The following is a 55,087-nucleotide window of genomic DNA, read 5'->3' as shown; positions in this document are numbered from 1 at the left end:
GGTGCGGAACGGGTGGGGGACCGGCGAGGGGGCCTTGAGGTCGGCATCGGTGATGCCCGACTGCTCGGCCTCGGTCAGCACGAAGCCGCCGCCGATGGAATAATAGGTCTCCTGCTCGATCACGTCGCCCTGCGCGTCGGTCGCCATCAGGATCATGCCGTTCGCGTGGCCGGGCAGGGCGGGGCCGAAATCGAACTGCAGGTCGGTGGCCGGGTCGAACCGCATCGGCGGCAGGCCGGGCACGGTGATCGAGCGCGTCCCGGCGATGGCGGCCAGCACGGCCTCGGCGCGGTCGTGGTCGTAGCTTGCCGGTTCGAACCCCGCGAGCCCGAGGATCGTCGCGCGGTCGGTCGCGTGGCCCTTGCCGGTGAAGGCGAGTGAGCCGTGCAGCGAGGCGCGCAGTCCCGCGGGCTGGAACGGCGAGCCGCGCAGACGCTCGAGAAAGCGCGCGCCGGCGACCATCGGGCCCATCGTGTGCGACGAGGAGGGGCCGACGCCGATCTTGAAGACGTCGAAGACGGAGAGAAACATGGGCAGCACCTTAGCGGGGTTTCCCCCTTCTCGCACCCCGGGCCCGGGGGCAAGCGGCGAAAAGCGACGCTTGCGGCGAGGAAGGCGGTCGGCGCGGACGCTTCGCGGGCCGGCCCGCGCGGCCCCGGCGGCAGGGCAGGCGCCGGGGTCAGTCGCGGGGTCAGCCGCCGAAGAAGTCCCAGATCAGCTTGAGGTTCAGCGCCACGATCACCCCGGCGATCAGCGTGGCGAACAGGGCGAGCCACAGCGGCGCCACCAGCGCGCCCATCTTGCCGCGGTCGGTGGTGAACATCACCAGCGGCACGACCGCGAAGGACAGCTGCAGCGACAGCACGACCTGCGTCAGGATCAGCAGCTCTCCGGTGCCGGAGCTGCCGTAGAGGATCGTCACCCCGGCCGCCGGGATGATCGCGATGCCGCGCGTCACCGCCCGCCGCACCCAGGGCGCGAGCTTCATCTGCAAGAAGCCCTCCATCACCGCCTGGCCGGCCAGCGTCGCGGTGACGGTCGAGTTCAGCCCGCAGCACAGGAGCGCGATGGCGAACAGCGCCGGCGCGACCGAGTCGCCCAGCATCGGCCCGATCAGCGCATGGGCCTGGTCGATCTCGGCCACGTCCATCCGCCCGACCGCGTGGAACGAGGCGGCGGCGAGGATCAGGATCGAGGCGTTGATCAGCAGCGCGAACATCAGCGCGATCGTCGAATCCCAGGTCGCCCAGGTCAGCGCCTCGCGCTTTTCGGGCAGGGTCTCGCCATAGGCGCGGGTCTGCACGATGGCCGAGTGCAGGTAGAGGTTGTGGGGCATCACCGTCGCGCCGAGGATCCCGAGCGCGAGATAGAGCATCTCGGGGTTGCGCACGATCTCGACCGTGGGCGCGAAGCCCAGCACCACGCCGCGCCAGTCGGGATCGGCCAGCACCACCTGGATGCCGAAACAGGCGGTGATCACGGCCAGCAGCGCGATCACGAAGGCCTCGAGCCAACGGAACCCCTTCTTCTGCAGCCACAGGATCAGGAACACGTCGAGCGATGTCAGGATCACCCCCAGTTCCAGCGGGATGCCGAACAGAAGGTTGAGCCCGATCGCGGTGCCGATGACCTCGGCGATGTCGGTGGCGATGATCGCCAGTTCCGCCAGCGCCCAGAGCGGCACCCGCACCCAGGGCGCGAAGGCGTCGCGGCAGGCCTGCGCCAAGTCGCGCCCCGAGGCGATGGCGAGCCGCGCGCAGAGCGACTGCAGCACGATCGCCATGATGTTCGAGATCAGCGCCACCGACAGCAGCGTGTAGCCGAACGAGGACCCCCCGGCGAGCGAGGTCGCCCAGTTGCCCGGGTCCATGTAGCCCACGGCCACCATGTAGCCGGGGCCGAGGAAGGCCGCGATCCGCCGCAGCCCCGCCTTGGGCACCTGCACCGAGCCGTGGACGTCGGCCAGCGCCGCCTCGCCCCGGCCCTGCCGCCAGTCGTCGCCCTTGCCCGCGAAGGCCCCGATGCCGAATTGATCCGCCATGATGCTCCGAGATCACCGCGCGGGTTGGTCCCGCGGTGCCTGCTGCTGTCCTGCCCGTGCCGCCTGCCGCGAATGGGCTGTAAATGAGAGCCATTCGCAAGAGGGGAGAATGGGCTGCCGGCGCGGCATGTCAAGCGCCGCGTTGCGGCGCCGGGGCCGTCACCGGCCTTGAGGCGCCGCGCGGCAGCGTCTAGCAGGGGGGCAGGAGGTGCCCGATGCCCGATCAGACCCCTGCCGATGCCGACCTGGCGCGGTTCTTCACCCGCGACGACGGCAGCTTTCTGTGCGCGCGCTGGGCGCGGCCGATCGTGCCGGTCGTGTTCGGCGCCGCCGACGAGACCCTGGCCACGGTCAAGGGCGCGATCGAGACGGTGGTGCTGCTGGCCGGCCACCGCATGGCCGAGACCGACCCCGAGCAGGGCGCGAACCTGTTCGTCTTCTTCCTGCGCGACTGGGCCGAGCTGGCGGCGGTGCCCGACCTCGACCGCCTGCTGGGCGGGGCGGGGGCGACGGCCGACCTGGTGGCGCGGCTGCAGGCGGCGGGGGCGCACCAGTACCGCAGTTTCCGGTTCGAGGCCTCGGGCGCGATCCGGGCGGGCTTCGTCTTCCTGCGCATCGCCGGCCCGCTGGCCGAGATCCCGGCCGACGCGCTGGCGCTGGACGAGGCGGTGCGGATGATCCTGACCTGGGGCCCCGCCGCCTTCCGCGACCGCGCCGCGCTGGCCGAGGCGAACGGGCTGGCGGTGATCCGGCCGGGGATCGCGGCGCTGGTCGCGGCGGCCTACGACCCGGTGCTGCCGGCGGCGGCGACCGATCCCGTCCATGCCCTGCGCCTGCGCGCGCGCCTGTCGAAGGACCTGCCATGAGCGAGCCGCATCGCCTTGCCCTGCGTGTCTACTACGAGGACACCGACCTTGCGGGGATCGTCTACTACGCGAACTACCTGAAGTTCATCGAGCGCGGCCGGTCGGAATGGGTGCGCGAGCTGGGCCTGGACCAGCGCCGGATGAAGGAGGAGGACCACCTTGTCTTCGCGGTGCGCCGGGTCGAGGCCGACTATCTGCGCCCGGCGCGGTTCGACGACGAACTGGTGGTCGAGACGCGGCTGATCGGCGCCACCGCGGCGCGCATCGTGCTTGAGCAGGCGGTCCTGCGCGGCGGCGAGCGGCTGTTCGGCGCGCTGGTGACGCTGGTGTGCATGACCGAGGCCGGGGCGCCGGCGCGGATGCCGGCGGCGCTGCGCGCAAAGCTGGTGCCGGCGGTGCACTGAGCGGCGCCGCACCCGCCGTCGGCCCAGATCTTGTGCCACGGCGGAAATGGCATGGCAGACCTGCGCCCACCTGACGCAGATGTGTTGGCTTTCCCCTTCCAAACCGGTAGAATCCGCGCCAATGAGAGCCGCAAGAACGCGGCCCCCAACACCGGCGAGCAGTATAGTCATGGACACCCACGCCCTTGCCTCGGCGCAGGAGATCGATTTCTCCTTGCTTGCGCTTTTCGCGCGCGCCTCTCTGACCGTGAAACTGGTGATGCTGATGCTGATCTGCGCCAGCATCTGGTCCTGGGCGATCATCATCCAGAAATTCATCACCTACCGCCTCGCCCGGCGCGAGGCCTCGATCTTCGACCGCGCCTTCTGGTCGGGCGAGCCGCTGGACGAGCTGTTCGAGAAGATCGGCTCGGCCCCCGACGGCGCGTCGGAAAAGGTCTTCGCCGCCGGCATGCTGGAATGGCGCCGGTCGCACCGCGACGACGGCAAGCTGATCGCGGGCGCGCACAGCCGCATCGACCGCTCGATGGACGTGGCGATCGCCAAGGAGAGCGAGCGGCTGAATTCGGGCCTGGGCGTGCTGGCCACCACCGGATCGACCGCGCCGTTCATCGGCCTGTTCGGCACGGTCTGGGGCATCAAGACCGCCTTCGAGGAGATCGCGATCTCGCAAAACACCTCGCTCGCCGTCGTGGCGCCGGGCATCGCCGAGGCGCTGCTGGCCACCGGCATCGGCCTGGTCGCCGCGATCCCGGCCGTGATCTTCTACAACAAGCTCTCGGGTGACAGCGACCGGATCGTCTCGGGCTACGAGGCCTTCGCCGACGAGTTCTCGACCATCCTCTCGCGCCAGCTGGACGCCTGATCCATGGGCGCGGGGGTCATGAAGAAGGGCGGCGGCGGTGGCCGTCGCGGGGGCGGGCGGCGGCGCGGCGGTGGCCGCTCGGCCGCGATGAGCGAGATCAACATCACGCCCTTCGTCGACGTGATGCTGGTGCTGCTGATCATCTTCATGGTCGCGGCGCCGCTGCTGACGGTGGGGGTGCCGCTCGAACTGCCGAAGACGGCCGCGCAGGCGGTCCCGACCGAGCAGGAAGAGCCGCTGACGATCTCGCTTCAGGCCGACGGCACAGTGTCGATCATGAACACCGCCACCTCGCAGGACGAGCTGGTGACGCGGCTGCAGGCGATCGCGGCCGAGCGGCAGGACAACAAGATCTTCCTGCGCGCCGACGGCACGATCCCCTACGAGCGCGTGGTGCAGGTCATGGGGGCGCTGAACAACGCCGGCTTCTCGGCGATCACGCTGGTGACCGATGGCGGCGGGCCGACGATGACCGGCCAGCAGGCCGTGAACAACTGACATCCCGCGACACGGCGCGCGCCCCGGGGCGGGGCGCGGCCTCTCGCAAGCTTGGCTGAAGGCAGGCATGGAACGTTCGGAAAGAATCGGCATCACGGTATCGGCAGGGGGCCACGCGGCGGTGGTGCTCTGGGCGGTGCTGGGCGGCTGGCTCTTCCAGCCGCGCCCCAGCGAGCCGGTCGAGAGCGCCGAGGTCTCGATCATGTCGGAATCCGACTTCGCCGCGCTGCAGGCATCGGCCGAAGCGGCGGCGAGCCGCGCGCCCGAGCCGCCCGGCGCGGCGCCCGACGCGCCGGCCCCGGCGGCCGAGCCCGAGGCGGCGCCCGAGGCCGCGGCCCCGGCCCCCGAACCCGAACCCGCGGCGGCCCCCGTGGCCGCGGCGCCGCCGCCGCCCGCGCCCGAGGCCGCCCCCGACCTGTCGGCGGTGACGCCGCCCGCACCCGCGGTGGCGCCCGCGCCGCCGACCCCGCCGGCGCCGCCGGTGGTCGAACCCTCGGCGACGATGATGTCCGAGGTCAGCCCGCGGCCGCGCCAGCGCCCGGCGCAGCGCGTCGCGCCCACCCCCGCGCCGCCGCCGCCGCCCGAGGCCGCCGTCGCGCCCGAGACCGTGGCCGAGACCCGCCCCGATCCCACGCCCGAGCCCGCCCCGGTGCAGGAGCCCGAGCGCCCGGCCGCGCCCGAGGAGGCCGCGACCGAGATCGCGACCGAGGAGAACCGCGCCGACGAGACGCGGACCTCGGCGCCGGACCAGACCGCGCGCCCGCGCTCGCGCCCCGAGCGGCCGCAGCCGGCCGAGCCGACCCCGGCCGAGACCCGCACCGCCTCGAGTGACCAGGCCGCCGCCGACGCGAAGGCCGCCGCCGATGCCAAGGCTGCCGCGGACAAGAAGGCCGCCGAGAAGAAGGCGGCGGATGCCAAGGCCGCCGCCGACAAGGCCGCAGCGGACAAGGCAGCGGCTGACAAGGCCGCCGCCGAGAAGAAGGCCGCTGACAAGAAGGCAGCTGACAAGGCGGCCGCCGACAAGAAGGCCGCGGCCGACAAGAAGGCCGCCGCCGACCGCGCCGCCGCCGAGAAGGCCGCGACCGAGGCCGCGCTGAAGCAGGCGATGGGCCAGGGCAGCGGCTCGGGCGCCACCTCGCAGGGCGAGAGTCGCCAGGGCCAGGGCCTTGCCGCCGACGGCCCGCCGATGACCTCGGGCGAGAAGGACGCGCTGCGCGTCGCGGTTCAGGGCTGCTGGAACATCGGCTCGCTGTCGTCCGAGGCGCAGCGGGTGACGGTCACCGTCGGCATGAAGATGGGCCCCGACGGCAAGCCGATCTCGTCCTCGATGCGGATGGTCGATTTCTCGGGCGGGTCCGAAGACGCCGCCAAGCAGGCCTACGAGGCCGGGCGCCGCGCGATCCTGCGCTGCGCCGGCCCGACGGGCTATGACCTCCCGGCCGAGAAATACGGCCAGTGGGAGAACATCGAGATGGTCTTCAACCCGAGCGGGATGCGCATGAAATGACGCCTGCCGCCAACGCACCCGGAACCAGGGGGAGATTTCCCATGCACGCCAGGACGACCCGCACGGCCGGCCTCGCCGCCCTCATGCTCACCGCAGCCCTCGGCCTCGGCCTTGGCCTTGGCTCCGCCGCCCCGGCGCTGGCGCAGGAGCGCGGACCGCTGCGCATCGAGATCACCGACGGCACGATCGAGCCCTTGCCCTATGCCGCCCCGGTCTTCGTGGCCGAGAACGCGGCCGCGCAGCAGGTCGCCCAGCAGCTGACGCAGGTGCTGAACGCGGACCTCACCGGCTCGGGCCTGTTCCGCGAGATCCCGGCCTCGGCCCATATCGCGCGCATCAGCTCGTTCGATGCCCCGGTCGGCTACCAGGACTGGCGCGCGATCAATGCCGAGGCGCTGATCGCGGGGTCCGTCTCGGTCTCCGGCGACCGGCTGACGGTCAAGTTCCGCCTGTACGACGTCTTCGCCGGCCAGCAGCTGGGCGAGGGGCAGCAATACGTCGCCTCGACCGGCTCGTGGCGGCGGATGGCGCACAAGGTCGCCGACCAGGTCTATTCGCGCATCACCGGCGAGGGCGGCTATTTCGACAGCCGCGTCGTCTTCGTGCAGGAGCAGGGGCCGAAGGACAACCGGCTCAAGCGCCTGGGCATCATGGATTACGACGGCGCGGGCACCCAGTACCTCACCGACAGCTCGACCATCGTGATGTCGCCGCGCTTCTCGCCGACCGGCGACCGGATCCTCTACACCACGTTCGAGACCGGCTTCCCGCGCATCAAGATGCTGAACCTCTCGAACGTCTCGTCGCAGCTCCTGCCCGAGACGCCCGGCACCATGACCTTCGCGCCGCGCTTCTCGCCCGACGGCAGCCAGATCGTCTATTCGGTCGAGCAGGGCGGCAACACCGACATCTGGAAGATGGACCTGCGCTCGGGCCAGACCCAGCGCCTGACCAACACCCCCGCGATCGAGACCGCGCCCTCGTTCTCGCCCGACGGCTCGCGCATCGTGTTCGAAAGCGACCGCTCGGGCGGCCAGCAGATCTACATCATGGGCGCCAACGGCGGCGAGCCGACGCGGATCTCGTTCGGCGAGGGCCGCTATGGCACGCCGGTCTGGTCGCCGCGCGGCGACCTGATCGCCTTCACCAAGCAGAATGCCGGGCGCTTCCACATCGGCGTCATGCGCACCGACGGCTCGGAAGAGCGGCTTCTCACGGCCTCGTTCCTTGACGAGGGTCCGACCTGGGCGCCGAATGGCCGCGTGGTGATGTTCACGCGCGAGACCGCCGGCGCCGGCGGCGAGCCGCGGCTGTTCTCGGTGGATGTCTCGGGGCGCAACCTCAAGCCGGTGCCGACCTCGGGCGCGGCCTCGGATCCGGCCTGGTCGCCGCTGCTGAAATAGCGCGGCGCGGGCCGCGCGGGGCGAAGGCTGGCGTTTCCAACGGCCCAACCCTTTGCTAAAGCGGGACGAGACGGATCACGGCAACCGATCAACGCCGGGGCGCGGAATGCCCCGGCAGCAAAAACAGGCGGAACAGCATGAAACTTCATTCCTCTGCGCTTCTTCTCCTCTGCGCGCTCGCGCTCGCGGCGTGCAACAACCCCAACCGCTACGGCGCCGGCGGCGCGGGTGCCGGCGGAATGGGCGGTGCCGGCGGCTATGGTGCGGGCGGCTACGGCGCCGGCGGGGCCGACGATCCGAACAACCCCAACTCGCCCGCCTACTTCCAGCAGACCATCGGCGACATGGTGAACTTCGCCGTCGACCAGTCGACGATCGACGGCCAGGCCCGGATGATCCTGACCGGGCAGGCGCAGTGGCTGAACTCGCACCCGAACTACACCGCGATCATCGAAGGCCATGCCGACGAACAGGGCACGCGCGAGTACAACATCGCGCTGGGCGCCCGCCGCGCCTCGGCCGTGCAGGACTTCCTGATCGCGAGCGGCGTCTCGGCCGCCCGCCTGCGCACCGTCAGCTACGGCAAGGAACGCCCGCTGGCCGTGTGCTCGGAGGAAAGCTGCTACGCCCGCAACCGCCGCGCCGTGACCGTGATCTCGGTCGGCGCCGGCAGCTGAGAGCAGAGGTGACCATGTCCCGGTTCCCGATCCGCGCGGCGCTTCTCGCCTTCGCGACCAGCACGGCGATGGGCGCGGCCCTCGCCGGGCCGGCCGGGGCCGAGACGGTCGCCGACATCCGAAACGAGCTGTCGCAGCTTGCCGCCCAGATCCAGGGCCTGAAGCAGGAGCTGACCTCGAACGGGGCCAGCCTGCAGGCGGCGGGCGGCACCGGCGCGCTTGACCGGATGAACACGATGGAGGCCGAGCTGTCGCGGCTCACTTCCGCCACCGAAGAGCTGCAGAACCGCGTGAACCGCGTGGTCGCGGACGGCACCAACCGCATCGGCGACATCGAGTTCCGCCTGTGCGAGATGGAGGACGGCTGCGACGTCGGCAACCTGCCGATCACCGCGAGCCTTGGCGGGTCGGGCGGCGGCGGCGGCGGCACGGCGGCGATGACCGCGCCGGCACCCGCGGCCGCGGCACCCGCGCGGGCCCCGGCCGCCGCGGCCGGGCCGGAACTAGCCATGAACGAGAAAGCGGATTTCGACCGGGCCAAGGGGGTGCTCGATTCCGGTGACTTTCGCCGCGCCGCGGACCAGTTTGCGGCCTTTGCCCAATCCTATCCTGGCTCGCCGCTGATGGGCGACGCGCAGTTCCTGCGCGGTCAGGCGCTTGAGCAGGCGGGCGATACCGCCAATGCCGCCCGCGCCTATCTCGACGGCTTCTCGAACGCCCCCGAGGGCACCCGGGCGCCCGAGAACCTGACCCGGCTGGGCATGATGCTGGGCCAGCTTGGCCAGGTGAACGAGGCCTGCGTCACCCTGTCCGAGGTCGGCAACCGCTTCCCCTCGGCGCCGCAGGTGTCGCAGGCGCGCTCGGCCATGGGCCAGCTGCGCTGCCAGTAATCCCGGCGGTGGATCCCGCCTCCGCCCTTCGCACCGGTTTCGCGCCCGGGGTCCCGCAGGCCCTGGGCGTCGCCGTTTCGGGGGGCGGCGATTCCGTCGCGCTGCTGCACCTTCTGGCGGAGTGGCGCGCGCAGGGCGGGCCGGATCTTGCCGTGGCCACCGTCGACCACGGCCTGCGCCCCGAGGCCGCGGCCGAGGCGGCGGGCGTCGCCCGCGCCTGTGCCGCGCTGGGCCTGCCGCATGACACGCTGCCTTGGCGCTGGGATGGCCGCGGCAACCTGCCCGATGCCGCGCGGCGCGGGCGCACCGACGCGCTCGCGGGCTGGGCGCGGGGCAGGGGGCTGGCGGATGTCACGCTGGGCCACACCCGCGACGACCAGGCCGAGACGCTGCTGATGCGCCTTGCGCGCGGGTCGGGCGTCGACGGGCTGTCGGCCATGGCGGGCTGCCGGCGCGCGGGCGGGCTCAGCTGGTGGCGCCCGCTGCTGCAGGTCGGGCGGGACGAGCTGCGCGACTGGCTGCGCGCCCGCGCGATCCCCTGGGTCGAGGACCCGTCGAACGACGACACGGCCTATGCGCGGGTGCGGATGCGTCAGGCGCTGCCCGCGCTGGCCGCGCTGGGGATCGACACCGCCACGCTGGCCGCGACCGCCGCGCGGATGGCCGCGGCCCGCGAGGTGCTCGAGGCCGCCGCCGACGCGCTGGCCCGCCGCGCCGCGCGGATCGAGGCGGGCGACGTGACGCTCGATGCGGCCGCGCTTGCCGCGGCGCCGGCCGAGACGCGGCTGCGGCTGTTCTCGCGCGCGCTGCTGTTCGTCGCGCCCGCCGACTACCGCCCCCGCGCCGCGCAGGCCGAGGCCGCGCTGGCGACCGCGCTCGCCGGCGGGCGCTGCACGCTGGCGGGGGCGCTGGTCATCGGCGGGCGCCGGCTGCGCCTTGCGCGCGAGGCTGCCGCCGTCGCGGGCCTTGTCGCCGCGCCGGGCGCCACCTGGGACGGGCGCTGGCGCCTTGAAGGTCCTGAGGCGGGGCTGCCTGAGGCGGGGATGGCAGAGCCGGGGGCCGAGATCCGCGCCCTGGGCCCCGAGGGGCTTTTGCAGCTGGCGGACTGGCGCGCGGCGGGCCGGCCCCATGCCGTGGCGGTGGCCGATCCCGGCGTCTGGCTGGGCGACCGGCTGCTGGCCGCGCCGACGCTCGTGCCCTCGGCCGGGTGGCGCGCGACGCTGCTGGTGCCGCCCGCGGGCCTCTACGGGCCGGGTGCCGCCGCGTCACCCGCGTGACGCGACAGGATCACTGACCCGAGACCGCGGCAATGACGCATTGAACCCGGCGACCAAATCCCTATTTTGTGCTTCGTGCGCCCGGACCGTCGGCAAGCGGCCTCGCGCGCGCAGAGTCATGGAGGTCTCCCCTTGGGAAACGCGCGTAACATCGCCTTCTGGGTCGTGCTTTTCTTGCTCATTCTGGCGCTGTTCAACCTGTTCTCGGGCGGGCAGAGCACCATGAATGCGCGCACGCTCAGCTATTCGGAATTCATCAACCGGGTCGACAACGGCGAGGTGGCGAGCGTCAGGCTCGACGGCGAGCAGGTCATCCTGCGCGGCAAGGACGGGCAGACCTACACCACCGTCCGGCCCGAGGGCGAGGAACTCGCCGACAAGCTGATTTCGCAGAACGTCGAGGTCACGGTCGAGAAGCAGGAGCAGTCGGGCTTCCTGTCCATGCTCTCGCTCTGGCTGCCGTTCCTGCTGCTGATCGGCATCTGGATCTTCTTCATGAACCGCATGCAGGGCGGTGGCCGCGGCGGCGCGATGGGCTTTGGCAAGTCGCGCGCCAAGCTGCTGACCGAAAAGCAGGGCCGGGTCACCTTCGACGATGTCGCCGGCATCGACGAGGCGAAGGAAGAGCTGGAAGAGATCGTCGAATTCCTGCGCAATCCGCAGAAATTCAGCCGCCTCGGCGGCAAGATCCCCAAGGGTGCGCTGCTGGTCGGCCCCCCGGGCACCGGCAAGACGCTTCTCGCCCGCGCCATCGCCGGCGAGGCGGGCGTGCCGTTCTTCACCATCTCGGGCTCTGACTTCGTCGAGATGTTCGTGGGCGTCGGCGCCAGCCGCGTGCGCGACATGTTCGAGCAGGCCAAGAAGAACGCCCCCTGCATCGTCTTCATCGACGAGATCGACGCGGTCGGCCGCTCGCGCGGCGTCGGCTTCGGCGGCGGCAACGACGAGCGCGAGCAGACGCTGAACCAGCTGCTGGTCGAGATGGACGGCTTCGAGGCCAACGAGGGCATCATCATCGTCGCCGCGACCAACCGTCGCGACGTGCTCGACCCCGCGCTGCTGCGCCCGGGCCGCTTCGACCGCCAGATCCACGTGCCGAACCCCGACATCAAGGGCCGGGAAAAGATCCTCAACGTCCACGCCCGCAAGGTGCCGCTGGGCCCGAACGTCGACCTGCGCCTGATCGCGCGCGGCACGCCGGGCTTCTCGGGCGCCGATCTGATGAACCTCGTGAACGAGGCCGCGCTGATGGCCGCGCGCGTCGGGCGCCGCTTCGTCTCGATGGAAGATTTCGAGAATGCGAAGGACAAGGTGATGATGGGGGTGGAACGCCGCTCGCTCGTCCTCACCGACGACCAGAAGGAAAAGACCGCCTATCACGAGGCGGGGCACGCCATCGTCGGCCTGCTGCTGCCGAAATGCGATCCGGTCTACAAGGCCACGATCATCCCGCGCGGCGGCGCGCTGGGGATGGTGGTCTCGCTGCCCGAGATGGACCGGCTGAACTTCCACAAGGACGAGGCGCGCCAGAAGCTGGCGATGACCATGGCCGGCAAGGCCGCGGAAATCATCAAGTACGGCGAGGAGGGCGTGTCGAACGGCCCCGCGGGCGACATCCAGCAGGCCTCGGCGCTCGCCCGCGCCATGGTCATGCGCTGGGGCATGTCCGACAAGGTCGGCAACATCGATTATGCCGAGGCCCACGAGGGCTATCAGGGCAACACCGGCGGCTTCTCGGTCTCGGCTCACACCAAGGAGCTGATCGAGGAAGAGGTGAAGGGCCTGATCGAAGAGGGCTATGTCAACGCCCGCCAGCTGCTGATCGACAATGCCGAGGCCTTCGAGCGCCTGGCCCAGGGGCTTCTCGAATACGAGACGCTGACGGGCGAGGAGATCAAGAAGGTCATGCGCGGCGAGGCGCTTGGCGATGACGACGACGGGTCGTCCTCGACCGGGTCGACGGCGATGCCCGCGATCCCCAAGGTGACCAAGCCGAAGATCACCAAGGGCGGCGACGGCGGGCTCGAGCCCGAGCCGATGGCCTGAGCCCGACCCCGATGAAGGCGAAGGATGCAGCCGGGGACTGGAGCCCCGAGGCCTATGGCCGGTTCCGCGACCTGCGGCTGCGTCCCGCGCTTGACCTGATGGCGCGGGTCGGCGCGCTGCCCGAGGGCAGCATCGTCGATCTGGGCTGCGGATCGGGCGCCGTCGGCCCGGCCTTGGCCGCCCGCTTCGCCGGGCGCGTCCTGACCGGGATCGACACCTCGTCGTCCATGCTCGAGCGGGCGCGCGCCACCGGCGCCTATGGCCGGCTGGTGCAGGTCGACGCGGCGCGGTGGCAGGCCGACGGCCCGGTCGCGCTGATCTTCTCGAATGCCGCGCTGCAATGGCTGCCCGACCACGAGCGGCTGCTGCCCGAGCTGGTGGGCGAGCTTGCGCCGGGCGGCGTTCTTGCGGTGCAGATGCCGCGCCAGCACGCCGCGCCCTCGCACCGGTTCCTGCGCGAATTCGCCGCCGACATGTTCCCCGACCGGTTCGACTATGCCGACTGGCAGCCGCCGGTCGGCGTGGCGCTGGATTATCAGCGGGTGCTGAATCCGCTCGGCCTGCTCGACATCTGGGAAACCGAATACCTTCAGCGCCTGACGCCCGCGGCCGGGGGAGAGGGCCATCCGGTGCGCCGTTTCACCGAATCGACGGCGCTGCGCCCGGTTCTGGACCGGCTGGACGAGGCCGAGCGCGCGCGCTTCCTGCGCCGCTATGACGAGGCGCTTGCCGCCGCCTACCCGGTCGAGGTCGACGGTGCGGTGATCTTCCCGTTCCGCCGCCTGTTCCTCGTGCTCTCGACGCTTGCCGCCTGAGCCGCGGCACCGTCTGCCGCACGGGCGCGAAGGCCGATCCCCCGAACGCGACACGCCGCCCCGGGGCAGGGGGCGGCGCGTCGGTCGGCGTCAGGTGGCGTCGTCTCAGACGAGGACGAGCACCGTCGAGGCAATGGCCAGGCCGAGGCCGAAGCCAAGGTTGATCGCGATGGTGGCGGCACGCATTGTCGTCTCCCGCAGTTGCAAGTCTCTTGTGCAGTCAACGCGAATGTGGCGGCAGGGTTCCGCCGATGCCGGTTCGGCGCTGCGGGATGCCGCTTGGCGCCCTCCGAACCGCCGCGACGGGCGCTATGGGCTGGTGCGGCGGTGCTCGGGTCTTGAGACGGCCGCGCAAACAGGGCATCAGACCGCCAAAGCCGTCACCGACCCCGGGGGAGATCTCATGAAGGATGCGCGCGACATCGCGACCATGGCCGAGCTGAGGGCCGAGATCGACGCGATCGACCGCAGCCTGGTCGAGATCCTGTCGCGCCGCCAGACCATGATCGACCGCGCGATCGAGCTGAAGCCCGGCGAGGGCCTGCCCGCGCGGATCGAGACCCGGGTCGAGGACGTGGTCGCCAAGGTCCGCGCCCATGCCGGCGCCTCGGGGCTGGACGCGGGCGTGGCCGAGCGGATCTGGCGGGTCATGATGGATGGGTTCATCGCGCGCGAAGAGCGCGTGCTGGGCCGCGAATAGGCGCCGCGGGCGCGGGGGACGAAGCCGATGTCGAAGGAGACGGGCATGAGCGGACAGGCGGCGATCATCGACGGCAAGGCCTTCGCGGCCGGCCTGCGCGGGCGCATCGGGGCGCAGGTGGCGCGGCTGAAGGCCGATCACGGCATCACGCCGGGTCTCGCGGTGGTGCTGGTCGGCGAGGATCCGGCAAGCCAGGTCTACGTGCGCAACAAGGGGCGCCAGACCGTCGAGGTCGGGATGGCGAGCTTCGAGCACAAGCTGCCGGCCGAGACGCCCGAGGCCGAGCTGGCGGACCTGGTCGCGCGGCTGAACGCCGATCCCGCGGTGCATGGCATCCTCGTGCAGCTGCCGCTGCCGGCGCACATGGACGCGACCAAGGTCATCAACGCGATCGACCCGGCCAAGGATGCCGACGGCTTCCACATCCTGAACGTCGGGCTTCTGGGCACCGGGCAGAAGGCGATGGTGCCCTGCACCCCGCTTGGCTGCCTGATGATGCTGCGCGACCACCTGGGATCGCTCGCGGGGCTGAACGCGGTGGTCGTGGGCAGGTCGAACATCGTCGGCAAGCCGATGGCGCAGCTGCTGCTGAACGAAAGCTGCACCGTCACCGTCGCCCACAGCCGCACCCGCGACCTGGCCCAGGTCTGCCGCGGCGCCGACATCCTTGTCGCGGCCGTCGGCCGCCCGGGCATGATCAAGGGCGACTGGGTCAAGCCCGGCGCGACGGTGATCGATGTCGGCATCAACCGGATCGAGGTCGACGGCAAGGCCAGGCTCACCGGCGATGTCGAGTTCGAGACCGCCGTGCGCACCGCCGGCGCGATCACCCCGGTGCCGGGCGGCGTCGGGCCGATGACCATCGCCTGCCTGCTGGCCAACACCCTCACGGCCTGCTGCCGGGCGAACGGCCTGCCCGACCCCGAGGGGCTGACCCCCTGAGTCAGCCCGCGGGCACCGCCGTGGTGGTGCCCTGCAGCAATGCCACCGCCTTGCGCGCGCCGTCGCGCTCGGCGAAGACCTCGGCGGTGACCACGCTGACCCGCCGGCCGGCGCGCACCACGCGCCCCTCGGCCAGCAGCCGGTCGCCGACCGCGGGCGCCAGCAGGTTGATCTTCATCTCGATCGTGACGACCTCCTGCTCGGCGGGCATCAGGCTGAGCGCGGCATAGCCCGCGGCGCTGTCGCCGATGGCGAAGGTGGCGCCGGCATGGGCCCAGCCCTGCTGCTGCCCCAGGTGCGGCGCCAGCGGCAGCTCGATCACCGCGCGCCCCGGGCCGACCTCGACCAGCCGTGCGCCCAGGGTCGCCATCATCGCCTGGCGGGCGAAGCTTTGCGCGATCCGCGCGACCAACGCGTCATCCTGCATCAACTGTCCTCCGCAACCCGCTGGAATCGTTGCATGGCTGTTACAATCTGGCGATTGCTCCGTCACGTCACTGCGGATAAGTTGTTGCTGTTGTCGAAATTCGGAACGCGACGTGGGCCGAGCCTTCGCAGAATGGAAAGAGGTCGTCGGATCGCGCAAGGCGCGGAACGTCTGGCTGATCCTCGCCACCATCACCGGGGTGACCGGGCCCTTCGGCAGCTACCATGACATGGCGCTGCCGGTGCGGCTGATCTACTGGCCGCTGGTCGTCGCGGCCGCGATCGGGCTGGGGGCGGCGGTGCGCATCATCGTGCGCGAGGTGCTGGGGATCACCGGGTTCTGGCGCGGCGCCGTGGTCGTCGCGGTGCTGAACATGGCGGTATTCACGCCGCTTCTGGTGCTGATCTCGCCGATGGCCAGCGCCGGCGGGGTGCCGACGGCGGCCGAATTCGCAAGCTTCGTGCTGGTCGGATCGCTGGGCATGTCGGCGATCCGCGTGGTGCTCGGGGTCGACAGGCACGGGGCAGAGCCGCCCGCCGTCCCGCGCGCGGCCTCGCCGGCGGACGCGCCGCACCCGGCGGACGAGCCGGTTTCCCAAGGCGAGCCGGTGGCCGACGGCGGGTCGCGCCTGATCGGGCGCCTGCCCGAGCCCGAGCGGGGCGCGCTGATCCGGATCTCGGGGCTCAACCACCATGTCGAGATCCATACCGAGCACGGCATCTCGAAGATCCTGCTGCGCTTTGCCGATGCCGTGGCCGAGGCCGCCCCGACCGAGGGGCTGCAGGTCCACCGCTCGCACTGGGTCGCGGTGGACTCGGTGCGCGGGCTGGAACGACGCGCGGGCCGGACGGTGCTGGTGATGGTCGACGGGGCCGAGGTGCCGGTCAGCCGAAACTACCGCGACGCGGTCGCGACCGCGGGCTTCGGCTGAGCGCCGGGCGCATCGGCATCGCCACCGCGCGCGGGCCGCACAGCACCGCCACCGCGCGCGGCCCCATCAGCGCGTCCAGCACCGCCGCGCCGGTCTCGAGCCCGCCGGTATAGCAGCCGAAGGCCGGCAGGATCACCCGCGCGCCGTCGATCAGGAAGCAGGGCCGCGCCGACCCGCCCCCCGGCAGCCGCGCCTTGGGGTGGTAATGCCCCGAAATCTCGGCGCTGTGTTCGGCCCGCGCGATGTGGCGAAACACCAGCGGTCCCGCGCGCAGCTCTGCCAGGTGGGTGCCGCCAAGGGTCAGGGGGCCGGGGTCGTGGTTGCCCTCGATCCAGATCCAGCGCCGGCCCGCCATCAGCCGCGCAAGCCAGCCGGCCTCGTCATCGGGCAGCGCGGCGGCGGCCAGGTCGTCGAAGCTGTCGCCAAGGCAGACCACGGTCGCCGGGTCCAGCGCCTCGATCTCGGCATCCAGCCGGGCCAGCGTCTCGCGCGTCTCGTAGGGCGGCAGCAGCGTGCCGCCGCGCCGCGCGATCCGGGCCGACTTGCCCAGGTGCAGGTCCGACACCGTCAGCACCGCCTCGGCCGGCCACCAGAGGGCGCCCGAGCCGCGGGCCTGCAGCGCCGCATCCGACAGGGTGAAGGCATGGAAACTCATCGCCCGCCCGGCTTAGACCCGCGGCCGCGCGGGCTCAAGCCAGACCGGCGGCGATCATCAGCCGGTCGGCCTCGTCCGCCAGCAGCCGCTCGCGGCCGGCGCCGGCGATCGGCACCCGGCCGCGTTCCAGGAACATCGGCGCGGCCAGCGGCGGCACGCGGTCCAGCCGCAGCAGGTCGCGCCGGCCCCGGGTGCGGGTCAGCATCTCGTCGATGCGGCCGAAATCGACCAGGCCGCTGAGCGCGGCGTCGCGGGTGATTCGCAGGAACAGGTGGTCGGGGTCGTGCCGGCGCAGGGTGTCGTAGAGGATGTCGGTCGAAAACGTCGCCTGCCGGCCGCTGCGGCGCTGGCCGGGCAGGTTGCGCTCGATCAGGCCGCCGATCTGCGCCACCTCGCGGAAGGCGCGCTTCATCAGCGCGTTCGCCGCCAGCCAGCTGTCCAGCCCGTCGTGCAGCGCGCCCGCGTCCAGCAGCGGGGCAAGATCGTGCGTGCGCTCCAGCCCCCAGACCAGCGTCGCGTAGTCTGTGGCGACGAAGCCCAGCGGCGCGAGCCCCGCCTCCTCCATCCGCTTGGTGACCAGAAGGCCCAGCGTCTGCTGCGCATTGCGCCCGGCGAAGGACCAGATCGCCAGATGCTCGCGCCCCTCGTAGGGGAAGCTTTCGACCAGCAGGCGCTCGGCCGACGGCATCTCGCTGACCTCGGCCTGCAGCGCGACCCAGTCGCGGATCGGCCCGGGCAGGGCGCGCTGGCGGTCGGGCTGGTTGAGGATCGCGAGTGTCCGGCCCATCAGCTCGGTCGAGGCGGCGAACTTGGTGCCGTCGTAGACCGCGATCTTCGGCTCGCGGGTGGCGGCGCGGCTGACCTCGAGCGTGAGCTCGCGCAGCGCGTCGAACCGCACGATCTCGCCGCCGATCAGGAAGCTGTCACCGGGGGTGAGCGAGGCCGCGAAGCCCTCCTCGACCTCGCCCAGCGGCGCGCCGCCGCGGCCCCGCAGGCGCACCTTCAGCTTCTCGGTGTCGACGATGGTGCCCAGGTTCATCCGGATCCCGCGGGCCGCGCGCGGGTCGCGCAGCTGCCAGCGTCCGTCGCGTTCGAGGATCCGCTGCCAGCGGTCATAGGCGCGCAGCGCATAGCCACCTGTCGCGCAAAAGTCGAGACAGTCATCGAACGTGGCCCGCGACAGCCCGGCATAGGGCCCCGCGGATCGGATTTCGGCAAGAAGCTCGGTCGCGACGAAGGGGCCGGCGCAGGCGGTGGCGAGGATGTGCTGGCACAGGACATCGAGCGGCCCCGGGCCGCGCGGGATCCCGTCGAGGTCATGCGCGCGCACCGCGTCGAGCGCGGCCTGGCACTCGATCACCTCGAACCGGTTCGCCGGCACCAGCAGCGCCTTCGAGGGCGCGTTGTAGCGGTGATTGGCGCGCCCGATCCGTTGCACCAGCCGCTTGACGTTCTTCGGCGCGCCGACCTGGATCACGAGGTCGACATCGCCCCAGTCGATCCCGAGGTCGAGCGACCCGGTCGCGACCACCGCCCGCAGCGCGCCGCTGACCATCGCCGCCTCGACCCGTTCCCGCGCCTCGCGCGCGAGCGAGCCGTGGTGGATGCCAATGGGCAGGTTGTCGTCATTCTGCAACCACAGGGCGTGGAAGAACAGTTCGGCCTGCGCCCTGGTGTTGTGAAAGATCAAGGTCGTGCGGTGGCGGCGGACCTGCGCGAGGATGTCGGGGATCGCGTGGCGGCCACCGCCGCCGGCCCAGGGCGGCGGCTCGGCGGTGTCGAGCATGGCGATGTCGGGATCGGGGCCGGGATCGGCGGTCAGGACCGCGCAGGGCCGGTCGCCGTCGGCCAGGAACCGGGCCAGGGCCGGCGGATCCTCGACCGTCGCCGACAGGCCGACGCGCCGCAGCCCGGGCGCCAGCCGCGCCAGCCGCGCCAGCCCCAGCGTCAGCTGGTCGCCGCGCTTCGATTCCGCCAGCGCGTGGATCTCGTCGACCACCACCCGCCGCAGCCCCGCGAAGATCCGCGGCGCATCCTCATAGCTCAGCATCAGCGCGAGGCTCTCGGGCGTGGTCAGCAGGATCTGCGGCGGGTCCGCCCTTTGCGCCCGCCGGCGACCCGAGGGGGTGTCGCCGGTACGGTCCTCGACCCGGATCGCCAGCCCCATCTGTTCGACCGGGCCGGTCAGGTTGCGGCGGATGTCGGCCGCCAGCGCCTTCAGCGGCGATATGTAGAGTGTGTGCAAGCCGGGGCGCGGATCGCGGGCCAGATCGACCAGCGTCGGCAGAAATCCTGCAAGCGTCTTGCCGCCGCCGGTGGGCGCGACCAGCAGCGTGGCCGGGTCCTGCGCGCGGGCGAGCATCTCGGCCTGATGCGGATGCAACGCCCAGCCGCGGGCGGCGAACCAGGTGGAAATCGGGGCGGGCAGGGCATCCATGCCCCCTATCTAGGGCGCGGCGGCGGCCACGGCCATCACGCTCAATGCGCGATGTCGCTGTCCTCGACGAACATGTTGGCCCAGGCGCGGTCCATCAGCGCGGGCGTCATCTGCGGCTCGAGCCGCTCGAACTTGCAGATCGACAGGATCTGGTCGATCAGGAAGCCCGGCTGGTAGTTGGCATAGACGTTGCCGATCGACGGATACTTGTTGCGCAGCAGGTGGATGATCGAAGCCTGGTCCAGCGGCAGGCCCTTTTTCTTCGCCATCATCGCGAAGATCTTCAGGAAGCCTTCCTGGTCGGGCCCGTCGATCTTGATCTTGTAGAAGATCCGCCGCAGCGCCGCCTTGTCGAAGATCTGGTTGGGGTGGAAGTTGGTAGAGAAGATCACCAGCGTGTCGAAGGGCACTTCGAACTTCTCGCCCGACTGCAGCGAAAGGATGTCGCGGTTTTCCTCCAGCGGCACGATCCAGCGGTTCACCAGCTTCTGCGGCGGCTCGGCCTGGCGGCCGAGGTCGTCGACGATGAAGACCCCGCCCGAGGATTTCAGCTGCAAGGGCGCGGTGTAGGTCCGCGCGACGGGGTTGTAGGTCAGGTCCAGCATGTCGAGCGACAGCTCGCCCCCCGTCACCACCGTCGGACGTTCGCAATGGACATAGCGGTTGTCGAACCGCCCCGAGGTGCGCCGCAGCGCGTTCGGATCGTCGATCGCGGCCTCGGCGGCAGTGTGCACGATCGGGTCGTAGACGGCGATGATCTGCCCGGAATACTCGATCGCGCGCGGGACATAGATCCGCTCGCCGATCGCGTCGCGCACCCCGTTCGAGATCGAGGACTTGCCGTTGCCGGGCGGGCCGTACATCAGGATCGACCGGCCAGAGCCGACGGCCGGGCCCAGCTGGTCAAGCAGTTTGGGCGGCAGGATCAGGTGCCCCATCGCATCCATCAGACGGTCGCGGGTGATGGTGATGTTGCGGATCGACTGGCGGGCGACCTGCTCGCGGTAGCGCGCGAGCGGCACCGGCATGGCGCCGAAATATTCCGACTGCGCCAGCGCGTCGAGCGCGCGCGCCTTGCCGGCATCGGTCAGTTGATAGCCCATCTCGTTGCCCGAGGTCGCGTGCAGCGTGCCCATGGCCTCGACCAGCCGCTGCCCGCGGCACAGGTCGATCAGCTCCTGCGCGATGGCGGGCTGGACGCAGCAGATCCGCGCCATGTCCGAAACCAGCGTCAGGTTCATCCGGAACATGGTCTTGAGGAAGATGTCGCGCAGCATCACCTCGCCAAGGCCGGTCTCGACCATGCTGCGGGGCGAGACGGGGGCGAAGCTGGGGGGACTTTGCTGCAGGGTCACGGGGGGCACTCGCGGGCTGGGGGCGGGGGAGCGACGCGGCCCCGAACATGTCACGCGTCAATCAAACCCAGCATCGGGGCAGGAAGATGACCAAACCGCGAAAGCGTCACGGCGCGGCGGGTCAGCCGCGCAGCGCGAGGAAGGCGTCGCGCAGCCCGGGGAAGGCCGCGAACGCGAGATAGGTCAGGATCGCGCCCGAGATCGCGAGGCCCATGGGGAAATCGCCGCGTTGCCAGCTGACCCAGTCGGGCGTCGCGCGCCGCGCGGCCGGCAGCGCGCGCAGCCCGCGGTGGGCGGCGAAGGCGCCCAGCAGGAAGGCGGTGAAGATCGGCAGCAGCAGCGCCGCGTCGGCCGGCGCGACGAAGGGGGCGAGGGCGGCTGCGTATTTCGCATCGCCCGCGCCCATGCCGGCGCCGATCGTCAGCACGAAGCCGATCACCAGCACCACGGCATAGTTCAGCCAGCGCCAGGCCCAGACCTCGGGCGGCAGTACCAGCAGCCCCGCGACGGCGAAGATCGCCAGGATCAGCATCCCCGTCGCGTTGCGGATCTTCATCCAGCGCAGGTCGGTCCAGCAGACGTAGAACGCGACCGGCGCCAGCAGCACCAGGAACACCAGGGCCGCGATCTGCGGCGAGACCCCGAGCACCGCCGTCAGCCCTGCGAGACGGTGGTGACGGGGCTGCCCTCCAGCGCCTCGAGCGCGCGCGAGGCTTCCTCGAAATGCTGGGGATGGGTCTCGACGGCCTCGCGCAGCAGGCTGCGGCCGGTCTGCACGTCGCCCTGCTTGATCGCGGTCAGCGCCGCCGTGTACAGCAGCATCGCCTTCTCGACCTGCGTCATCTGCACGATCGGCAGGTCATAGCGGCGCTGGCCGGCGCGCGCCATCACCAGGTTGTTCTTGGCGGTGAACATCGTCGGATCGTAGGTCAGCGCCTCGGTGAACAGCTTTTCCGCCCCGGTGAAGTCGCGGCGATTCAGCTTGGAATAGCCCCAGTTGTTCAGCACGTTGGCCGGCCGGGTCGTCAGGCCCGCGGCGGTCTCGTAGAAGCTGTCGGCCTTCTTCCACTGCTTGTTGTAGTCGGCGACCATCGCCTCGAGCCGATAGCGCTCGTAGGTCTCGTGCGTCGGCGGCACCCGGTTCAGCTGCGCCTCGGCCTGCTTCCACTCGTTGGCGCGGATCAGCGCATCGGCAAGCTGCACGCGGTCGTCGGCGGTGCCCCCGGGCCCGTCGGCCACCTCGGTCCACAGGCGGATCGCCTCGGTCGGACGCTTGGCGCGCACCAGCGAGCCTGCGAGCCCGCGCTTGGCCGAGACATCGTCCGGCCGGCTTTCCAGCGTGCGGGTGAAATAGGACACCGCCTCGGCCGGGTCGGCCACGGTCAGCATGATGTCCGAGATGTTGTTTTCCTCGACCAGGCCGGCCTGCTTGACGGCGCGCTTGACCTCGGCGTCCGAGGTGCGCTCGGCGCAGCCGGCGACGAGGACCGCCGCGCCAAGGCACAGCGACGCGATGACGGGATGGCGCATGGCGCGTATCCTTATGCTCTCTGCCTCAGTTGGCGCCGAGCAGCAGGTATTCCCCGTAGCCGCGACGCACCAGCTTGTAGTCCGCCGGTTCTTTCGGGGGATCATAGCGCGCGGCCTGCATCTGTGCGAGAGCGAGGCGCAGATTTTCGCGGATCTCGTCCGAACTGCCACTGTCGAGCGCATAGGCGGTGCGGAAGACGCGGCTGGCCTCGGGCACCTCGCCCTTTTCCATCAGCACCACGCCCAGGTTGTTCCAGGCCGGCACGAAGCGTTCGTCGGCATCGATGGCGCGGCGCAGCATCTGCTCGGCCTGGCCAAGCCGCCCCAGCCGCAGGTCGGCCGAGCCGATGGCCGACAGCACGTCGACGCTGGTGCCCCGTTCCGCCGCGGCCCGGTAATAGGCCTCGAGCGCGAGGCTGTATTCCCCCGCCTCCATCAGCCGGTGGCCGACGGTCAGGCCATCCACCGCCTCGCCGTCGCGGGGCGCGCCGGCGGGCGCATAGGGGCTGGTGCCGCGCGCGGCCGGAGAGATCTGGCAGGCGGCCAGCAGCGGCAGCACGGCCAGGAAAGCGATGGCGCGGTGGCGCAAGATAGCCTCGGTCTTCGGAAGGCCCGCAGCGTCACTGCAGCGTGGCGAACATCTCGATGATAGACAAGATCGAGGGACCCACAAGGATCACCAGCAGCGGCGGCACCGTGAACAGCATCGTGCCCAGGGTGATCTTGGTCGGCAGCTTGTTGGCCAGCTCCTCGGCCCGCATCACCCGCTTGTCGCGCATGTCGGCGGCATAGACCCGCAGCGCCTCGGCGATCGAGGTGCCGAACTGGGCCGACTGGATCATCACCGTGACGAAGCTGGCGATGTCGGACAGGCCCGACCGCTCGGCGAAGGCCTTCAGCACCGCGGTCTTGTCCTTGCCGGCCTTGACCTCGTAGCTGACCATCTCGAACTCCTCGGCCAGCGCCGGGTAGCCGGTCTGAAGCTCCTTGGCGACGCGGATGATCGACTGGTCCAGCGACTGGCCGGCCTCGACGCAGACCAGCAGCATGTCGAGCGCGTCGGGGAAGCCGTTCTGCATCTGCTTCTGGCGTTCGGTGATGCGGCGGTTGAGCCAGTAGCGCGGCAGGTAGTAGCCGAGCGCGGCCGGCAGCAGCGTGTACATCGTCATCTGCGCCGGCGTGACCGCGCCCTTGGACGATTCGATCAGCGCATAGGCCGTGCCCATCACCAGCGCGAAGATCGCGATGGCGAACTGGATCGCGTGGAAGGTGCGCACCGCGGTCTTGCCGCGATAGCCGGCGCGCATCATCTTCAGCCGCGCCGTGCCCATCTCCTCCTCGGACTTCGGCTCGAGGAAGGTGGCGAATTTCTGCAGCTTGTCGGTCTTGCCGGTGCGCAGCGCCCGGCGCGGGTCGTCCTTGGCGCCGCGGCCGGGGGCGGCGCTGCCCTCGTCCTTGAGCTTCTTCAGCGGATCGGCCTTCTGGCCAAGGAAGATCGGCAGCGTGCACAGGATCAGCAGCAGGCCGAGCCCGGCCACCACGTAGAGCGGCCCGAGCGGCCCGAGGCGCGCGACGATGGCATCGTTGAGTTGGGTCAGCATCGCTTACACCTTGATCGTCGTCATGATCTTCATGAACAGCACGTTGAGCGCGAGGAACCCGAAGACCCCGATCGCCACCGGCACGAAGGCCGCGTTGTCCTTCACCCCGTCGTAATAGTCGGGCTTCATCACCTGGATGCCGACCAGCGCCACCAGCGGGAAGGCGGACAGGAAGGTGCCCGACCACTTCGCCTCGGCGGTGATCGCCTTCACGCGGCGGAACAGGCGGAAGCGGGCGCGCACCACCTTCGCGAGGCCGTCGAGGATCTCGGCCAGGTTGCCGCCGGACTGCTGCTGGATCGTCACCGCGACGGCAAGGAAGCGCAGGTCCTGCATGTCGGTGCGTTCGGCCAGCGATTTCAGGCTTTCGGTCACGTCGCGGCCATAGGCGGCCTCGTCGGCGATCATGCCGAATTCGGTGCCCAGCGGGTCCGCGACCTCGCGCGCGACGATCTGCACCGCGGCCGAGAACGGGTGGCCGACGCGCAGGCTGCGCACCATCAGCTCGATCGCGTCGGGCAGCTGCTCCTCGATCAGCGCGATGCGCTTGTTGGCCTTGTTGTTCACCCAGATGTAGACGCCGCCGACGCCCATCAGCACCGCCAGAAGCGTGCGCACCGCCGGGTCGGCCGAGGTGCCGATGGTCAGGCCCAGGTAGGCCAGCACGCTCAGCACCGCCATCACCACCAGCAGCTGGCGCGGCGAGAAGGCGATGTTGGCCTTCTGCGCCTTGGCCGCCAGCAGCGAATACAGCGGGATGCCGTTCGTGCTCAGGTGCTGGCTGGCCTCCTTGCGCAGCTGTTCCAGCACCTGGTCGCGCTTGGCGCCCTTGTCGAGCATCTCGAGCCGGCGGTTGACCTTGCTGTTGAGGCTGATCGACTTGCCGAAGACGAGGAGATAGAGCCCCTCGACCACCAGCAGGACCGCGACGAAGATGACGATGTAGATGATCGGCGCGGCGCTGAGGACCATGGCGCTTAATCCTTACAGGGCGGGTTCGTAGATCGCCGCGGGCAGGTCGTAGCCCCACTGGCGGAAGCGGTCGGCGTAATGCGAGCGGATGCCGGTGGCGGTGAAGCGACCGATGATCTTGCCGTCGCCGGCAAGGCCCAGACGCTCGTAGCGGAAGATCTCCTGCATCGAGATCACCTCGCCCTCCATCCCCGTCACCTCGGTGATCGACACCATCCGGCGCGAGCCGTCCTGCAGGCGCGAGGCCTGCACGATCAGGTTGACGGCGCTGGCGATCTGGCTGCGCACGGCCTTGATCGGCATCTCGATCCCGGCCATCGCCACCATGTTCTCAAGCCGGCTGATGCCGTCGCGGGCCGAGTTCGCGTGGATCGTGGTCATCGAGCCGTCGTGGCCGGTGTTCATCGCCTGCAGCATGTCGATGACCTCTTCGCCGCGGGTCTCGCCGACGATGATGCGGTCGGGGCGCATCCGCAGCGCGTTCCGGAGGCAGTCGCGCTGGGTGACGGCGCCCTTGCCCTCGACGTTGGCGGGGCGGCTTTCCATCCGTCCGACATGGGTCTGCTGCAGCTGAAGTTCGGCCGTGTCCTCGATCGTCAGGATCCGCTCGTCATTGGCGATGAACGAGGACAGGGCGTTCAGCGTCGTGGTCTTGCCCGAGCCGGTGCCGCCCGAGACGATCACGTTCAGCCGGGTCGCGACAGCGGCCTGCAGGTAGGCGGCCATCTCGTCGGTGAAGGCGCCGAAGCGCACGAGGTCGTCGATCGCCAGCTTCTCTTTCTTGAACTTCCGGATCGAGACCAGCGAGCCGTCGACGGCGACCGGCGGCACCATGGCGTTGAAGCGCGAGCCGTCGGACAGGCGGGCGTCGACATAGGGGTTCGATTCATCGACGCGCCGGCCCACGGCCGAGACGATCTTGTCGATGATCCGCAGCAGGTGGCGTTCGTCCTTGAAGGTGATGCTGGTCAGCTCGAGCTTGCCCGAGCGTTCGACGAAGATCTGCTGCGGGCCGTTGACCAGGATGTCGTTGACGGTCTCGTCCTTCAGCAGCGGCTCGAGCGGGCCGAGGCCCATGACCTCGTCGTACAGGTCCTGGTTCAGGACGGCGCGCTCGTCCTTGTTCAGCACGACCGACATCTCGCCCAGCGCTTCCGAGGCGATGGCCGAGATCTCGGCCCGCAGCTCGGCTTCGGTGGCGTGTTCCAGCGCCGAGAGGTTGAGGTCGTCAAGCAGGCGCTTGTGCAGCTGCACCTTCAGGTCCGACAGCCGTTCCTTGCGCTTCTTCTCCTTGTCGGCGGCCACCGCCTGCGCCGGGGCGCCCGGCAGATCGGGCCGGCGCTGGACCTGGGCGCGGGGCGGCGGCGCGGCGACCGGCGTGCTGGCCGGCGGCGCCTGCACCTGGGCTGCGGGCGCCATGGTCGGCGCGGCGGGGGCAGGGGCGGGCGTCGTGGGCTTCTTGTAGCGCGAAAACATGGTCGAACCTATCTCGTGGGCCTGCTCGGGGCGTCGGGGGCGATCCCGCCGGGGATCAGAGCTTCGCGCTCTCGGCGGCGCGGTTCAGCTCGAAAAGGGATTTGGCCAGCTTGCCGATCTCCTTGCGCAGCGCGTTCTTCTTCGTCGCGCCATGCAGGGCCAGCGGCAGGCCGTGGTCGTTGGCCTGGGTGACCTGGCGGCCGCCGTCGGGCATCTGCAGCTCGATCTTGATGTCGAGGCTCTCGGCCAGGCGCTTGACCCGGGCCTTGCCGGGCAGGTCGGCCATCCCCGGCGCGCGGTTCAGCACATAGCGCATCTTCTCCAGCGGCAGGTCCTCGGCCTTCAGGGCCCGGATCATCCGCAGCGTGTTCTGGGCCGAACGCATGTCGAGCTCGATCTCGGCGAAATAGACATGGGCCTGGTTCAGCACCGCCTCGGTCCACTGCACCACGGTCGAGGGCATGTCGACGATGACGAAGTCGAAGCAGCTGCGCGCCACGTTGAGGATGCGGTGGATGTCTTCCGAGGTGACGATGTCGAGGGGCAGCATCTCGCCCGGGGCCGTCAGCACGTGCAGCCGCTCGTTGTAGGTCACCATCGACAGCATCAGCGATTCGGTGTCGAGCTTCGAGGTGTCCGACAGCATGTCGAACACGACGTCGCGGCGAGGCAGGTCGAGATAGGTCGCGGCGGCGCCCATCTGCAGGTCGAAGTCCAGCAGGCAGACGCGCGGGCCGTTCTCCTTCGACAGGGTCGCGATCTCCCAGGCGAGGTTCACCGCGAAGGTCGAGGCGCCGACCCCGCCCGCCAGCCCGTGCACCGGCAGGATCACCCCGTCGCGGCTGTTGCCCGACCGGAAGGCCGGGGCGCGGGCCCCGTCGTCGGGCTCGGCCGGCTGCGGCGCCGCCGGGGCCGGGGCCACGGCCTCGGCCGACAGCCGCTCGATCGCTTCGTGCAGGGCGTTCTGCGGCAGCGGATAGGGCAGAAAATCGTTTGCGCCCAGCTTCATGAGCTGGTGCAGCGCCGCCGGGCCCAGGGCCTCGACGATCAGCAGGACGCGGATGCCGCGCTCCTTGGCGCGGGCGACGATGGCCGAGACGGTCGGGACGTCGGACTCGTCTTCCTCGTCCAGCGCGATGGCGATGAACTGCAGCGCCGAGGCGTCGGGCTGGTCCAGGAAACGCAGCGTCTCGTCGAAGCCGAGATCACCCCAGCTTTCGCCAAGCTCGGCTTCCATGTCCTCGATCAGCAGATCGAAGTTGGACACATCGCGCGACACCGTGCAGGCAACGATCTGCGCGGTTTCGGCTTCGAGCATCTGAGCTGCGTTCGACATCTCGCCTTATTCCCTTCTGGGGCCTTTTGCCCGCTGCGGCTCTGACGGCCGGGTCACTCTTCCTCGGCTGGAAGGTGGCCGAGGATTTGGGCGAGAATGCGGCTGGAATTTCGAAATTGTTGGGTAATCGTGCACGGTTGCCGGTGCGGGTCGCGCAGGGCCCCGGTGGCGCCGTGGCCCGCCGCGGTTGCGCGGCGGCAAGCCGAGGCCGCGCGGTCGGTCGAGGCCGGGAAGCGCGCGGCGGGCAGGGGCGCCTTGGCGAAGCGCGCGGCGGGCAGGGGGCGGCGCGGGCAGGGGCCCGCGCCGCGCCGGATCAGTTGCTGGTCGAGCCGCTGCTGCTGCTGCTTCCACTGTCGCCGCCAAGGTTGGACGTGCCACCGGACCATGTCGGCTGGGCATGGTTGGTGACACCGCTGGCGATATAGTCGCGGAAAATCACTTCCGCATACTTACCGTTCAGCGGCGTGCCCTGGCGGTGGCCGACGAAGCCCGAAACCTCGGTCACGGTGCGGCGGTTCTGGGCGTTCGGCGCCTCGGTCAGCACCAGCGGCTGTGTTTCGCCATAGGAAACGACGGCCTCGAGACGGCGGCGGCTGATGCCGCGGGTCGAGAGGTAGCCGACGACCGCCTGGGCCCGGCGCAGGCCCAGCGCGCGGTTGTAGGCGTTCGACCCCACGAGGTCGGTGTGGCCGTAGACGCGGAAGCGCAGCTCGGGGAACTGGCGGATGAAATCGGCCTGCCGATCGAGGATCGCGCGCGCCTCGGCGTCGAGCGCCGCGGAGTTGAAGGCGAAGTTCACCCGCGGCGGCACCGAGGCCGCGAACCGGCGGGTCAGGTCGACGACATAGCTGGTGTCGCCGGACTGGATCATGCGGTTCTGCATCGTGGCGTTGCCGAAGCCGGCGGCGGTGCTGTCAATCCGTTCGCCGGCAGGGCCAGTGGCACAGGCGGCCAGCGTCAGCAGCGCGGGCACGACCGCGAGGGCAAGGGGGCGGCGCAGGGTCATTCCCGTCACTCCATCACGTAGCCGTAGGAACCGGTATAGTCCTGCTTGGCGACCTCGGCCGCCGCGCCGCTGGTCTTGCCGCGCAGGAACAGGTCGCCTTCGGACGGGATGCGGACCCGGTCGGTCGGCATCGCCAGCGCCTGGCCGCGGGTCGGCGTCACCAGGTGCGGCGTCACGATGATCACCAGTTCGGTCTGCTCGCGCTGGTACTGGACCGAGCGGAACAGCGCGCCCAGCACCGGGATGTCGCCCAGCCACGGCACCTGGCTGTTCTGGTCGCGGAAGTCGTCCTGCAGCAGGCCGGCGATGGCGAAGCTCTCGCCGTCGCGCATCTCGACGGTGGTCTTGCTCTCGCGCCGGCGGAAGCCGTTGATCGAGAAGCCGTCGTTCGCGACCACCACGGTCGAATCGATGCCCGACACCGCGGCGGTCATCTGCAGGTTGATGATGTCGCCGTCCACGACGCGGGGCACGAAGGCCAGTTCGACGCCGAAGGGCTTGTATTCGACCGTCACGCCGCCGTCGCCGTCCGGCGACGGGATCGGGTATTCGCCACCGGCGAGGAAGCTTGCCTCCTGCCCCGACAGCGCGGTGAGGTTCGGCTCGGCCAGCGTCCGGACCATGCCCTTGGTTTCCAGCGCTTCCAGCAGCACGCCCAGCTCGAAGCTGCCGCGGGTCAGCACCGCGCCCAGCGCGCCCGCCGCCGAGGTGGTGACGGTGCTGCCGCTGGTCAGGTTGTTGATCTGGTCGATGTTGCCCGCGACCCCGGCGATGCGGCCGCTCGAGCCGGCATTGGCGCCGCCGAGCGAGGCCGAGAGGTTCTTGGATACCGAGCGCTGCATCTCGGCGAATCGCACCTGCAGCATCACCTGCTGGGTGCCGCCGACGTTCATCAGGTTCGACACCCGGTCCGGCGCGTAGCGGTTCGCCAGTTCCAGCGCCCGGTCGAGCGCGGCGGTCGAGGTGACGGTGCCCGACAGCACGATGCCGTCGTTGGCCGTGCGCACCTCGATCGACTCGCCCGGCAGCACCTGCTGCAGGCGTTCCTTGAACTCGGCGATGTCGGGGGTGACCTGCACCTCGACGTTGGTCATCAGCTGGCCGTTCGCGCCCAGCAGCGTCAGCGTCGTGCGCCCGGGCGCCTTGCCCAGCACGTAGATCGAGCGGTCGGACAGCGTCGAGATGTCGGCGATGCCGGGGTTGGCGATCGAGAGTTCCGCGAACGGGGTCTCGGCCTCGACGACCACGGCACGGTTCATCGGCACAGAGAGCGGCGTCGAGGTCGAGCCGCTCATCACGCGCAAGACTTCGGCCGAGACCGCCGACGGCACGGCCAACGCCATGCACAGGCCGACGGATCCGGCCCATAGAAGCTTCGTCATCATCCCGCTGTCCTGCCTCTCGAACGTGCCTCTGCCCGGGTCTTTGCGCCCGAAATTTTGGGGCAGAATGCGGGAAAACGTGGATTCATGCAATAATCAACCGCTTGCATGGCGAACTTGATGCGAAGGTGTCGCAGGCGGGCGGCCCGGCGCCATGCGAAGGGGCCGCCTCCTTGCGGAAGCGGCCCCGTGTCGCGGTCCGTCGGCGCGCCGCCGGTGCGCGCCATGCCGGTCAGTTGGTGCAGGGGATCTGGGTCTCGACGATCTCGCCGCCCTTGTTGGTGCGGATCGAGCAGACGCGGGGCGCGGCGACCTCGGCCACCACCGGCTTCTCGATGCCGAGCAGGCGGTTGCGGTCGATCTCGACGGCATCGGCGGGGGTGTCGTCATTGGTGCCCACCAGCGCCAGCGTCAGCTTGCCGGTCGACTGCGCCAGGGCGAAGGCCGCGACCTGCTGCGACGAGGCCTCGACGGTGACGGTGCGGGCGACCTGCGCCTGGAAATCGCCGTTCTGGTCGGCGGTCTGGTCGACGGCGATCAGCTTCACCGCCGAATCGATCATCTTCGACACCTGGGTGCCTTCCTGTTCGCCGGTCCAGTAGACATCGACGCGGTCGCCGGGGCGCAGGAAGCCCGACACGCCCGAGCTGACGTCGACGGTGATGGTGAAGGCGCGCATTCCCTTGGCAAGGCGCGAATTCAGGCCGGCATCCTCGCCCGGGGCGGTGACCTTCGAGGCCAGGATCGGCTCGTTGGCATCCAGCGGGCGCAGCACGGTGCGGGTCTTCGGCTGGCCCTCGGGGAACAGCGCGGCGGCGGTGGCGAAGGCGCCCTTGGGCAGGTGGTCCTTCTGGTAGGCGATCGCGACCACGTCATCGGCGGTCAGCGTGTCGCCATAGGCCTTGTCGGATTTCACGACCAGCACCTGGGCCAGATCGACCTGCTTGGCCATCTCCGCCATCAGCGCGTTGCGTTCGGCCTGGGTGTTGGCGATGAAGCCCTGGGCCATGTAGACGGCGAAGCCTGCGAGGGCCACGCCGACGATCAGAACAAGTCCGAAAACCGCTCTCATACCGCTTCTCCTGTCTGTTGCGGCCCCGCCCCACGCGGTCCGCCCCTGTCCGTGTCGCGCCGTTGCGGCGCGGGATGGGCTTCGCCCTTCTGCCCGATCGCTCGGTCGTCCCTCACTCGACGCCGGCGGTGGCCGCCGTGGTCGAGAAATGCTCGGTCGCGTTCACGATCGCGTCCGAGGCGATGCCGTTGAGCGGCGAGCTGATCAGCGTCGCGGCGACCATGGCGAGGCCGACGGCGACGGCGGAGATCACGATCCAGTCGACGGTGACGGCACCGTCCTCGCGGTCGCGAAAGCGCTTTATGGTCTCGTCGGGTCTCATGGTCACCTGCTGAGCAATGCCTGAACTCGTTCCGTGATCGGACCACCCTCGCGGTGGCCACGGGATGGAGATCGCAGGAGATGATGGCGGGTTTAGGGCGCGCCCGAGACCGGAGCGGGGAACTGTCGTGCCCTAGGCCGCACACTGCATGCCCAGGGTGAACGCGACCGGCCCGACCGCGCCCGGCCATGCCCCCCACCGGCGCCTCCGCTCCGCCCCCGGGATGCCGCCACGGCTGCTCCCGGCGCGATGACGCCGCGCCCGCAAATGCGCGAGGGCCGCACCAGATGGTGCGGCCCTGCGGGTCTTCTTCATCCTGTCGCTGATCCGGGGCGCAGTCGCCCCGTGGCGGATCAGCTGTCGGCCGGGGCCGCGACGGCGGCGTCGAGCTTGGTCTTGATGCCGGTCGAGGCGGTGGTGATCGCCGGGCCGATGACGGTCATCGCGGCGATGCCCAGGCCGACCACGGCAGCAGTCAGCACAACCCAGTCAACGGTCACGGCGCCGTCTTCGTCGTTGCGGAATTTCTTGAACAGGTTGTTGAGTTTCATCGTATCTCTCCAGGTTGCAGGCTGGTTACAGGGGGGTCGGCGCACTCTCCGCTCTCGACCCTCTCAACCCTGAGGCGCCGGCGGTGTGAGTGTGTTTTGCCCCCGGATCATGGCGTGAATTTGGCGTTAACAGATCATTTTCGGGCGAAGCTGACCGCTATTGGCTGCAACGGCCACGGCCGCACAACCCAGAGTGGTCGCTCCGGCCCCCGAGGGGGCCAGTGACCGCAGGGCAACGGCGGCGCGGCGAGCGACCGGCTTGTCCAGATCGTGATGGCCGCGGCCGCGGGCATCTGGCAGGCTTGGTCCGAGCGAAAAAACACGAATGTCCCGGATCGTGCCGACCGTCCCCGCCCCGTGCGGCGGGGCAGGCCCGCGCGCCAAGGGGCCGACAGGCAGCATGCGAGACATGACCGCGAGCAGGGGAGCCGGCGCCGCCGGCGGCGCATCCCGACCCGTGCCCCGCCGCCGCGGGCCGGCCGGGCTGCGGGCCGTGGCCCCGGCCTGCATCCTTGCGGTGCTGCTGGCCGCGGGCCCGGCGCGGGCGCAGGACACCACGCGTCCGGCCGCGCCCTATCCGGATTTCACCTTCAAGCGGATCGGCGTGCCCGGCGCCGGCAGCGCCGGCAAGCGGATCACCGTGCAGATCGACCCGGCCGAACAGGCCCGGATGCTGGCCGCGGTGATGCCGCCGCCCGAAACGCCGATGCCGAAGGCGGGCAGCGCCGCCGATGGCCCGCCGCCGCCGGTCAGGCCGGGGGCCTACGACTGGTACTGGAACGCGGTCTCGCCGGTGCTGGGCGCCACGGCGGGGCGCTTCCCCGAGGCGATGGCCGCGCTCAACCACGGGCCCGCGGGATCGATGGTCGCGGCGCCGCGGATGCAGCACCTGCGCGAGATCGCCGCCGCCCATGGCACCGAGATCCTGAAGGCCACGATCGGCACCCGGGTCTCGCCGGCGCTGGTGCTGGCGGTGATCGGGATCGAGAGCGGCGGGCGCGCGGCGGCGGTGTCCTCGGCGGGGGCGGTGGGGCTGATGCAGCTGATCCCGGCGACGGCGGCGCGGTTCAACGTCACCGATTCGGCGAACCCGCGCGACAACATCCGCGGCGGCGTCGCCTATCTGGACTGGCTGATGGGCGAGTTCGACGGCGACCCGCTGATGGTGCTGGCCGCCTACAACGCGGGCGAGAACGCGGTGAAGCGCGCCAACGGCGTGCCGCCCTATGCCGAGACCCGCGACTATGTCCCCAAGGTGCTGGCGGCCTGGGCGGTGGCGCGGGGGCTGTGCCTGACACCGCCGGAGCTGGTGTCGGACGGCTGCGTGTTCCGGGGCTGACGGACGGGAGGGCGGGAGACCGGGGCGCAGGCTCCGGCCGGGGCGCAGGCTCCGCCCGGGGCGGGGGCGCTGCCCCCGTCGCGTGCCGCGACTCCCCCGGGATATTTGGACAAAGTCGAGGGTCAGGGGGCGGCGGGCGGCTCGCCGGCCGAGCGCAACTCGGGCGCGGGGGGCTCGGGCAGGGGGTCGATGATCTTGGCGAGCGCGGTGCAGCCCATCGCCCAGGCCAGACCGGCGGCCCAGCCGCCGAGCACGTCCGTGGGCCAGTGCACGCCGAGATAGACCCGGCTGATGCCCACCAGCACCGTGATCAGGATCGCGATCGACATCAGGTAGACGCGCAGCGCCCGGCTCGGCTCGGTGCGGGCGACCATGGCGGCGAGGGTGAGCCAGATCACCGCCGACATCATCGAGTGGCCCGAGGGGAAGCTGGCCGAGGTGACGAGCGTGCCGTGCGGCACGAGATCGGGGCGCGGGCGGTCGAAGATCGCCTTGGCCACGTTCGAGAACAGCTGGCCGCCGGCCACGGCGATCAGCAGGAAGATCGCGGTGCGGTGGCGCGACTGAAACCACAGGAGGCCGACGACCGAGGCGACCAGCATCCCCAGCACGGTGACCCCGCCCAAGGCGGTCAGGTCGCGCATCACCGTCTCGAGCCAGGCCGGCCCGGCGGGCAGCGCCCGGTCGGTCGTGTTGCGCATCCACAGCAGCACCGCCTCGTCGAAGGCGTGGGTCTCGCCCGAGGCCATTTCCTCGGCCACCTCGACGAAGATCCAGACCGCGCCCGAGATCAACGCCACGAAGCCGAAGACCGCCGGCGACAGCTGGTTGCGGATCGATCGGTGCAGACGCTGCCACAGCGGCTGGCTGCGGATGCGATCGGCCGCGCGGTCGCGGGCGATGTCGCGGGCCTTTGCATCGGTCGGTCGGGTCTCGGTCATCGCGGCTCCGGAAGGCGGGGTCAGTCCCCAAGCTTGGCGTGAACCTCGTCGAGATCAATCTCGCCTGTCGGGAATTTGTTGTCCGGGTCGTCGAAATCGTAGCGGAAGAGCTGGAAGTCCTTCTTGTAGATCTCCCAGACGAGGTGGCGCGACAGGTCGTCGAAATAATGCGAGACCGGGTGCGCGCGCTTGGGCCCGTGTCCCTCGCTCTCGTTGAAGCGGGGGATCTTCGCGAGATCGACCTTCACCCGGGTCTCGGTCGCGTCCAGCACCTGCTGCATGCCCTCGTTGAAGGTCTCGGTGAAGAAGATCCGGTCGTAGCGGCCGCCGTTGACGATGAAGGTCGAGATGTGGCCCGACATCGCCGACCAGTGGATGTCGGGGTCCATCGGGCGGCGCCAGCGGATGGTGTCGCGCGCGAACAGCAGGAACCGGCGGAACGAGGCGATCTGGTCGAACTCGTCCGCGGCCTCGGGGCCGCCGACCTCGACGCCGTATTTCTGGATCAGCTGCGGCACCAGGTTGCCGCGATAGCGCCGGCCGTTGCGCTGGATGCCGCAGATCTTGTCGAAGAACGACGACAGGATCCGGGCATAGGGGTTGCGCACGCAGGTGAAGGTATAGGCCGAGCGCGCCTTGGCCGCGCGCTCGATCTCGGGCTGCGAGGCGTCGAAGGCCCATTTGTGCATGCCGTCGGTGGCATCATGGATGTCGCCGTCGAAGAACCGGCCGTTGTCGGAATAGTACATGATCTGCCCGATGGTCGAGCAGGCGCATTTGGGCACGACCCTGTAGAGCATGCTCTCGCTCTCGGTCATCCAGGTTCCGGGAAATCCCATTGTCGCCTTTCCGTTCGCAGCAGGACGCGGTCCCTTGCGGGCCGGATCACAATTGCGCATTAAAAAGCAAAGAAACTGGGGCAAGACAACGCCCGAAACCGGCCGATCCCGGGGCATTGTTGCGCGCGGGTGCAATGGGCCGGGGGCCAAGACGACGGACTCGGAATGGCCAAGATCGCCTTCATCCTGCTGTGCCACAAGGACCCCGAGGGGGTGATCCGGCAGGCGGAGCGCCTGACGGCGATGGGCGACTGCATCGCCATCCATTTCGACGCGCGCGCCAACCGCGAGGATTTCGCCCGCATCCGCGCCGCGCTGGCCGACAACCCGGCCGTGACCTTCGCCGCGAAGCGGATCAAGTGCGGCTGGGGCGAGTGGAGTCTGGTCGCGGCGACGCTGCTTGCGGTCGAGGCCGCGGTCGCGGCCTTCGCGGACGCCACGCATTTCTACATGCTCTCGGGCGACTGCATGTCGATCAAGTCGGCCGCCTTCGCCCATGACTTCCTCGACCGCGAGGATGCCGATTTCATCGAAAGCTTCGACTTCCTGTCCTCGGACTGGATCAAGACCGGGATGAAGGAAGATCGGCTGATCTACCGCCACTGGTTCAACGAACGGACGCAGAAGTGGCTGTACTACACGTCGTATGACCTGCAGCGGAAGCTGAAGCTGACCCGGGCGGTTCCGGCCGACATCCAGGTGATGATCGGCTCGCAGTGGTGGTGCCTCAGGCGCCACACGATCGAGGCGGTGCTGGCCTTCTGCCGCGAGCGGCCCGACGTGATGCGCTTCTTCCGCACCACCTGGATCCCGGACGAGACCTTCTTCCAGACCGTGGTGCGCCACCTCGTGCCCGATGTCGAGATCCGCGCCCGCACGCTCACCTTCCTGATGTTCACCGACTACGGGATGCCGGTGACCTTCTACAACGACCACTACGACCTGCTGGTCAGCCAGGACTACCTGTTCGCGCGCAAGATCTCGGTCGACGCGCTGGACCTGAAGGCGCGGCTGGGCGAGCTGTGGGCCGACGACGCGGCGCAGTTCTCGATCTCGAACGAGGGACGGAGCCTCTTCACCTTCCTGACCGGCCGCGGCCGCGTCGGGCGGCGGTTCGCGCCCCGGTTCTGGGAGAACGAGGCCAGCCTCGGGCGCGAGCGCGAGCTGCTGCTGGTCGTGTGCAAGAAGTGGCACGTCGCCAAGCGGCTGGTCGAGGCGATGCGCCAGCGCACCGGGCTGCCGGCGATCGACTACCTGTTCAACGAGGAGGGCACGCCGCTGCCCGACCTTGGCGGCATCCAGACCACGCTGGGCAAGCGCACGCGCCACCGCCGGGCGCTGCTGCGGATGCTGTACGACTATTACGGCAGCGACCGGCTGGTCGTCTGCCTCGACCCCTCGGCGATCGAGCTGATGCGCGACTTCTACGCCGACCGGTGCCGCACCCGCCTGCTCGAGGTGCAGTGCGATCTCAGCGACGACTATCTGCTGGGCCATGCGCGCCGGATCGGGCTTGCCGGCGACGCGACCCCGCCCGAGGTCGCCGACCGGCTGCTGCCGACGATCCAGTACGACGTGCGCTTCGAAAGCGAGCAGATCCGCGACGCGGGCTTCTCCGACACCCACCGGATCCGCGAACGCTCGAGCGCCGAGGAGAACGCCGCGGCGCTCGCGGCCTTCCTGTCGATCCCCGAGGACGTCGCGCTGCAGCTCGCCTTCACCGATCACCTGTTCAGCGACTGACGAAGGAGCCCCAGATGGCCTATGCCTACGACGACCAGAACATCTTCGCCAAGATCCTGCGCGGCGAGATCCCGAACAAGACCGTGCTCGAGACCGCGCACACGCTGGCCTTCGAGGACATCCGCCCGCAGGCGCCGGTGCATGTGCTGGTGATCCCGAAGGGCGCCTATGTCAGCTATGACGACTTCGCCCGCAACGCCTCGGAGGCCGAGATCGTCGACTACACCCGCACCCTGGGCGAGATCTGCCGGATGACCGGCGTCGCGCTGGACGCGGGCGCTGGCTTCCGCGCGATCGCCAATGCGGGCGAGGCGGGCGTGCAGGAAGTGCCGCATTTCCACACCCACATCCTGGGCGGGCGCGGGCTTGGCCGGATGTTGCAGCCGGCCTGACGGCCCGACCGGTCTTAAGGCGGGCCCCGGCGGCCTAGGGCCCGGGCTCTTCGTACAGCTCGAGCGGCAGCGCGTCGGGGTCGGGGAAGAAGGTGAAGCGCCGGCCCGTGTAGGGGTCGGTGCGGATCTCCTCGACCGCGATGCCCCGCGCTTCCAGATCCGCCTTCGCCGCCGCCACGTCGGCGACGCGGAAGCACAGGTGCCGCAGGCCCTGCGCCTCGGGCCGCGAGGGGCGGGCGGGGGCGCCGGGGAAGCTGAACAGCTCGATCCCGGTGCCGTCCGGCAGCCGGAGGTCGAGCTTCCATGACCGGCGCTCGGGGCGGTGGTTCTCGTCGATGATCCTCAGCCCGAGGATCTCGGTGTAGAAGCGCTTGGACGCCTCGTAATCCGAGGCGATGATCGCGACGTGGTGGGTGCCGAGGATCTTCATACCGTGTGCAGATAGAGGTCGTAGTCGACATCGGCAATGGTGCGGGCGACCCGGGCATATTCGGCGGCCTTGATCGCGGTGAAGGTGCGGTGCATCTCCTCGCCCAGCGCGCTCTTCAGGAACGCCGATCCCTGCGCCGCGCGGATCGCCTCGCGCCAGTCGCCGGGCATCGCGATCGCGCCGTCGTCCTCATAGCCGTTGCCGGTGGTCTCGGGGCCGGGGTCGATGCGGTGCGCCAGGCCGTGGCGCAGGCCCGCCAGCACCGTCGCCGCCACCAGGTAGGGGTTGGCGTCGACGCCCGAGGGGCGGTGCTCGATCCGGCGCGCCTTGACCGACCCGGCGGGAATGCGCAGCGCGACCGAGCGGTTGTTGACGCCCCAGTTCGGCGAGACCGGCGCATAGCTTTGCGCGGCGAAGCGGCGCCAGGAATTGGCATGGGGCGCGAAGACCAGCATCGCCTCGCCCATCGTCGCGCGCAGGCCGCCCATCGCGTGCAGGATCGTGTCGGTCCACTGCCCCTCGGTCGTCTCGGCGAAGACGTTGCGGCCGGTGTCGTCGCACAGCGAGACGTGGAAATGCATCCCCGACCCGGCATAGCGCTCGACCGGCTTGGCCATGAAGCAGGCGGTAACGCCGAAGCTGCGCGCGGCAAGGCGGACGATGCGCTTCAGCCGGATCAGGTCGTCGGCCGCCTGCATCACGTTCAGCCGGTAGTCCAGCGTCAGCTCGTACTGCCCCGGCGCATATTCCGAGATCACCGTCTCGGCCCGGATGCCCGCGGCCCTGGCGGCGGCGTAGATGCGCGAGAACAGCGGCTCCATCCCGTGCAGGTGGTCGACGGAATAGACCTCGGTCTTGCTGGACCGACGCCCGTCGAGCACGGCCGCGGCGGGCCGCGCATAGCCTTCGGCGTCGAATTCGGGGTCCAGCAGGAAGAATTCCAGCTCGAACGCGCCGGCGGGGTGCAGCCCCTCGGCCTGCAGCGCCGCGACCTGGGCGGCCAGCGCGTGGCGCGGGTCCGACAGCATCGGGCTGCCGTCGAGGTGATAGAGGCTCATCAGCACCTCGGCCCGGGCCGGGTCGGTGCCGGGGATCGGCGCCAGCGTGCCCGGGATCGGCCAGGCGCGCAGGTCGCCGTCGCCCTGGTCCCAGATCAGCCCGGTCTCGTGCACGTCCTCGCCGCAGATATCCAGCCCCAGGATCGAGATCGGCAGGTGGCGGCCGTTCTCGTAGAAGCCCATCAGCTCGTGGCGGCGGATGATCTTGCCGCGGCCGATGCCGTTGGCGTCGGTCAGCACGATGTCGATAGCCTCGATCCCGGGATGCGCCTCGAGAAAGCGTTCGGCCTCGTCAGGCGAGGAGCCGGAGGGGGACAGCGTCATATCGGGTCTCCGAATAGCTCGGCCAGGACCGCGTCGAAGGCGGCGGTCAGGCGGTCGATCTGGGCGTCGGTGGTGACGGGGCTCACCAGCATCATGTTGTGGAACGGCGCGATCAGGCAGCCGCGCACGACGAGGGCCGCGTGGATCGCGGCCTCGAGCGCGGGGTGATGGGCCAGGCGCGCCTCGGCGCCGTCGCGCAGCGGCGTCGGGTGACAGATGAACTCGACCCGCGCGCCCACGCGCGCGACGTGCCAGGGCGCGCCGTGGCGGGCGATCGCGGCGGCAAGGCCCTCGGCCAGGCGCCGGGCGCCGGCCTCCATCCGGTCATGGGCGCCGGGCGTCGCCACCTGCGTCAGCGTCGCCTGCAGGCAGGCGAACTGCAGCGGGTTCGCCGACAGCGTCGTGCCCATGCCGGAGTGCCCCGACGGGCGCCGGGCGTCATAGGCGGCGAAGCGGTCGGCCAGCGCGGGGCTCATGCCCCAGACCGCCGCAGGCAGGCCGCCCGCGATGCACTTGCCGACCACCAGCATGTCGGGCGCGATCGCATGGCCGCGGCCATAGCCGCCCCAGCCCGAGGACTGGGTATGCGTCTCATCGAGGATCAGCACCGCCCCGTGCCGGGTGCACAGCTCGCGCAGGCCCTCAAGGAAGCCGGGCGCGGGCAGGACCATGCAGGAATTGGTCATCACCGGTTCGGTCAGCACCGCCGCGATCTCGCCGGTGGCGAGGGCCGCGTCGATCGCGCCAAGGTCGTTCCACGGCAGCGCGGTGCCGCTCAGCGCCAGGTCCGCGACCTGCCCCACGAGGCCGGGGCGCGCGACGGTCCGCCCGGCGGCATCGCGGCAGATCATCGCCTCGTCCACCGTGCCGTGATAGCAGCCGTCGAAGACCGCGACCTTCGGCCGGCCGGTGACGGCACGGGCGACGCGCAGGGCAAAGCGGTTGGCGTCGGTCGCGGTGGTGGCGATCTGCCAGCGCATCGCGCCGAACCGCGCCGACAGCAGCCCCGCACAGTCAAGCGCCGCCTCGGTCGGCAGCATGTAGGTCAGGCCGCGCTCCGCCTGCGCCCGGATCGCCGCGGCGACCGGCGCCGGCGAATGGCCGTACATCGAGCCGGTGTCGCCCAGGCAGAAGTCGTCCAGCCGGTTGCCGTCGAGATCCTCGATCACCGCGCCCTCGGCGCGCGCGACCAGCATCGGGAAGGGCTGCGGCCAGTCGCGCATCCAGTGCATCGGCACGCCGCCGAGAAAGTCGTTGCCCGCCGCCAGCCGCGCCTGCGTCCGCGGCCGGCGCGCGCGGTACGCGGCCTCGGCCGCCGCGCGCAGCGCGGCGATCCGGGCAGGGGGGACGCCCGCGACGGCGGGGCTGGGGTGATCGGGCATGGGCCGGACACTTCGGTGAAAATCGCCCCGCGACCTAGCCCCAGCCCGCGCGCGGCGTCAACGCGCGCCGCCGCCGCCGACCGCGCCGCTTCTTGAATCTGTCACCCAAGATACATAGGACAGGCCCGTGCCGGGCACCGGCACCAAGACACCGCCCGCGGGCCAGCACCGGCCCCGCGCCCCGCCCGAGCCCGAGGAGCCGCGATGACCGATCTGCCCACCCCGCACTACCTGATCGACGCCGCGAAGCTGAAGGCGAACATGGAGAAGGTCGCCCGCCTGCGCGACCTGTCGGGCGCCAAGGCGCTGCTGGCGCTGAAATGCTTCGCCACCTGGTCGGCCTTTCCGTACATGAAGCCCTTCATGGACGGCACCACCTCGTCCTCGCTTTACGAGCTGCGGCTGGGGCGCGAGGAGTTCGGCGGCGAGACCCACGCCTATTCCGTCGCCTGGTCCGAGGCCGAGATCGACGAGGCGGTGGGCCATGCCGACAAGATCATCTTCAACTCGATCGGCCAGCTCGAACGCTTCGCCCCCCGCGCCGCCGGGATCGAGCGGGGGCTGCGGCTGAACCCGCAGATCTCGACCTCGGGCTTCGACCTCGCGGACCCGGCGCGGCCGTTCTCGCGGCTGGGCGAATGGGACAGCGAGAAGATCGCGGCGGTGCTGGACCAGATCTCGGGCTTCATGATCCACTACAACTGCGAGAACGAGGATTTCGACCTCTTCGACCGCCAGCTGTCCGAGATCGAGGGCCGGTTCGGCAACCTGCTGTCGGCGGTCAAGTGGGTCTCGCTCGGCGGCGGCATCCATTTCACCGGCGATCACTATCCGCTCGAGCGGCTGGCCGCGCGGCTGAAGGCGTTTTCCGAGACCTTCGGCGTGCAGGTCTATCTCGAACCCGGCGAGGCCTCGATCACCCGCTCGACCACGCTGGAAGTGTCGGTTCTCGACATTCTCGACAATGGCAAGCGGCTCGCGATCGTGGACAGCTCGATCGAGGCGCATATGCTCGACCTGCTGATCTACCGCATCCCGGCGAAGATCGCGCCGAACGAGGGGCCGCACCGCTACATGGTCTGCGGCAAGTCGTGCCTCGCGGGCGACATCTTCGGCGAGGCCGACTTCCCCGCGGCGCTGAAGGTCGGTGACAGGATCTCGGTGCAGGACGCGGCCGGCTACACGATGGTGAAGAAGAACTGGTTCAACGGCGTGAACATGCCCGCGATCGCCATCCGCGAGGAGGACGGCACCATCCGCCCGGTGCGCGCCTTCGGCTACGACGACTACAAATCCAGCCTCTCCTGAGGCGCATCCCAACCGAAAGGGGGTCCCGCGAAGTGAAACGGAACGTGTTGATCATCGGCGCCGGCGGCGTCGCGCAGGTCGTGGCGCACAAATGCGCGCAGAACAACGACATCCTCGGCGATCTTCACATCGCCTCGCGCACGAAGTCGAAATGCGACGCGGTCATCGCCTCGGTGCACGAGAAGTCGGCGATGAAGGTCGCCGGCGTGTTCGAGGCCCATGCGGTGGATGCGATGGACAGCGCCGCCGTGGCCGCGCTGATCCGCGCGACCGGCGCGCAGATCGTGATCAACGTCGGCTCCGCCTTCGTCAACATGACCGTGCTCGATGCCTGCATCGAGACCGGGGCCGCCTATATCGACACCGCGATCCACGAGGATCCGGCCAAGATCTGCGAGACTCCGCCGTGGTATGGCAACTACGAGTGGAAGAAGCGCGACCTTTGCGCCGAGAAGGGCATCACCGCCGTCCTCGGCGCGGGCTTCGACCCGGGCGTCGTCAACGCCTATGCCCGCTACGCGATCGACACCTACATGGACGAGGTCACCTCGATCGACATCGTCGACATCAACGCCGGCTCGCACGGGCGCTATTTCGCGACGAATTTCGACCCCGAGATCAACTTCCGCGAATTCACCGGCACCGTCTACTACTGGGAGGACCAGCAGTGGAAGGAGACCGAGATGTTCGCCTCGGGCCGCGACTGGGACCTGCCGGTGGTGGGCACCCAGCGCGCCTACCAGTCGGGCCATGACGAGGTGCATTCGCTGGCCGCGAACTATCCCAAGGCCGACGTGCGCTTCTGGATGGGCTTTGGTGAGCATTACATCAACGTCTTCACCGTTCTGAAGAACCTCGGGCTGCTGTCGGAGCAGCCGGTCAGGACCGCCGAGGGGCTCGAGGTCGTGCCGCTGAAGGTGGTCAAGGCCGTGCTGCCCGACCCGTCGAGCCTCGCGCCCGACTACACCGGCAAGACCTGCATCGGCGATCTGGTGAAGGGCACCAAGGACGGCCGCGCGGTCGAGGTCTTCGTCTACAACGTCGCCGACCACAAGGAAGCCTTCCTCGAGGTCGGCAGCCAGGGCATCAGCTACACCGCCGGCGTGCCGCCGGTGGCCGCGGCGATCCTGATCGCGAGGGGCGACTGGGACGTGGCGCGGATGGCCAATGTCGAGGAACTGCCGCCGATGCCGTTCCTGCAGGAGCTGTCGCGCACCGGGCTCTCGACCCGGGTCAAGATCGGCGACAGGGACGACCTTGTCGCCTAAGTGAAAGGCCGGGGGCGTCGGCGCCCCCGGACCACCGCCTTTCTGCAGGGAAAGTCCAGCACATGCGGATCAGGGATGCGGTCGACGGCGACGCGGGCGCGATCGCGGCGATCTACAATGACGCGGTCGAGACCACGACGGCGATCTGGAACGAGGCCACGGTCGACGCGGCCAATCGCGTCGCCTGGATGGTGGCGCGGCGGCAGGCCGGGTTTCCGGTGCTGGTCGCGGTCGACGAACACGATCAGGTGCTGGGCTATGCCAGCTTCGGCGACTGGCGCGCCTTCGACGGCTATCGCGGCACGGTCGAGCATTCGGTCTACGTCCGCGGCGACTGCCGGGGCGGCGGCATCGGCAAGCGGTTGATGCAGGCGCTGATCGAGGCCGCCCGCGCGATGGGCAAGCATGTCATGGTGGCCGCGATCGAGGCGGGCAACGCGGGCTCGATCGCGCTGCACCGGGCGCTGGGCTTCACCGAGACCGGGCGGATGCCCGAGGTCGGGCAGAAGTTCGGCCGCTGGCTCGACCTCGTGTTCCTGCAGCTGTCGCTCGACGACCGCCCGGCGCCCTAGGGCCGCCAGGCCTTCGCGATCCGGTCGACGGGCGTGCCGTCCCTGAGCGGCACCGCGGGCCAGGTGCGATAGGTCTCGAACCCCATCCGGCCGTAATAGGCCAGCCCGCCGGTGTTGTCGGCGCGGATCGTCGCGTCGATGGCGGTGACGCCCGCGCCGCGCGCCCAGGCCGAGGTCGCGGCGAACAGCGCCCGGCCCGCGCCGGGGACGGGCGGTGCGCGGCGGGTGAAGGTCGCGATCGCCAGCCAGCCCGCGGGCAGGCGCGGGTCCTCGGCCAGGTATTGCAGGCCGACCGGCGCCCCGCCGTCCAGCACGACATGCACGACCCGGGCCCCGGCCAGATGCGCGGCGAAGCCGTCGGCGGTGAACGGATCCTCGTGCGCCGTGGTGCCGCCCGTGGCGATGATGTCGTTCAGCACCGCCCGCAGGGCGTCGCGATCGGCGGCGATCAGCGGGCGCACCGCCAGCGTCATGCGCGCAGGCTCACGGCGTGGTTGTCCCAGGCGCGGGCGCGCGCGCCCAGCGCGGTCAGCCGCCCGCCCTCCAGCCGCAGCAGCCCGCCGACGCCATCCGTCAGCACGAAGCCCGCGCCCATCGGCGCGAGGCCGCAGACATCGGCGCGCTCGATCACCTGCACCAGCGCGCCGGCCTTGTCGAACACCACCGCCCGGCCGCCGCGCGGGCAGGACACCGCGAACAGCCCACCGTCGCGCGACACCGCGACCGACCCGACATAGCCCTTCATCAGCCGCGCCTGCGCCTCGCCGGCCTCGGCCATCACCGGGGCCTCGCCGCGCCGGTGCAGCCCCAGCAGCGGCGGCGCGGTCTCGGGCATCTCCTCCCACTGCATCGCGAAGCCGACCTGCCCGTCGGGCGCGACCGCGAGGTGGCGGATCGAGGCGCGGTGCGCGGCCTCGGGCAGCACCACCTCCTCGAGCAGCCGCCCGTCGAGATCGAGATAGACGAGGCTGGGGCGCATCGTCGGCAGATTCAGCTTGGCGCGGCCCTTGGCGGGGTTGGTCTCGATCCCGCCGTTGGCCACGACCAGCGTCACGCCGTCGGGCAGGAACTGCACGTCATGCGGGCCGGTGCCGTGGCTTTCCAGCTCGGCGATCCGGGTCCAGCCGTCGTCGCGCGACCAGATCCCGATCTTGCCGCGGGTGGTGACGAAGTCGTTCTCTGCGGTGTAGAGCAGCCTGCCGTCGGGCGAGAAGCTGCCATGGCCCATGAAATGCCGGCCCTCGGGGCTGTCGAGCGTGGCGAGGCGCGCGCCGGTGACGCAGTCCAGAACCACCGCGAAGGTGCCGGGGCGGCGGGCGAAGGCCACCGCCAGCGGTTCGGTCGGGTGGACGGCGCCGGCATGGCCGCGCGCGGGCAGCGGCAGGCGGAAGCGGTCGGTGCCGTCCGCGCCGACGCCATAGAGCGCGAAGCTGCCGTCGGCATCGCGCGCGGCGGCGAGGAAGGCGGGGCTGCCGGCATCGGCCCAAGCCAGCCGGGGCAGGCTGCCGGCGGCGGCGGCGAGGGTGGCGAGAAATCCGCGGCGGGTGGTCATCGGGCGTCTCCCTGTCAGTCGCCGTCGAGCGCGTTGAAGCCCGAGGTCACCCCCAGCATCGGCGCAAGCTCGTCATTGGCGTCGTCGTGCACGCGTTCGATCGCGGTCTTCAGCTCTTCGACCCGCATCCGGCCGGTCGGGTCCTCGACCCCGGCGAAGACCGGGTCCCCCAGCCGGTCCGCCACGCGCTCGGCATAGGCGAAATAGTCCCACAGCAGTTCGGGCCGCTCGGTGGCGAGGGCGCGGGCGAGCTGTTCGTTGGCGGCGAGCGAGAGCGTGACGTTGCGCAGGCTGCGCCCGGCCTCGCGGCTTTCGGCGCGGGCCGGGCGCGGCCGCTCGATCGAGCCGAGCGGGCGGCCGAGCCGGGTTTCGGCATCGAAGCCAAGCTGGGTGACCAGCGCGGTGAACAGGGCCTGGCGCGCCTCGTGCGCCGAGAGGAAGCGGGTGTTGCCCTCGGCCCCGGCGGTCTTCATCACCGCGCCGAAGCGGTCGCGCCAGTCGGCGGCGACCGCCGCCGCGGTGGCGGCGAGGTCGCCCGCCTGCGCGCGCAGCACCGCGCAGGTGGCGCCGGCGCCGGCGCCGGTCGCGGCGAGGTCGGGATCGTAGAGCAGCGCCTCGATCGCATAGAGCCCGCGCGCGGCGACCGAGACATCGGCATAGGTTTCGGCCGAGGCATAGACGGACGGATCGCCCGCCAGCACCCGGCGCAGCGCGCCCGGGGTCGCGCCCTTGGGGTCGGGCCAGAAGGCGATGGCAAGGCCGCGGCCCTCCTCCTCGAGCGGCCCCATCCGGAAGGTCTGCGCCGGGATCCAGGCATCGACCGCGGCGTTCCACGCCAGACGCAGGCGGTCGGACTGCGGATCGCAAACGTCCTCGGCCGTGCGGGCGAGGTCGGCCGCCGCCGCCGCGAAGGCGTCGAAGCGCGGCTGGATCACGCCGTCGACGACCGCGTCGACAAGCGCGTCGGCCCGGGCGGGCAGCGCGGGCAGCGCGGCCGCGAGCGCGGCGAGAAGCGGGGCGGCAAGGGCGGTGCGGCGGGTCATGGATCCTCGGGCGCGGCAGAGGCGGGGCGGCCCCGACAAAGCCACAGCTTGGCGCGTGCCTCAACCCCGCACCGGGCCGGCGCGCCCGGCGGCCCGCAATTTCTTATCAATACTGTCGGAAATAGGCTTGCCGTCGCGGCGGCGATGCGGAAGGTGTCGGGACGGCCCCGCCGGTGCGCGCACCGCCGCCCGCGGGACCGGTCCCCAACCGAAGGTCTTCCGATGCTGCGCCAGTTCTTCGACTATTACCGTCCGTGGAAGCGGCTGTTCTGGCTGGATTTCGGCTGCGCGGTCCTGTCGGGCCTGCTCGAGCTTGCCTTCCCGGTCGCGGTCACCGCCTTCATCGACCACCTGCTGCCGCGGGGCGACTGGCACCTGACGGTGCTGGCGGCGGTGGGGCTGCTGGCGATCTACGTGGTCAATGCCGGGCTGATGGCGGTGGTGACCTACTGGGGCCACATGCTGGGCATCAACATCGAGACCGAGATGCGCGCCCGCGCCTTCGACCACCTGACGCGGCTGTCGTGGCGCTGGTACGACCGCACCCGCACCGGCAAGCTGGTCGCGCGGGTGACCCGGGATCTCGAGGAGATCGGCGAGGTCGCCCACCACGGCCCCGAGGACCTGTTCATCGCGGTGATGACCTTCGCGGGCGCCTTCCTGCTGATGCTGTGGATCGAGCCGCGGCTGGCGGTGCTGACCGGGCTGATCGTGCCCTCGACCGTCTTCGTCATCGGCCGCTACGGCCGGCGGATGACCGAGACCTGGCGCGGCATCTTCGGCAGCCTCGGGGCGTTCAACGTGCGGCTGGAAGAGGCGCTGGGCGGCATCCGGCTGGTGCAGGCCTTCGCCAACGAGGGCCACGAGCGGCAGCTGTTCGCGCGCGACAACGGCCGCTACCGCGAGGCCAAGCTGCAGGCCTACAAGGTGATGGCGGCAAGCCAGGCGCTGAACTACATGGGCATGCGCTTCGTGCAGGTGGTGGTGATGGTGGCGGGCGCCGGGCTGGTGCTGTCGGGCGGCATGACCGCGGGCGGCTTCGTCGGCTTCCTGCTGCTGGTGGGCGTGTTCTTCCGCCCGCTGGAAAAGATCGCCGCGGTGATGGAGGTCTATCCCAAGGGCATCGCGGGCTTCCAGCGCTACCTCGACCTGTTGCGCACCGAGCCGGGCATCGCCGACGCCCCCGCGGCCCGGCCGGCGCCCGGCCTGCGCGGCGCGGTGCGCTTCAGCGGGGTGGGATTCGCCTATGACGCCGACCGCCCGGTGCTGTCGGGCATCGACCTTGCCGTCGCGCCGGGCGAGACGGTGGCCTTCGTCGGCGCCTCGGGGGCGGGCAAGTCGACGCTTCTCGCGCTCGTGCCGCGGTTCTACGAGCCGACCGAGGGGCGGATCAGCATCGACGGGCTGGACCTTGCGGCGATGACGCTCGAAAGCCTGCGCAGCCAGATCGGCCTTGTCAGCCAGGACGTGTTCCTGTTCGGCGGCACCCTGCGCGAGAACATCGCCTATGGCCGGCTGGGCGCGACCGAGGACGAGATCCGCGCGGCCGCGGCCAAGGCGCAGATCGCCGACCTGATCGAGCGGCTGCCCGAGGGGCTCGACACGATCGTCGGCGAACGCGGGGTGATGCTGTCGGGCGGGCAGAAGCAGCGGGTGGCGATCGCGCGCGCCTTCCTGAAGAACCCGCCGATCCTGATCCTCGACGAGGCGACCTCGGCGCTCGACAGCCAGACCGAGCGCGAGATCCAGGGCGCGCTCGAGGCGCTGTCGGTCGGGCGCACGACGCTGGTCATCGCGCACCGGCTCGGCACGATCCGCAAGGCCGACCGGATCGTGGTGATGGATGCCGGGCGCATCGTCGAGATCGGCGGGCATGACGCGCTGATCGCGCAGGGCGGGGCCTATGCCCGGCTGGCTGCCTGATTGGGTAGCCCGGCTGGAGAGCCCCGACCGGGGCAGCCTGCGAGGGGCTGACCGATAGGCCGCCCGTCGCGCGGGGGCTGCGCGTCAGCTCCAGTAGGCGGCCGCCATGAACGCCTTGCGCGGAATGCCGAGCGCGGCGAGATGCGCGCGGGCGGCCCGGGCCTCGGGCTCGGAGGCGGCGAACCACAGGAAGGCCCCGGGTGCGGGCGCCTGCGCGGGCAGGGCGGCGACGAGGTCGCGGGTCAGGGTCACGCGCGGATCGCCCGCCAGCCCCCCCAGGTCGGCCGGCGCGCAGCGCAGCACCGCGCGCGCCTCGGCACCACGCGCGGCCAGCATCCGCCGGATCGCCGGCAGTGCGGTCTGGTCGCCGTACAGCAGCAGCGGCGCCCCCTCGGCGATGCCGCCGCCGCCCGGGCCCATGACCCCCACCGTCTCGCCCAGCGGCAGGCGCCCGGCCCAGTCGCAGGCGGGGCTGCCGGTGTGGCGGAAGATGTCGAACTCCAGCCAGTCGTCGCCCTGCGCGACGGTGGTGAACACCGGGCGGTGCAGCGCATCGGGCCCCTCGGGCCAGACCGTGCGCCCGCTCGCCGCGATCCGCGGCCAGACCGGCGCGCCGTCCGCACCCGGGCCCCCGGTCCGGCCCCGCGGCGGGATCAGCAGCCGGAAATGCAGCGCGCCGGTGCCGAACCGCGCCGCCTCGGGTCCCGCGAGCCGGACCCGCACGAAGCCCGGCGTCGGCGCGCCGACCGCGACCACGCGCATCAGCGACAGCCCCGGCGCCAGCGCGCCCTCGGCCACGTCGCGCCACTCGATCGCCAGATCATGCGCCGCCAGCAGCTCGGTCACGCTGTCCTGCAACAGCCGCAGGATCCGCTCCTCGGGCGCGCGGATCTCGATCTCGGCGCCGCCCGCCTCGGGGCAGAGCGCGACCGACCCGCCCCAGACCGACAGCTCGATCCTGCCCGGGGCCTCGACCAGCGCGATCTCCCATTCGGCCGCCCGCAGCCGCAGCGCCGCCGCCGCCGCCCCGCCGCCCGCGCGCAGCCGGCCGCTCGTGGTGTGGGAAATGATCGCGCGCATCGCCGCCTCCGTCCTGATCGTCCCCGGTCTATATAACTTAGTCAAACAGTCAAGAATGACGGCGCGCCCCGGTTTCGCATTGGCCGAAATATCCCGGGGGGCCGCGGCACGCGGCGGGGGCAGAGCCCCCTCGGCGCGGGTCAGAGGCTGTCGAGGAACCGCAGCAGCGCGGCGCGATCCGTCGCGGTCAGCCCCGCCGCCCGGTCGCGCGCGCCCTGCGCCTCGCCACCATGCCAGAGCACCGCCTCGAGCGGCGAGCGGGCGCGGCCGTCGTGCAGGTAGACGCGCGGCCGTCCCGCCGCGGCGGCCAGCCCCAGCCCCCAGAGCGGCGCGGTGCGCCATTCCCGGCCGGTCGCCTCGCCCTCGGGGCGGTCGTCGGCCAGCCCCTCGCCCATGTCGTGCAGCAGCAGGTCGCTGTAGGGCCAGATCTCCTGCCGGCCCAGCGGCGCGCCGGCGGTCTGCTGGCGCGGGACGTGGCAGCCGGCACAGCCGATCTCGCGAAACAGCGCCCGCCCGCGCAGCGCCTCCGCCGCTTCGGCGTCGCGCCGGCCGGGCACGGCAAGGTCGGCGACATGGCGCGCCGTCAGCGCCAGCGCCGCGGCCGAGATCTCGGTCCCGTCGCGCAGCCCGGGGTCGTTGCCGTCGGGCCGCGCGCGGCAGGCGGCCTGCGCCGCGGTGCAGTCGCCCGCCCCGTCGGGATGCAGCGGCGACGAGATCCCGATGTCCAGCGCGAAGGCCGAGGCGACCTGATCGAGCAGCGTCGGCTCGGCCGCCTTCCAGCCGAAGCGGCCCAGCCGGACGGTGCCGTCGGCATCGGCCGCACGCTGCACCCGGCCCGAGAGGCCGTCGCCATCGGCATCGCCGGGATCGGCGCGGGCGATGATCTCGGCTTCGGGAATCGCCTCGATCAGCCCCAGCCCCAGCATCGCGGGCGCGACCCGCAGGCTGGTGCGGCGCTGGCCGGGCACGGCGGGCTCGATCCGGGCCTCGGGCCGGCGCAGCGTCACCGCGGTGCCGTCGGCCAGGATCTCGACATGCTCGTGCCAGTCGATCGCGAGGCGCCCCTCGGGCATCAGGCCGGGCAGGGCGCGGTCCTGCAGCTGCCAGCCCAGCACGGGATCTGGCCCGCCGTCGGGCGCCGATAGCCGCATGACCATCCCCGAGGGGCCGCGCGCCACCGCGTCGGCCGGCAGGCCGCCGCCATTGCCGGGATGGCACTGCAGGCACGAGCGCGCATTGTAGAGCGGCCCGAGACCGTCCGAGGCGCGGGTGGTCGAGGGTGCGGCGACCCACAGCTTGGCGAACATCGCCGCGCCCAGCTCGAAATCCAGCGCCGAGACCGAGGGGCCGCCGAGAAGCGGCGAGGGCTGCAGCAGGTCGCGCGCCTCGGGCCGGGTGGCGGGGCCGCCCGGCAGCAGCTCTCCGGGATCGGGCGCCGCGGTGGCGGGGGCGGTCGCGGCGGCGGCCGCGCCGGAAACGGCGCTGACCGCCGCGCCGGGCAGCGGTGCGACGGTCTTGTCTCCCTCGGCGATCGGGCCGGCGCCGGCCAGGGCCGCGACGCACAGCGCCGCGGCAGCGGCCGTGGCGCGCGCGCTACTCCTGCTCGTCGGCGGGCTTGGCATTCAGCAGCCCGTAGCGTTCCTCGCCGATCTTGCCGAACAGCTCGAGCTGGGTCTCGAGGAAGTCGATATGCCCCTCCTCGTCCGCGATCAGCTCCTCGAACAGCACCTTCGAGACATAGTCCTTGACGCTTTCGCAGTGGTCGCGCGCCTCGATGTAGAGCGTGCGCGCGTCATGCTCGGCGGCGAGATCGGCCTCGAGCGTCTCCTTCAGCGTCTGGCCGATCCGCAGCGGGTCCAGCTTCTGCAGGTTCGGATGCCCCTCGAGGAAGATGATCCGCTGGATCAGCTTGTCGGCGTGGTTCATCTCCTCGATCGACTCGGCGCGGCTCTTGGCCGCGAGCCGGCCGAACCCCCAGTCCTCCTGCAGGCGGTAGTGCAGCCAGTACTGGCTGACCGCGGTCAGTTCCGACCGCAGCGCCGCGTTGAGATAGTCGATGACCTTGGCGTCGCCCTTCATGGCTGCGTCCCTTTCCCGTGTCGTCTGTCGTCTGTCGTCGGTTCGGTCACGCCCGCGCCGGCCGGCGCAGGTCGCGAAGCTCTGCCGGGACCTCGTCGGGGCCCCTGTGACCGAGATTGGGGGATTTGCGCATCGTGGCAACAAATAACGGCATGCAGCCGCCGCAATCGGCGCGCTTTCCCAGCGCGCGGTAGATCCGGCCGGCCGTGATCACCACGTCGCGGTCGGACTGGCGCATCCAGTCGATGGCCGCGTGGATGTCGCGGTCCGAGATGGACTGGCAGTGGCAGACGATCATCGGGGGGGCTCGTTCCTGCTGGGGGCGGGCGGGCCGGGACCCGCGCCGCCGTCTTGCCGGGAGGTGTCTACTTCTGGACGACGGCGGGGTTGTCGAGGCTGTCCGAGCCCTCGATCTCGACCGCCTCGGCGCCAAGCGCGGTCACCGCGCGCTCGATCCCGCGGGTCTGGGTCACCAGCCCGTCGACCACCGCCATGATCAGCGCCTCGCCCTCGGCATTGCCGGGCGCGAGCATCATGTCATAGGCCATGCCATGCGCGGCGGCGGTCGAGAGCGTGTCGGCCGCCGCCATCGTCGCGGCGATCTCGGCGGTCAGCTGCTCGGCCACCGCGGCGTCCTTGTCCGCGACCAGCGCCTGCAGCGAGACGCCTTCGACCACGCTGCCGTCGGGCCGCTCGTAGTGGCCGAGCCAGAGGTTCTGGATCCCCTTGGCGTCGTAGTAGAGGCTGAGATGGGTGTTGTCCGAGAAGCAGTCCTGCTCCTCCTCGGGGTCGTTGAGCATCAGCCCGAGCTTGGTGCGCTCGCCCGCGAGTTCGCCGTAGGAGAGGCTGCCCATGCCCTTGAGCGCGCGCACCGCGCCCGCCGGGTCGGCCAGCGCCTCGGTGCGCGCGGCGCCGCCCTCGGCCCAGTCGCCGGCCATCTCCTGCAGGTCGGTGACCAGCAGCGCGGTGGCGGCGGTCAGGTAGGCCGCGCGGCGGTCGCAGTTGCCGCCGGTGCAGTCGGCGCCCTGCGCGTAATCGGTGAAGGGACGCTCGCCCGCGCCGGCCTCGGTGCCGTGCAGGTCCTGACCCCAGAGCAGGAATTCGATCGCATGATAGCCCGAGGCGACGTTGGCCTCGATCTCGTCGGCCTCGTGCAGGGTGCCGGCGATCAGCTCGGGCGTGATCTCGGTCGCGTCCACCGTCTCGCCGGCAAGGTCGAACTGCGGGTTCGCGATCACGTCGAGCGCGCGGAACTCGTTCTCGTCGCTGGCACCGCCGTAGCTGTCGGCGTCGACATAGTCGATCAGCCCCTCGTCCAGCGGCCAGGCGTTCACCCGGCCCTCCCAGTCGTCGACGATCGGGTTGGCGAAGCGGAAGGTCTCGGTCTGCAGGTAGGGCACCCGGGCGGCCTTCCAGGCGGCACGGGCGGCGGTGAGCGTCTCTTCGGACGGGGTCGCGACCAGCGCGGCCACCGCGGCCTGCAGCGCCTGGGCCGTCGACAGCGCGTCGGCAAAGCCCGCCTCGGCGATGTCGGCATAGGTGGTCATCACCGCGGCGGCGTCCACCGCCGGGCGTGCGGTGTCCTGCGCGGCGGCCGGCAGCGCGGTGAGGGCGGTGCCCGCAAGGGCAAGGGCGGTCAGGCGCGTCATGGTCTGGGGTCCTGCAGACATGGCTGGGGCGGCCCCGGCGGGACCGCCCGTTGCTCGGTTGGGGTTACTTGGTGAGGATCAGCTTGCCCGCGCGGGTGATCCGCAGCGTGTAGCACTGGCCGTTCAGAAGGATCCGGGCCTGGACGCCGCCTTCGGTCAGGCGGGTCGCGTCATGCACCGGCAGCTCATCGTACCGGGCGATGTCGGCGCGGGTGAAATCGGTCTGCACGGTCGCGTTCATGGCATCCTCTCGATCCGGTCCAGCGCCCCGTCGATGCCGATCCCGCCGGGCATCAGCCCGATCAGCAGGATCATGGCCGCCCGCATGCGCGCGAGGCCGGGAAGGGGCCGTCCGAACCTTGCTTCGGGCGCGGGCCGGCGCGGCCCGCACGGTGTCTCCAAAATCATCGCAAACCTCCGGGGTGACGGTGATGTCGTCCCTGGCTGCCGTCAGCGGCTGGCTGTGACTGGAGATAACCTGAGTGATTTGCTTGGTCTTGTCAAACCCGATTCTTCTGCTCGGATATTTTCGCGCGCACGGTCGGCGGCGCCCGCCGCGCAGGGGCGTCGCGCAGGTCCGACGGGCCGGGTGGCGGGGGCCGCTCAGGGCTCCATGACCGTCCAGGGGCTGTCGTAGGTGAATTCCTCAAGGTTGGTGGTCTCGCCGATGCGGTCGACCACCGCGAACAGCCCGGGCGCGTGCAGCGGCGTCAGCACGCCGTGCCAGGTGCCGCGGTGCAGGTTGATGCCCTGCCCGGGCGCGGTCAGGAACGCGGCCGGCCGGCCCGGCGCGCCACCCTCGTCGGGGGCGACGATCACGAGGAAGGGCGACATCGTCATCGGCAGGAAGGCCTGGCTGCCCTCGGGGTGGCGCTCGACCAGTGCGAATTCATAGGGCAGGGCGCGGGGCACGGCGTCGAAGATCGAGATCCCGGCGCGCCCGCCGGTCTCGGCGCCGAAGTCGAGCCGGGCGCGGTCGTGGAAGCGGCCGCAGAGGCCGGCGTTGATGATGCGGTCGGGCTGGCCCGCGGCATCGAGCAGTTCGCCGAACGGGGCGAAGGCGGCGGCGGTGAGCGGGCGGGGGGTGAGGATGCGGGTCATGGTCCGGGTCCTTTCGGGGGCTGCGCGCGGGGCGGGCGGGGAGGGGGCGCTGCCCCCGCCCCCTGCGGGGGCCCCCCGGGATATTTGGTCAAAGTCGAGCGGGTCAGCGGTGGAAGGTGCCGCCGAGCTTCGCGTGGCGGTTCACGTCCTTGTAGAGCAGGTAGCGGAACGGGCCGGGGCCGGCGGCGTAGCAGGCCTGCGGGCAGAAGGCGCGCAGCCACATGAAATCGCCGGCCTCGACCTCGACCCAGTCCTGGTTCAGCTTGTAGACCGCGCGGCCCTCGAGCACGTAGAGGCCATGCTCCATCACGTGGGTCTCCTCGAAGGGGATCACGCCGCCGGGCTGGAAGGTGACGATGGTCACGTGCATGTCGTGGCGCAGGTCGGCGGGGTCGACGAAGCGGGTCGTGGCCCAGGCGCCGTTCGTGTCGGGCATCGGCGCGGGGGCGATGTCGGCCTCGTTCAGGATCAGCATCTCGGGCGGCGCGAGGCCGGGCGCCGGTTCCCAGACCTTGCGGATCCAGTGGAAGCGGGCGGGCTCGGCGCCGAGGTTCTTCATCGCCCAGGGCGTGCCCGGCGGCAGGTAGACATAGGTGCCGGGCGACAGCTCGTGCGCCTCGGTGCCGACGGTCAGGATCGGCCGGCCCCCGGTCACGAACAGGACCGACTGCGCGGCCGCGTCGACCTCGGGGCGGTCGGCGCCGCCGCCGGGGGCGACCTCCATCACGTACTGGCTGAAGGTTTCCGAAAAGCCGGTCATCGGGCGGGCGATCATCCACAGACGGGTCTGGTGCCAGCCGGGCAGGAACGAGGTCACGATGTCCGAGAAGACGCCGCGCGGGATGAAGGCATAGGCGTCGGTGAAGACGGCGCGGCCGGTCATCAGCTGGGTCTGCGGCGGCAGGCCGCCCTTGGGGGTGTAGTAGCTGGCGGTCATCGTCTCTCCGTTGTCTCTCCGGTCGCGTGGCGGGGGCGTGCCCCGGGGATAGGGAATGCGCGCGCGCCCGGGAAGGGGGCGCGTGGCGCTGTCGCTGGGGCCGGGACCGCCGCCAGGGCAGGGGCCCGGAGCGCGGGGGGGGG

Annotated in this window: 55 protein-coding genes (1 of these 55 running past the window's edge); 21 read left to right on the top strand and 34 right to left on the bottom strand. The window is 70.9% G+C overall.

The genetic code is table 11. The annotated features are described in order from the left end of the window. Together V8J39_RS14805 and V8J39_RS14800 are read right to left on the bottom strand one after the other, a co-directional pair. Positions 1-531: the 5' portion of an L-serine ammonia-lyase gene (locus tag V8J39_RS14805; protein WP_336461705.1), read on the bottom strand. Its footprint begins 849 nt before the window's first position; 531 of the gene's 1,380 nt are visible here — the first part of the coding sequence; its start codon is at positions 529-531; its stop codon lies beyond the left edge, outside the window. Positions 532-691: 160 nt separating this feature from the next. Continuing rightward, positions 692-2,041 (bottom strand): Nramp family divalent metal transporter, encoded by a 1,350-nt coding sequence (locus V8J39_RS14800; protein WP_336461704.1) that lies wholly within the window; start codon positions 2,039-2,041, stop codon positions 692-694. Positions 2,042-2,256: 215 nt separating this feature from the next. Between V8J39_RS14800 and V8J39_RS14795 the strand changes: the two genes are divergently transcribed. The 13 genes from V8J39_RS14795 to folD all read left to right on the top strand — a co-directional run bounded on the left by V8J39_RS14795 (position 2,257) and on the right by folD (position 14,931). Then, positions 2,257-2,907, top strand: coding sequence for a hypothetical protein (locus V8J39_RS14795; protein WP_336461703.1), 651 nt, complete (start codon positions 2,257-2,259; stop codon positions 2,905-2,907). Next, positions 2,904-3,311 (top strand): tol-pal system-associated acyl-CoA thioesterase, encoded by a 408-nt coding sequence (ybgC, locus tag V8J39_RS14790; RefSeq protein ID WP_336461702.1) that lies wholly within the window; start codon positions 2,904-2,906, stop codon positions 3,309-3,311. The genes V8J39_RS14795 and ybgC overlap by 4 nt, the downstream gene beginning before the upstream one ends. A 169-nt stretch (positions 3,312-3,480) precedes the next feature. Continuing rightward, positions 3,481-4,176: a protein TolQ gene (tolQ, locus tag V8J39_RS14785; RefSeq protein ID WP_336461701.1), complete on the top strand. Its 696-nt coding sequence runs from the start codon at positions 3,481-3,483 to the stop codon at positions 4,174-4,176. A 3-nt stretch (positions 4,177-4,179) separates the two neighbouring features. Then, positions 4,180-4,674, top strand: coding sequence for a protein TolR (tolR, locus tag V8J39_RS14780; protein ID WP_336461700.1), 495 nt, complete (start codon positions 4,180-4,182; stop codon positions 4,672-4,674). Positions 4,675-4,741: 67 nt separating this feature from the next. Continuing rightward, positions 4,742-6,181 carry a cell envelope integrity protein TolA gene (tolA, locus tag V8J39_RS14775; protein ID WP_336461699.1) on the top strand — a complete coding sequence of 480 codons (1,440 nt, stop codon included), beginning with the start codon at positions 4,742-4,744 and terminating at the stop codon, positions 6,179-6,181. An 83-nt stretch (positions 6,182-6,264) separates the two neighbouring features. Beyond that, on the top strand, positions 6,265-7,584 hold the full coding sequence (tolB, locus tag V8J39_RS14770; protein ID WP_336461903.1) for a Tol-Pal system beta propeller repeat protein TolB: 1,320 nt from the start codon (positions 6,265-6,267) through the stop codon (positions 7,582-7,584). A gap of 137 nt (positions 7,585-7,721) precedes the next feature. Further along, positions 7,722-8,261 carry a peptidoglycan-associated lipoprotein Pal gene (pal, locus tag V8J39_RS14765; RefSeq protein ID WP_336461698.1) on the top strand — a complete coding sequence of 180 codons (540 nt, stop codon included), beginning with the start codon at positions 7,722-7,724 and terminating at the stop codon, positions 8,259-8,261. A 14-nt stretch (positions 8,262-8,275) separates the two neighbouring features. Next, a complete protein-coding gene (ybgF, locus tag V8J39_RS14760; protein ID WP_336461697.1) occupies positions 8,276-9,151 on the top strand; it encodes a tol-pal system protein YbgF in 876 nt (291 codons plus the stop codon). An 8-nt stretch (positions 9,152-9,159) separates the two neighbouring features. Continuing rightward, on the top strand, positions 9,160-10,428 hold the full coding sequence (gene tilS / locus V8J39_RS14755) for a tRNA lysidine(34) synthetase TilS (protein WP_336461696.1): 1,269 nt from the start codon (positions 9,160-9,162) through the stop codon (positions 10,426-10,428). Between the two features lie 132 nt (positions 10,429-10,560). Further along, the gene (ftsH, locus tag V8J39_RS14750) at positions 10,561-12,474 is read left to right on the top strand and encodes an ATP-dependent zinc metalloprotease FtsH (RefSeq protein ID WP_336461695.1); all 1,914 of its coding nucleotides are present in this window, start codon (positions 10,561-10,563) and stop codon (positions 12,472-12,474) included. 11 nt (positions 12,475-12,485) lie between these two features. Continuing rightward, entirely contained in the window at positions 12,486-13,289 is an 804-nt protein-coding gene (locus V8J39_RS14745) for a methyltransferase domain-containing protein (protein ID WP_336461694.1), read from the top strand. Between the two features lie 403 nt (positions 13,290-13,692). Beyond that, on the top strand, positions 13,693-13,989 hold the full coding sequence (locus V8J39_RS14740; protein WP_336461693.1) for a chorismate mutase: 297 nt from the start codon (positions 13,693-13,695) through the stop codon (positions 13,987-13,989). Positions 13,990-14,034: 45 nt separating this feature from the next. Further along, positions 14,035-14,931 carry a bifunctional methylenetetrahydrofolate dehydrogenase/methenyltetrahydrofolate cyclohydrolase FolD gene (gene folD / locus V8J39_RS14735; RefSeq protein WP_336461692.1) on the top strand — a complete coding sequence of 299 codons (897 nt, stop codon included), beginning with the start codon at positions 14,035-14,037 and terminating at the stop codon, positions 14,929-14,931. Between the two features lies 1 nt (position 14,932). Here folD and V8J39_RS14730 read toward each other — a convergent pair whose 3' ends face one another. After that, complete coding sequence (locus V8J39_RS14730) at positions 14,933-15,358, bottom strand: PaaI family thioesterase (RefSeq protein WP_336461691.1); 426 nt, start codon at positions 15,356-15,358, stop codon at positions 14,933-14,935. A 112-nt stretch (positions 15,359-15,470) separates the two neighbouring features. Between V8J39_RS14730 and V8J39_RS14725 the strand changes: the two genes are divergently transcribed. Further along, positions 15,471-16,289 carry a LytTR family DNA-binding domain-containing protein gene (locus tag V8J39_RS14725; protein ID WP_336461690.1) on the top strand — a complete coding sequence of 273 codons (819 nt, stop codon included), beginning with the start codon at positions 15,471-15,473 and terminating at the stop codon, positions 16,287-16,289. On the opposite strand, the gene pdeM is transcribed toward V8J39_RS14725, so the two are convergent. The 15 genes from pdeM to V8J39_RS14650 form a co-directional block, all read right to left on the bottom strand. Further along, positions 16,243-16,944 carry a ligase-associated DNA damage response endonuclease PdeM gene (pdeM, locus tag V8J39_RS14720; protein ID WP_336461689.1) on the bottom strand — a complete coding sequence of 234 codons (702 nt, stop codon included), beginning with the start codon at positions 16,942-16,944 and terminating at the stop codon, positions 16,243-16,245. The genes V8J39_RS14725 and pdeM overlap by 47 nt on opposite strands. Before the next feature lie 34 nt (positions 16,945-16,978). Next, positions 16,979-19,381: a ligase-associated DNA damage response DEXH box helicase gene (locus V8J39_RS14715; protein WP_336461688.1), complete on the bottom strand. Its 2,403-nt coding sequence runs from the start codon at positions 19,379-19,381 to the stop codon at positions 16,979-16,981. A gap of 41 nt (positions 19,382-19,422) precedes the next feature. After that, complete coding sequence (locus V8J39_RS14710; protein WP_442902602.1) at positions 19,423-20,685, bottom strand: ATPase; 1,263 nt, start codon at positions 20,683-20,685, stop codon at positions 19,423-19,425. A 172-nt stretch (positions 20,686-20,857) separates the two neighbouring features. Next, positions 20,858-21,385, bottom strand: a complete 528-nt coding sequence (locus V8J39_RS14705; protein WP_336461686.1) for a prepilin peptidase — start codon at positions 21,383-21,385, stop codon at positions 20,858-20,860. A 5-nt stretch (positions 21,386-21,390) separates the two neighbouring features. Further along, positions 21,391-22,266: a tetratricopeptide repeat protein gene (locus tag V8J39_RS14700; protein ID WP_336461685.1), complete on the bottom strand. Its 876-nt coding sequence runs from the start codon at positions 22,264-22,266 to the stop codon at positions 21,391-21,393. 25 nt (positions 22,267-22,291) lie between these two features. Further along, complete coding sequence (locus tag V8J39_RS14695; protein WP_336461684.1) at positions 22,292-22,855, bottom strand: tetratricopeptide repeat protein; 564 nt, start codon at positions 22,853-22,855, stop codon at positions 22,292-22,294. 31 nt (positions 22,856-22,886) lie between these two features. Then, a complete protein-coding gene (locus V8J39_RS14690; RefSeq protein ID WP_336461683.1) occupies positions 22,887-23,867 on the bottom strand; it encodes a type II secretion system F family protein in 981 nt (326 codons plus the stop codon). A 3-nt stretch (positions 23,868-23,870) separates the two neighbouring features. After that, positions 23,871-24,839: a type II secretion system F family protein gene (locus V8J39_RS14685; RefSeq protein WP_336461682.1), complete on the bottom strand. Its 969-nt coding sequence runs from the start codon at positions 24,837-24,839 to the stop codon at positions 23,871-23,873. A gap of 12 nt (positions 24,840-24,851) precedes the next feature. Next, positions 24,852-26,315, bottom strand: a complete 1,464-nt coding sequence (locus tag V8J39_RS14680; protein WP_336461681.1) for a CpaF family protein — start codon at positions 26,313-26,315, stop codon at positions 24,852-24,854. A gap of 55 nt (positions 26,316-26,370) precedes the next feature. Continuing rightward, the gene (locus V8J39_RS14675; protein WP_336461680.1) at positions 26,371-27,651 is read right to left on the bottom strand and encodes an AAA family ATPase; all 1,281 of its coding nucleotides are present in this window, start codon (positions 27,649-27,651) and stop codon (positions 26,371-26,373) included. A 313-nt stretch (positions 27,652-27,964) separates the two neighbouring features. Then, entirely contained in the window at positions 27,965-28,657 is a 693-nt protein-coding gene (locus tag V8J39_RS14670) for an OmpA family protein (protein ID WP_336461679.1), read from the bottom strand. 5 nt (positions 28,658-28,662) lie between these two features. Next, a complete protein-coding gene (locus V8J39_RS14665; RefSeq protein ID WP_336461678.1) occupies positions 28,663-30,042 on the bottom strand; it encodes a type II and III secretion system protein family protein in 1,380 nt (459 codons plus the stop codon). Between the two features lie 229 nt (positions 30,043-30,271). Further along, positions 30,272-31,111, bottom strand: coding sequence for a Flp pilus assembly protein CpaB (gene cpaB / locus V8J39_RS14660; RefSeq protein WP_336461677.1), 840 nt, complete (start codon positions 31,109-31,111; stop codon positions 30,272-30,274). Positions 31,112-31,223: 112 nt separating this feature from the next. Beyond that, on the bottom strand, positions 31,224-31,433 hold the full coding sequence (locus V8J39_RS14655; RefSeq protein ID WP_336461676.1) for a hypothetical protein: 210 nt from the start codon (positions 31,431-31,433) through the stop codon (positions 31,224-31,226). Between the two features lie 353 nt (positions 31,434-31,786). Continuing rightward, a complete protein-coding gene (locus V8J39_RS14650; protein ID WP_336461675.1) occupies positions 31,787-31,984 on the bottom strand; it encodes a Flp family type IVb pilin in 198 nt (65 codons plus the stop codon). A 484-nt stretch (positions 31,985-32,468) separates the two neighbouring features. Between V8J39_RS14650 and V8J39_RS14645 the strand changes: the two genes are divergently transcribed. Further along, the gene (locus V8J39_RS14645) at positions 32,469-33,323 is read left to right on the top strand and encodes a lytic transglycosylase domain-containing protein (RefSeq protein WP_442902601.1); all 855 of its coding nucleotides are present in this window, start codon (positions 32,469-32,471) and stop codon (positions 33,321-33,323) included. Between the two features lie 122 nt (positions 33,324-33,445). On the opposite strand, the gene V8J39_RS14640 is transcribed toward V8J39_RS14645, so the two are convergent. After that, complete coding sequence (locus V8J39_RS14640) at positions 33,446-34,264, bottom strand: phosphatase PAP2 family protein (protein WP_336461673.1); 819 nt, start codon at positions 34,262-34,264, stop codon at positions 33,446-33,448. 20 nt (positions 34,265-34,284) lie between these two features. Next, positions 34,285-35,103 (bottom strand): sulfotransferase family protein, encoded by an 819-nt coding sequence (locus V8J39_RS14635; protein ID WP_336461672.1) that lies wholly within the window; start codon positions 35,101-35,103, stop codon positions 34,285-34,287. Positions 35,104-35,268: 165 nt separating this feature from the next. Between V8J39_RS14635 and V8J39_RS14630 the strand changes: the two genes are divergently transcribed. Next, positions 35,269-36,846, top strand: coding sequence for a DUF5928 domain-containing protein (locus V8J39_RS14630; RefSeq protein ID WP_336461671.1), 1,578 nt, complete (start codon positions 35,269-35,271; stop codon positions 36,844-36,846). Between the two features lie 14 nt (positions 36,847-36,860). After that, positions 36,861-37,238, top strand: a complete 378-nt coding sequence (locus V8J39_RS14625) for an HIT domain-containing protein (RefSeq protein ID WP_336461670.1) — start codon at positions 36,861-36,863, stop codon at positions 37,236-37,238. 34 nt (positions 37,239-37,272) lie between these two features. Here the strand turns inward: V8J39_RS14625 and gloA2 are convergent, their stop codons facing one another. From gloA2 to V8J39_RS14610, 3 genes are read right to left on the bottom strand one after another with little or no spacing between them, the layout of a single operon-like run. Further along, on the bottom strand, positions 37,273-37,668 hold the full coding sequence (gene gloA2 / locus V8J39_RS14620; RefSeq protein ID WP_336461669.1) for an SMU1112c/YaeR family gloxylase I-like metalloprotein: 396 nt from the start codon (positions 37,666-37,668) through the stop codon (positions 37,273-37,275). Then, complete coding sequence (locus V8J39_RS14615; protein ID WP_336461668.1) at positions 37,665-39,050, bottom strand: glutamine synthetase family protein; 1,386 nt, start codon at positions 39,048-39,050, stop codon at positions 37,665-37,667. Before V8J39_RS14615 ends, gloA2 begins: the two co-directional genes overlap by 4 nt. After that, positions 39,047-40,432 carry an aspartate aminotransferase family protein gene (locus tag V8J39_RS14610; protein ID WP_336461667.1) on the bottom strand — a complete coding sequence of 462 codons (1,386 nt, stop codon included), beginning with the start codon at positions 40,430-40,432 and terminating at the stop codon, positions 39,047-39,049. The genes V8J39_RS14615 and V8J39_RS14610 overlap by 4 nt, the downstream gene beginning before the upstream one ends. Positions 40,433-40,636: 204 nt before the next feature. On the opposite strand from V8J39_RS14610, the gene V8J39_RS14605 reads away from it, so the two are divergent. The 3 genes from V8J39_RS14605 (at position 40,637) to V8J39_RS14595 (ending at position 43,580) form a co-directional block, all read left to right on the top strand. Continuing rightward, positions 40,637-41,740 carry a carboxynorspermidine decarboxylase gene (locus tag V8J39_RS14605; RefSeq protein WP_336461666.1) on the top strand — a complete coding sequence of 368 codons (1,104 nt, stop codon included), beginning with the start codon at positions 40,637-40,639 and terminating at the stop codon, positions 41,738-41,740. Positions 41,741-41,772: 32 nt separating this feature from the next. After that, complete coding sequence (locus tag V8J39_RS14600; RefSeq protein ID WP_336461665.1) at positions 41,773-43,008, top strand: saccharopine dehydrogenase family protein; 1,236 nt, start codon at positions 41,773-41,775, stop codon at positions 43,006-43,008. Positions 43,009-43,070: 62 nt separating this feature from the next. Next, positions 43,071-43,580, top strand: coding sequence for a GNAT family N-acetyltransferase (locus tag V8J39_RS14595; protein WP_336461664.1), 510 nt, complete (start codon positions 43,071-43,073; stop codon positions 43,578-43,580). On the opposite strand, the gene V8J39_RS14590 is transcribed toward V8J39_RS14595, so the two are convergent. Genes V8J39_RS14590 through V8J39_RS14580 form a run of 3 tightly spaced genes read right to left on the bottom strand, consistent with a single transcriptional unit; the run spans position 43,577 to position 46,175 of the window. After that, positions 43,577-44,053 (bottom strand): GNAT family N-acetyltransferase, encoded by a 477-nt coding sequence (locus tag V8J39_RS14590; RefSeq protein WP_336461663.1) that lies wholly within the window; start codon positions 44,051-44,053, stop codon positions 43,577-43,579. The genes V8J39_RS14595 and V8J39_RS14590 overlap by 4 nt on opposite strands. Continuing rightward, complete coding sequence (locus tag V8J39_RS14585) at positions 44,050-45,132, bottom strand: DUF1513 domain-containing protein (protein ID WP_336461662.1); 1,083 nt, start codon at positions 45,130-45,132, stop codon at positions 44,050-44,052. Before V8J39_RS14585 ends, V8J39_RS14590 begins: the two co-directional genes overlap by 4 nt. Positions 45,133-45,146: 14 nt before the next feature. Then, positions 45,147-46,175, bottom strand: coding sequence for an imelysin family protein (locus tag V8J39_RS14580; protein ID WP_336461661.1), 1,029 nt, complete (start codon positions 46,173-46,175; stop codon positions 45,147-45,149). Positions 46,176-46,397: 222 nt separating this feature from the next. Between V8J39_RS14580 and V8J39_RS14575 the strand changes: the two genes are divergently transcribed. After that, positions 46,398-48,098 (top strand): ABC transporter ATP-binding protein, encoded by a 1,701-nt coding sequence (locus V8J39_RS14575; protein ID WP_336461660.1) that lies wholly within the window; start codon positions 46,398-46,400, stop codon positions 48,096-48,098. An 84-nt stretch (positions 48,099-48,182) separates the two neighbouring features. Here V8J39_RS14575 and V8J39_RS14570 read toward each other — a convergent pair whose 3' ends face one another. The 8 genes from V8J39_RS14570 to V8J39_RS14535 all read right to left on the bottom strand — a co-directional run bounded on the left by V8J39_RS14570 (position 48,183) and on the right by V8J39_RS14535 (position 54,944). Further along, positions 48,183-49,178, bottom strand: coding sequence for a siderophore-interacting protein (locus tag V8J39_RS14570; RefSeq protein ID WP_336461659.1), 996 nt, complete (start codon positions 49,176-49,178; stop codon positions 48,183-48,185). A gap of 140 nt (positions 49,179-49,318) precedes the next feature. After that, complete coding sequence (locus V8J39_RS14565) at positions 49,319-50,800, bottom strand: di-heme oxidoreductase family protein (protein WP_336461658.1); 1,482 nt, start codon at positions 50,798-50,800, stop codon at positions 49,319-49,321. Further along, entirely contained in the window at positions 50,772-51,257 is a 486-nt protein-coding gene (gene bfr / locus V8J39_RS14560) for a bacterioferritin (RefSeq protein ID WP_336461657.1), read from the bottom strand. Before bfr ends, V8J39_RS14565 begins: the two co-directional genes overlap by 29 nt. 46 nt (positions 51,258-51,303) lie before the next feature. Beyond that, complete coding sequence (locus tag V8J39_RS14555) at positions 51,304-51,555, bottom strand: (2Fe-2S)-binding protein (protein ID WP_336461656.1); 252 nt, start codon at positions 51,553-51,555, stop codon at positions 51,304-51,306. 67 nt (positions 51,556-51,622) lie between these two features. Further along, complete coding sequence (locus V8J39_RS14550) at positions 51,623-52,906, bottom strand: imelysin family protein (RefSeq protein WP_336461655.1); 1,284 nt, start codon at positions 52,904-52,906, stop codon at positions 51,623-51,625. A 64-nt stretch (positions 52,907-52,970) separates the two neighbouring features. Beyond that, complete coding sequence (gene hemP, locus V8J39_RS14545; protein ID WP_336461654.1) at positions 52,971-53,147, bottom strand: hemin uptake protein HemP; 177 nt, start codon at positions 53,145-53,147, stop codon at positions 52,971-52,973. Positions 53,148-53,509: 362 nt separating this feature from the next. Continuing rightward, on the bottom strand, positions 53,510-54,007 hold the full coding sequence (locus tag V8J39_RS14540) for an ureidoglycolate lyase (protein ID WP_336461653.1): 498 nt from the start codon (positions 54,005-54,007) through the stop codon (positions 53,510-53,512). 103 nt (positions 54,008-54,110) lie between these two features. Next, positions 54,111-54,944, bottom strand: coding sequence for a bifunctional allantoicase/(S)-ureidoglycine aminohydrolase (locus V8J39_RS14535; protein ID WP_336461652.1), 834 nt, complete (start codon positions 54,942-54,944; stop codon positions 54,111-54,113). Positions 54,945-55,087: the final 143 nt, after the last annotated feature.

Source organism: Frigidibacter sp. MR17.24, assembly GCF_037095655.1.
GTDB lineage: Bacteria > Pseudomonadota > Alphaproteobacteria > Rhodobacterales > Rhodobacteraceae > Frigidibacter.
Note: the sequence above shows the minus strand (reverse complement) of the source record. Positions and strands in the feature narration are given on the sequence as shown.

What these genes read in the sequence shown, in the direction of transcription:
- V8J39_RS14585 (WP_336461662.1), bottom strand. Translation starts at nt 45,132, where the DNA reads ATGACCACCCGCCGCGGATTTCTCGCCACCCTCGCCGCCGCCGCCGGC.
- pdeM (WP_336461689.1), bottom strand. Translation starts at nt 16,944, where the DNA reads ATGAGTTTCCATGCCTTCACCCTGTCGGATGCGGCGCTGCAGGCCCGC.
- V8J39_RS14565 (WP_336461658.1), bottom strand. Translation starts at nt 50,800, where the DNA reads ATGCCAAGCCCGCCGACGAGCAGGAGTAGCGCGCGCGCCACGGCCGCT.
- V8J39_RS14640 (WP_336461673.1), bottom strand. Translation starts at nt 34,264, where the DNA reads ATGACCGAGACCCGACCGACCGATGCAAAGGCCCGCGACATCGCCCGC.
- ybgC (WP_336461702.1), top strand. Translation starts at nt 2,904, where the DNA reads ATGAGCGAGCCGCATCGCCTTGCCCTGCGTGTCTACTACGAGGACACC.
- bfr (WP_336461657.1), bottom strand. Translation starts at nt 51,257, where the DNA reads ATGAAGGGCGACGCCAAGGTCATCGACTATCTCAACGCGGCGCTGCGG.
- V8J39_RS14625 (WP_336461670.1), top strand. Translation starts at nt 36,861, where the DNA reads ATGGCCTATGCCTACGACGACCAGAACATCTTCGCCAAGATCCTGCGC.
- V8J39_RS14570 (WP_336461659.1), bottom strand. Translation starts at nt 49,178, where the DNA reads ATGCGCGCGATCATTTCCCACACCACGAGCGGCCGGCTGCGCGCGGGC.
- V8J39_RS14605 (WP_336461666.1), top strand. Translation starts at nt 40,637, where the DNA reads ATGACCGATCTGCCCACCCCGCACTACCTGATCGACGCCGCGAAGCTG.
- V8J39_RS14655 (WP_336461676.1), bottom strand. Translation starts at nt 31,433, where the DNA reads ATGAGACCCGACGAGACCATAAAGCGCTTTCGCGACCGCGAGGACGGT.
- cpaB (WP_336461677.1), bottom strand. Translation starts at nt 31,111, where the DNA reads ATGAGAGCGGTTTTCGGACTTGTTCTGATCGTCGGCGTGGCCCTCGCA.
- V8J39_RS14535 (WP_336461652.1), bottom strand. Translation starts at nt 54,944, where the DNA reads ATGACCGCCAGCTACTACACCCCCAAGGGCGGCCTGCCGCCGCAGACC.
- V8J39_RS14675 (WP_336461680.1), bottom strand. Translation starts at nt 27,651, where the DNA reads ATGTCGAACGCAGCTCAGATGCTCGAAGCCGAAACCGCGCAGATCGTT.
- V8J39_RS14550 (WP_336461655.1), bottom strand. Translation starts at nt 52,906, where the DNA reads ATGACGCGCCTGACCGCCCTTGCCCTTGCGGGCACCGCCCTCACCGCG.
- V8J39_RS14635 (WP_336461672.1), bottom strand. Translation starts at nt 35,103, where the DNA reads ATGGGATTTCCCGGAACCTGGATGACCGAGAGCGAGAGCATGCTCTAC.
- V8J39_RS14680 (WP_336461681.1), bottom strand. Translation starts at nt 26,315, where the DNA reads ATGTTTTCGCGCTACAAGAAGCCCACGACGCCCGCCCCTGCCCCCGCC.
- V8J39_RS14540 (WP_336461653.1), bottom strand. Translation starts at nt 54,007, where the DNA reads ATGACCCGCATCCTCACCCCCCGCCCGCTCACCGCCGCCGCCTTCGCC.
- V8J39_RS14650 (WP_336461675.1), bottom strand. Translation starts at nt 31,984, where the DNA reads ATGAAACTCAACAACCTGTTCAAGAAATTCCGCAACGACGAAGACGGC.
- V8J39_RS14665 (WP_336461678.1), bottom strand. Translation starts at nt 30,042, where the DNA reads ATGATGACGAAGCTTCTATGGGCCGGATCCGTCGGCCTGTGCATGGCG.
- tolQ (WP_336461701.1), top strand. Translation starts at nt 3,481, where the DNA reads ATGGACACCCACGCCCTTGCCTCGGCGCAGGAGATCGATTTCTCCTTG.
- V8J39_RS14730 (WP_336461691.1), bottom strand. Translation starts at nt 15,358, where the DNA reads ATGCAGGATGACGCGTTGGTCGCGCGGATCGCGCAAAGCTTCGCCCGC.
- V8J39_RS14555 (WP_336461656.1), bottom strand. Translation starts at nt 51,555, where the DNA reads ATGATCGTCTGCCACTGCCAGTCCATCTCGGACCGCGACATCCACGCG.
- V8J39_RS14630 (WP_336461671.1), top strand. Translation starts at nt 35,269, where the DNA reads ATGGCCAAGATCGCCTTCATCCTGCTGTGCCACAAGGACCCCGAGGGG.
- V8J39_RS14610 (WP_336461667.1), bottom strand. Translation starts at nt 40,432, where the DNA reads ATGCCCGATCACCCCAGCCCCGCCGTCGCGGGCGTCCCCCCTGCCCGG.
- V8J39_RS14615 (WP_336461668.1), bottom strand. Translation starts at nt 39,050, where the DNA reads ATGACGCTGTCCCCCTCCGGCTCCTCGCCTGACGAGGCCGAACGCTTT.
- V8J39_RS14590 (WP_336461663.1), bottom strand. Translation starts at nt 44,053, where the DNA reads ATGACGCTGGCGGTGCGCCCGCTGATCGCCGCCGATCGCGACGCCCTG.
- V8J39_RS14715 (WP_336461688.1), bottom strand. Translation starts at nt 19,381, where the DNA reads ATGGATGCCCTGCCCGCCCCGATTTCCACCTGGTTCGCCGCCCGCGGC.
- V8J39_RS14800 (WP_336461704.1), bottom strand. Translation starts at nt 2,041, where the DNA reads ATGGCGGATCAATTCGGCATCGGGGCCTTCGCGGGCAAGGGCGACGAC.
- V8J39_RS14745 (WP_336461694.1), top strand. Translation starts at nt 12,486, where the DNA reads ATGAAGGCGAAGGATGCAGCCGGGGACTGGAGCCCCGAGGCCTATGGC.
- V8J39_RS14740 (WP_336461693.1), top strand. Translation starts at nt 13,693, where the DNA reads ATGAAGGATGCGCGCGACATCGCGACCATGGCCGAGCTGAGGGCCGAG.
- V8J39_RS14710 (WP_442902602.1), bottom strand. Translation starts at nt 20,685, where the DNA reads ATGGTCGAGACCGGCCTTGGCGAGGTGATGCTGCGCGACATCTTCCTC.
- V8J39_RS14575 (WP_336461660.1), top strand. Translation starts at nt 46,398, where the DNA reads ATGCTGCGCCAGTTCTTCGACTATTACCGTCCGTGGAAGCGGCTGTTC.
- gloA2 (WP_336461669.1), bottom strand. Translation starts at nt 37,668, where the DNA reads ATGAAGATCCTCGGCACCCACCACGTCGCGATCATCGCCTCGGATTAC.
- hemP (WP_336461654.1), bottom strand. Translation starts at nt 53,147, where the DNA reads ATGAACGCGACCGTGCAGACCGATTTCACCCGCGCCGACATCGCCCGG.
- V8J39_RS14580 (WP_336461661.1), bottom strand. Translation starts at nt 46,175, where the DNA reads ATGACCCGCCGCACCGCCCTTGCCGCCCCGCTTCTCGCCGCGCTCGCG.
- V8J39_RS14595 (WP_336461664.1), top strand. Translation starts at nt 43,071, where the DNA reads ATGCGGATCAGGGATGCGGTCGACGGCGACGCGGGCGCGATCGCGGCG.
- tolA (WP_336461699.1), top strand. Translation starts at nt 4,742, where the DNA reads ATGGAACGTTCGGAAAGAATCGGCATCACGGTATCGGCAGGGGGCCAC.
- V8J39_RS14670 (WP_336461679.1), bottom strand. Translation starts at nt 28,657, where the DNA reads ATGACCCTGCGCCGCCCCCTTGCCCTCGCGGTCGTGCCCGCGCTGCTG.
- tolR (WP_336461700.1), top strand. Translation starts at nt 4,180, where the DNA reads ATGGGCGCGGGGGTCATGAAGAAGGGCGGCGGCGGTGGCCGTCGCGGG.
- folD (WP_336461692.1), top strand. Translation starts at nt 14,035, where the DNA reads ATGAGCGGACAGGCGGCGATCATCGACGGCAAGGCCTTCGCGGCCGGC.
- V8J39_RS14690 (WP_336461683.1), bottom strand. Translation starts at nt 23,867, where the DNA reads ATGCTGACCCAACTCAACGATGCCATCGTCGCGCGCCTCGGGCCGCTC.
- pal (WP_336461698.1), top strand. Translation starts at nt 7,722, where the DNA reads ATGAAACTTCATTCCTCTGCGCTTCTTCTCCTCTGCGCGCTCGCGCTC.
- V8J39_RS14795 (WP_336461703.1), top strand. Translation starts at nt 2,257, where the DNA reads ATGCCCGATCAGACCCCTGCCGATGCCGACCTGGCGCGGTTCTTCACC.
- V8J39_RS14700 (WP_336461685.1), bottom strand. Translation starts at nt 22,266, where the DNA reads ATGCGCCATCCCGTCATCGCGTCGCTGTGCCTTGGCGCGGCGGTCCTC.
- tolB (WP_336461903.1), top strand. Translation starts at nt 6,265, where the DNA reads ATGCTCACCGCAGCCCTCGGCCTCGGCCTTGGCCTTGGCTCCGCCGCC.
- V8J39_RS14685 (WP_336461682.1), bottom strand. Translation starts at nt 24,839, where the DNA reads ATGGTCCTCAGCGCCGCGCCGATCATCTACATCGTCATCTTCGTCGCG.
- ybgF (WP_336461697.1), top strand. Translation starts at nt 8,276, where the DNA reads ATGTCCCGGTTCCCGATCCGCGCGGCGCTTCTCGCCTTCGCGACCAGC.